The organism is Vibrio kyushuensis, from assembly GCF_050337325.1.
Lineage (GTDB): Bacteria > Pseudomonadota > Gammaproteobacteria > Enterobacterales > Vibrionaceae > Vibrio > Vibrio kyushuensis.
The window spans coordinates 173,015-230,685 of the sequence record NZ_JAKJSV010000006.1 but is presented as its reverse complement, the minus strand read 5'-3'; the positions used below and the strand labels follow the sequence as shown (position 1 = coordinate 230,685).

Below are 57,671 nucleotides of genomic sequence, written 5' to 3'. Positions count from 1 at the left end.
TGCCACTTCTTGATGGTGTGTTTCTAGTTTCAGCTTAAAGTCATCAAGATCCGCTTCATTCCATTCATCCCAGAATCCAACTTGCGGTGAGTTGGCGAAGATATGCTCAGGAAGAAAACCTTTATATAAGCTATGCATTGAATTATTAGGATCGGTTACTGACATGGCGGCAAACGTATCGCCATGATATCCGTCTCTTAACGTTAAGAACTTAGGTCGCCGCTCACCTTTTGCATGCCAATATTGAAGTGCCATTTTTAAACTCACTTCGACAGCAACCGAACCTGAGTCGGCCAAGAAGACTTTGTCTAGGTTACTTGGTGTTAATTCAACTAACTTCTGGCACAGTTCAATGGCAGGGTTGTGTGTAATTCCGCCAAACATGACGTGAGACATTTTATCGATTTGATCATGCGCAGCTTGGTTCAAATGAGGATGATTATAGCCGTGAATGGTTGACCACCAAGAAGACATACCATCGATAAGCTTTGTGCCATTCTCTAGTTCCAAATGTACACCTTGAGCGCCAACTACGGGGTAACAGGTTAGTGGTTTAATCGTTGAGGTATAAGGGTGCCAAATATGATTTTTGTCGAAGTCTAAATCCATTTTCAAGCTCATAGAGTTAATTGTGCGTTTTTTAATCAACTGTAAACTAGTTGATTTATCTATTGTTGACAGTTTATCGCTTATCCGTACACTAGCCAAGTATCCATAACAATAATGATGAATTACTTAATAAGGAAAGCTCTGTGCAATTACGTCACAATTGGACTCATGCAGAAGTTCAGGAATTAATGCAAAAGCCATTCATGGATCTATTGTTTGAAGCGCAATTGGTCCATAGAGAGTTTCAACAGCATAACCATGTTCAAGTTAGTACCTTACTTTCTATTAAGACAGGCGCTTGCCCTGAAGACTGTAAGTACTGCCCACAGAGTGCTCGTTATACAACGGATATCGAAAAAGAAAGATTAATGGAAGTGGATCGCGTTCTTGATGCGGCTCAAAAAGCAAAAACTGCAGGTTCGACTCGCTTTTGCATGGGCGCGGCTTGGAAGAATCCGAAAGAGCGTGACATGCCACATCTAACTGACATGATTAAAGGTGTGAAGGATCTTGGTCTAGAGACGTGTATGACACTTGGCATGCTAGAGCCAGAACAAGCGAAGAAATTGGCTGATGCCGGTTTGGATTATTACAACCACAACCTTGATACCTCGCCAGAGTTTTACGGCAATATTATTACTACCCGTACTTATCAAGATCGCTTGGATACGCTCTCTCATGTACGTGACGCAGGAATGAAGATTTGTTCAGGTGGCATTATCGGCCTTGGCGAGAGCGCGAATGATCGCGCCGGACTATTTGTGGAACTTGCAAACCTACCTGTTCAACCTGAAAGTGTTCCAATAAATATGTTAGTGAAAGTGAAAGGGACACCTCTTGAAAAGGTAGATGACGTCGACCCATTTGACTTCATTCGCTTAATTGCCGTTGCTCGAATTATGATGCCGAAATCGGCAGTTCGATTATCTGCTGGTCGCGAAGGAATGAATGAACAAATGCAGGCGCTCTGCTTCATGGCCGGCGCAAACTCGATCTTCTATGGGTGTAAGCTATTAACGACGCCAAACCCAGGTGAAGATAAAGATATGCAGCTGTTTGCTAAGTTGGGTATCAATAGTCAGCAAGTGGTACAAAAACCTGATGAGATACAGGAAAATGATCTATTGGAACAAGTCACTGAACGAGTAGCAGCACGCCCGACAAAAGATGACTTGTTCTATGAAGCTTCAATTTAAGTAAGTGTAGGCTTTTGAAGAATAGACTTATGAATGATGGTTTTAAAAATCGTATTGAACAAGCTCTGGGTGAACGACGCTCAAAAGGGCTTACTCGTTCATTAGTGACAAGCCGTAACGGCAATACAACGGAACTAATACGAAATAACCAGCGATTGGTTAACTTCTCAAGTAATGATTATTTGGGATTAGCTAATGATCAAGAGCTGGTTCAAGCGTGGCAAAAAGGGTTGGATCTCTATGGCTGTGGTAGTGGCGCATCGCCTTTAGTTACTGGGTTTAGTCCTGCCCATAAAAATCTAGAGAGTTCGCTGTGTGAATGGCTGGGCTTTGAACGTGCGGTGCTATTCTCTTCAGGGTTTAGTGCCAATCAGGCATTATTGTTCTCTCTGCTCGAGAAGGGCGACGAACTCTATCAAGACAAACTGAATCACGCTTCGCTTATGGAGGCAGGTATTTTGTCTCCTGCCACTATGCGCCGCTTTAAACATAATGATACTGAACATCTAACGAGCCTTCTATCAGCGTGTGAAAATATCACCTCACACCGCTTAGTCGTGACGGAAGGGGTATTTAGTATGGACGGTGATGTTTCTCCACTGAGCTCTATTGCTGAAGCCACGAAGAACCGAGCTTGGTTAGCGGTGGATGATGCTCATGGTATTGGTGTTCTTGGTGATGAAGGGCAGGGGAGTTGCTACGCAAAGGGTGTTAAACCCAATATTTTGGTGGTGACCTTTGGCAAAGCGTTCGGCTTATCTGGCGCAGCGATTTTGTGCGACAGTGATACCGGCGATTATCTCACTCAATTTGCTCGTCATCATGTTTATTCTACCGCTATTCCTCCATCTCAGGCGTATGCACTGTCTCATGCCATCACCATGATCCAGACGCAGAATTGGCGACGAGAAAAGTTGACAGAGTTAAAGTCTGTTTTTAATTCAAGACTGCACAGCTTTGAACAAGTGATTGAAACAGAAACACCGATTAATCCTATTATTGTCGGCAGTACCGAGAACGCGGTTACAGCGGCGAATCAACTCAACCAATCTGGCTTTGGTGTTACCGCTATTCGTACCCCTACTGTCCCAGTCAATATGGCTCGCTTGCGCGTCACGTTAACGGCTGCTCATTCGGTTAATCAGGTCAAACAATTGTCGACTTGCCTTCAAGAAGTATTGGGAGAACTAAATTGATGATGAATATTACCAATGTAGAGTGTCATGTACTCCCATTGAGTGAGCATATTGAAGATAAAAGTGACATTGCCGCTGCGTTTAGTAAGGCGGCATCAAGCTATGATAAACACGCAGCATTTCAGCGCGATGTAGGTCATCAATTATTAGAGCGCATGCCGTTAGACTTAAGTGGTAGTGTCGTTGTCGATCTTGGCTGCGGAACTGGATATTTTTCAAAAATACTTTTGGATCGTGGTGCGTCAGTAATCTGTGTAGATTTGTCTTCATCAATGTTGCAACAAGCGAAATACCGTTGTGGTGAAGATAATATAAAATATTACGTGGCAGATGCCGAAAGCCTTCCATTGTGCGCAGAGAGTGTCGACTATGTATTTTCAAGTTTGGCTCTTCAATGGTGCCAAGATTTATCCGTTCCAATGAAAGAGATTCATCGAATACTAACTGGAAAGGGTGTGGCATATTTTTCAACTTTGTTAGACGGTTCGTTACACGAGTTAAAACATTCGTGGAAAAAGGTTGATAAATATCAACATATCAACACGTTTATTTCATCTAATCAGGTAAAAATTGCGTTAGCGCAATCTCATTTTAACAACGTTCAACTAGACTTTGACAAAATTACCGTTTGGTACGACTCTGCGTTTTCAGTGATGCGTGATCTTAAAGGCATTGGTGCCAATCACGTAAGCGGGCGCTCACAAGGTCTCACAAGTCGTAAGGCTTTGATTCAAGTTGAACAAGAGTACCAAGTCTTTAAAAACCATCAAAATCAACTGCCTGTCACTTATCAGGTATGTTTAGGGGCGATTCATCGATGATTGATGCAATTTTTATCGCTGGTACGGATACCGACGTAGGCAAGACCGTAGCATCTAAAGCTGTTTTACACGCTTTGGCTACCAAAGGATTAAACACTATCGGCTACAAACCAGTTGCAGCGGGTAGTGACAAAACAGATGAAGGCATGCGTAATTCTGATGCTCTTCATCTACAAAAAGCAGCAACGCTTGAAGCAAGCTATGATGACGTGAATCCATACGCATTGGAGCTAGCATCGTCTCCGCACATTGCTGCAAGACGTGAGAATATCGAAATTGACTATGCCGTGTTAAGTGACAAGCTAGCGCAGCATAAGAAAAACGCAGATGTTGTTTTGGTTGAAGGTGCTGGTGGCTGGCGAGTACCTGTTTCAGATACTGACTATCTCTCTACATGGGTTAAACAGGAACAGCTTCCAGTGGTTCTTGTTGTTGGTATCAAACTTGGTTGTTTAAGTCATGCGGTATTAACTGCAGAAACGATCAGAGCGGATGGGCTTAACCTTGTTGGTTGGATAGCAAATCGCATAAACCCGGGTACTGAGTATTACCCTGAGTTGATTGAAACACTGGAGAATCAGTTAGGCGCGCCTAAGCTTGGTGAAATACCATACATCCCTGCTGCGAAACGTACTGATTTAGGTAAATTTATTGATTTAGATTTACTGTCTGAATAAACAACGATTCTGTACAGAAATTTAGATAGCAAAAGGGCTGCATTGAGCAGCCCTTTTTAATATTTAATGAATTTACTTCTCTTGAACCAAACCCATTAATGCTTGCTGAGTATCAATTACCTTTTTGCAGACTTCCTGTTCAGAATTGATACCAAGTTGTTGTTTTGCTTCATCTTCAGAGATGCCTAGATGACAGCAAAGTAAATCAATAGCCATTTGATAGTTGTTAGCTTCCACCATAATTTATCCTTATCTTTCGTGGGCGCACTTTGTTCTATACGAAATCTAATATTTTTACCACTTAAGTACAATAAGACCAAAGTCTAATCTAGTTGTAACTCTCTGCTTGATGATAGAAAACAAATGTTTCAATTTAACGCTGAACCTTGTTTTATTTACGTTTAAACTATATGTATAAAATGTGATGGATAAAATTTATTATCATCATATTAAATAGCTTCCCATCGGAGAAAAGTAATGAAGCGTATAATGTTGTTCTTAGCCACTAACTTAGCTGTGGTTCTTGTATTAAGTGTTGTACTTAATATCGTTTATGCCGTTACGGGAATGCAGCCGGGTAGCTTATCTGGTCTATTGGTGATGGCCGCAGTATTCGGTTTTGGTGGTTCTTTCATCTCGCTTCTAATGTCTAAGAAAATCGCTCTTAAGTCAGTTGGTGGTGTTGTAATCGAAAGTCCACGAAATGAAACTGAACACTGGTTGCTTGAAACGGTTGGTCGTCAAGCTCAACAAATGGGTATTGGTATGCCGACGGTTGCGATTTACGATGCGCCAGATATCAATGCATTTGCTACGGGTGCGAAAAAAGATGACTCTCTAGTGGCTGTTTCTTCTGGGTTGCTTCACAGCATGACTCGAGATGAAGCTGAAGCGGTACTTGCACATGAAGTTAGCCATATTGCTAATGGTGACATGGTAACGATGACACTAATGCAAGGTGTGGTGAATACTTTTGTTATCTTCTTATCTCGCTTTATTGCAAACATTGTTGCGTCTAATAACAGTGACGAAGAAGGCCAGGGTAGTAATATGATGGTTTACTTTGGTGTTTCTATGGCGCTGGAACTTGTGTTTGGCTTCCTAGCAAGCTTCATTACCATGTGGTACAGCCGTCACCGTGAGTACCATGCAGATTATGGTGCTGCAAAGCTGGTCGGTAGCCACAAAATGATCGCTGCTTTAGAGCGCTTAAAAGTGAGCCATGAGCCACAGTTAGAGGGTTCAATGATGGCGTTTGGTATTAACGGTAAACGTTCAATGACTGAACTTCTAATGAGCCACCCGCCGTTAGATAAGCGTATTGACGCGCTACGTAGCTACGACTACAGCTAGGTTTTCTATTACCAATATCTGGATATTAAAAAAGGGCTCTTAATGAGCCCTTTTTCGTATCAGCGGTTTGCTATTTACAGCTTATCAGTAAGCTCGATAGCTTGACCGATGTAGTTAGCTGGTGTCATCTCTTTAAGACGTACTTTTTCAGCTTCAGGAAGCTCAAGGCCGTCAATAAAGTTACGCATAGCTTCACCATCAATACGCTTACCACGAGTTAGCTCTTTTAGCTTTTCGTATGGCTTCTCGATGCCGTAACGACGCATTACAGTTTGTACTGGTTCAGCAAGAACTTCCCAGTTCTTATCAAGATCAGCAAGTAGTGCTTCGCGGTTTACTTCAAGCTTGCTAATACCTTTAAGTGTTGAAGTGTATGCAATGATTGCATAACCAACACCAACACCTAAGTTACGTAGAACAGTCGAATCTGTTAGATCACGTTGCCAGCGAGAGATAGGTAGTTTTTGTGAAAGGTGATTGAACATAGCGTTTGCAAGACCAAGGTTACCTTCCGAGTTTTCAAAATCGATTGGGTTTACTTTATGTGGCATGGTTGAAGAACCAATTTCACCAGCAATCGTCTTCTGCTTGAAGTGTCCAAGTGCGATGTAGCCCCACACGTCACGATCAAAATCGATAAGAATGGTATTAAAGCGAGCAACTGCGTCAAATAGCTCAGCGATGTAATCGTGAGGTTCAATTTGAGTCGTGTAAGGGTTCCAAGTTACGCCAAGAGATTCTGTGATGAATTCTTCGCTAAACTGGTGCCAATCAAGATCAGGGTAAGCAGAAAGGTGAGCGTTGTAGTTACCAACAGCACCGTTTACTTTACCTAGAATTTCAACTTCAGCGATCTGCTTGTATTGACGTTCCATACGGTAAGCAACGTTTGCCATCTCTTTACCCATTGTGCTTGGAGATGCAGGTTGACCGTGTGTGCGAGAAAGCAATGGGATATCACGATATTCAACAGCAAGTGCTTTAATTGCATCAATGATATTTTTGATTTCAGGAAGAATAACAGTCTCACGAGCTTCTTTAAGCATTAAAGCATGTGAAGTGTTGTTGATATCTTCTGAAGTACATGCAAAGTGGATGAACTCGTTTACTGCGTGAAGCTCAGCGTTTACCGCTACTTTCTCTTTTAAGAAATACTCTACCGCTTTAACATCGTGGTTAGTCGTACGCTCGATCTCTTTGATGCGCGCTGCGTCTTCTTCGCTGAAGTTCGCTGCAATGCCATCTAGAACTTGGTTCGCTTCTGCACTAAATGCTGGTACTTCAGCAATACCTGCTGTTGCTGCAAGTTTTTGTAACCAACGAACTTCAACGATCGTACGGTACTTTAGTAGGCCAAATTCACTAAAAATGCTGCGTAGTGCAATCGTCTTACTTCCGTAACGGCCATCTACTGGTGAAACAGCTGTCAACGCTGACAAATCCATGGTGTTCTCCTGAATTGGGTTTTCAAATTTAGGTTTTAAAATATGGTGAGCTTTATACCAATAACAATCACAATTGTCACGAACATTGCGCAAACGTTTGCGCGAAACTTACGTGTACCTAAATGAAAGTTACTTCTCTATAAAATAAATAGCTATAAAGAACGAACTCGCGACTAGGCGCGAGTTCGTGATTATTTTCAAGCGACTACAATCTCGCCAATAAAATTTCAGCTTGTTCGATCATTTTCTTACGACCAAAAATCAAGTGGCGACGCTTACCACCTACTTGACGCCAAAGCACGGCGCTACGTATGCCTGATAGAAGCAGTGCGCGAACTTTATGCTGATTAGTCGTGTGCTGTAATACCGCTGGCGTACCTGAAACTTGAATGCGTGGTCCTATTGGGCTCACTACGTCAAGGTAAACGCTCGCGAGGTTGCTTAGCATTTGTTCATCGAGTAGTTCAAAGTGGTCAAGCTGGCGTTCCAGCATTTGAACACGATCGCCGAGTTGTGACATTGCATCATTGCGAGCACTGAGTTTTTTCTCTAATGCCATCAAGCTTATGATGTAACGAGTCACTTCACTACCCGCTGGTGTGCTGTCAATACCTTTAACTAAACACTCTAGGCCAAGTTTCAGATCTCGTTCTTGGCCAAAGACGTCTAAGGTACTATTTGGGCTTGTATTTAAGACTGCATGTAGTGATGTTTTAAATGCGTCATGGTCACATTCACCATCTTTTGCTACTTGTTGAACTAACGCCACTGCTTGGCAGATACCGGCAAAAGCGATCGTACGGTCATAAAGGGGATTCGCCACGTAGTAGTACTCCTAAATACGGGTTAGTTAAATACGTTGCTCGATGATGCCGCCGCCTAGGCAAACATTATCAAGATAAAATACGGCGGATTGACCCGGTGTTACTGCCACTTGAGGTTGGTCAAAAATCACCTTAATGTTTTCATCATCAATAGGGATGATGGTGCACGGAATATCAGTTTGGCGATAACGTGTTTTAACGGTACAGCTCAGTGGTTCAGTAATTGGTGTTCTATCAACCCAGTGTAATTGAGACGCCATCAAACCTTGTGATTTGAGAAGCGGATGATCACCACCTTGTACTGCAATCAGTACATTACGTTTTAGATCTTTCTCTGCCACGTACCATGGTTCTTCATTACCACCGCCACCTTTTTGGCCACCAATGTGCAAGCCTTTACGTTGACCTAAGGTGTGATACATCAAACCTTGGTGTTCGCCGATGACAACGCCTTCAGGTGTTTCAATTTTACCCGGTTGAGCGGGCAGGTAACGCGATAAGAAATCAGTAAATTTGCGTTCACCGATAAAGCAAATACCAGTTGAATCTTTCTTCTTCGCAGTAATAAGACCTTGCTCTTCTGCAATTCTTCTTACTTCAGGTTTTTCCAGGTTACCCACTGGGAATAAGCTACGCGCGACCTGTTCATGACTTAGTGTATATAAGAAGTAGCTTTGATCTTTATTGCTATCAAGCCCACGAAGCATTTTCGGTTTAGCGTCACCATCTGGGAAGGTGCGGTCAACGTAGTGGCCCATTGCAATAAAATCAGCATCAAGAACATCATCAGCAAAGTCTAAGAATGCTTTAAATTTAATCTCTTTATTACATAGAATATCTGGGTTTGGGGTTCTTCCAGCTTTATATTCAGCAAGAAAATATTCAAATACGTTATCCCAGTATTCTGCTGCGAAATTAATGGTGTGAAGGTGGATACCTAATTTGTCACAAACGGCTTGAGCATCGGCGAGATCTTCTGCCGCTGTACAATACTCTTCATTGTCGTCTTCTTCCCAGTTCTTCATGAACAAGCCTTCAACTTGGTAGCCTTGCTGCTGAAGAAGATACGCTGAAACAGATGAATCTACACCACCAGACATACCGACAATTACTTTCTTTTCGCTGTTGTTTGACATTACTTAATACCACTCACTATAACTGGTCGAGGATTCTATCAGAAACATGCTGATGGATACAGATCCGAGACAGAAATCACATATCGATATTTAGAAAAAACATGCTTTATTATGGAAGTTATTTGGTTACCTGTGGCATAGTGCAGCCAAAGTGAATATAGGAAACAAATGATGTCTGAAAAAAATGAATTTATGCAAGAACAAGAGTTGATTGAAGTTATTGAAAATCAGCTTGAAGATGGGAACCCAATCAAAGTGAAAGAAACTTTGATGCGCTTAATGATGATGGGAACGTCAAGAGAAGACGGTGTTGCCATGATGGCGTGCTGTATGTCGATTGAGATCTTCGATGTGATGAAAAATGACGGTGAATTTAACTTAAAGCGTTATTCTGACAACCTTGAGAGACTTCCTGACCTCAGTTTTATGGAAGGTGAATAATTTATACCAAGTGCAAACGTTTGCTATAGTTTGGTAGATTGCCGCGCGTTATTGAGCGCGGTAGAATCCTTTTTTTACTCCTAATATCGAACTAACGCTTATGAAATTTCCTGGCCAACGCAAGTCGAAGCATTACTTTCCTGTTCATGCTCGTGATCCTTTAGTGAGCCAAGCTCAAGAAAGCAAAACAATGTCACGTACGCATATTATCGGCATTGACCAAACGCTTGTGGATATTGAAGCGAAAGTGACTTCAGAGCTCATCGAAAAATATAACCTAAGTAAAGGTCACTCGTTGGTTATTGATGATCAAACAGCGGAAGCGTTATATAAGCAGCTCAAAGATGATCAGTTGATTACCAATGAACACGCAGGCGGAACAATTGGCAATACGTTGCACAATTACTCAGTATTAGCAGATGATCGATCTACGTTATTAGGTGTAATGAGCCAAGATATTAAAATCGGCAGCTATGGTTATCAATATCTTTGTAATACGTCTAGCCGTATGGACCTTAATAATTTACAGGGTGTCGATGGCGCAATTGGTCGTTGTTTTGCTTTGATTACTGAAGATGGGGAGCGCACCTTTGCTATAAGTGAAGGTCAAATGAATCAACTTAATCCTGAAAGTATCCCCGAGTCGATATTTGAAAATGCATCTGCATTAGTATTAACCGCTTATTTAGTACGTTGTAAAGAGGGCGATCCTATGCCGCTTGCAACAATGAAAGCCATCGAATATGCGAAAAAGTACAATGTCCCTGTGGTATTAACCTTAGGTACTAAATTTGTTATTCAAGATGATGCTAAATTCTGGCAAGAGTTTATTAATGACCATGTTTCGGTTGTTGCAATGAATGAAGAAGAAGCAGAAGCGTTAACTGGTGAGCATGATCCTTTAGTTGCATCAGATATAGCATTAGATTGGGTTGATTTAGTACTGTGTACTGCAGGGCCTGTTGGTCTATTTATGGCAGGTTATACAGAAGACGCTGCTAAAAGAGAAACTTCTTTGCCTTTATTACCGGGTTCTATTGCTGAATTCAATCGTTATGAGTTTAGTCGACCTGCGGCAAAAGCAATGTGTGATAAGCCAGTTAAAGTGTATTCTCATATTGCACCTTATATGGGTGGCCCAGAGAAAATTAAAAATACAAATGGGGCAGGTGACGCCGCTCTATCGGCACTATTGCATGATATGGCTGCGAATAAGTACCATCGTGAAAACATACCGAATTCAAGTAAGCACGCACACGCTTACTTAACTTATTCATCTTTTTCACAAGTCTGTAAGTATTCAAACCGCGCAAGCTATGAAGTATTAGCTCAACATTCGCCAAGGTTGTCTAAAGGGTTACCTGAGCGTGAAGATAGCTTAGAAGAATCGTACTGGGAAAGATAATAATAGAAAAGGCTCCGAAAGGAGCCTTTTTTCGTTAGTTAGTAACTAAAAAGAGTTAGTCATTAAAAGGTTTAGTAATAAACTTGCTAATTAATAAACTAACTAACGATAAATACTTAGAGTGGTTAATACTTAAAGAGCAAACTCTTCTAAAGATTTACCAGCATCTAGCTGTGTTTGGATAGCTGAAGGTGTACGACCTTGGCCTGTCCATGTTTTTTCTTCGCCGTTAGTATCTACATATTTATATTTAGCTGGGCGAGGTGCGCGTTTAGTTTTCACTTTGCCAGTTTTAGTTTTAGTCTCACCTGATAATGCTGAGATAAGAGCTTCAACATCAATACCGTCTTTTGAAATCTGGTCTGCAATTGCAGCAAGCTTAGCTTCTTGTTCCGCTTTTGCTGCACGATCTTCAGCTTCAGCTTCAGTGCGTTCTTGTACAACAATAGTTAATTTATCTAATGCTTCTTCAAGTTGCTCAAGAGTTAATTCGCGAGCAAAGGCACGAAGGCTACGAATATTTAATAGTGTTTTAGATAGATCCGACATGTCTATTCCTATGAAAGTAAAATTGATTGGATAATATTAAGCTGCAATTAGATTGAATACAATATTTCAACACGAAAATATTAGCATACAAATTGAATATATATAGTTAGTTTAATGCAAATAGACGTAATTAATTTTTATTTGTATAGAATTAAAGAGTGACTTAACAAAATCAATCAACTTTACACTACTTTACTTGTTGCATACATTGTCGTTATTGGTTCTATTAATGTTACCGCTATTCATCGATAGGTGTGCCGAATTTCGAGTTATATATTGCAATGAGGGTGCTAATGAGTACAATGGCGGCCACTTTTAGCGTAAGTGCAGTTAAAATGTTGTTAATATGACGTAACAATAGTTTTTCATGTCTTATGCGGTAGAGGCGCGAAACATAAGAGTAGCTGTTATTGGGGTGATACCAATGAATAACGGTAAAAGGGTGTTTCGCCGAAGTGAAAGTGTGTTATCAGCACCTTTCGCTGGGGTTGTACTCAATAGGTACGACACTGCCATAGTCTATAATTTTTTAAACTATGGAGCGCTACTGTAGAGTTAGGTTACGCGTTTGCGAGCCTTTCACTTCGAATATCAAAATCTCGATGAAATGACTTCACGTGATTTTTCTGCAGTAGATCTCTTGCCATTTTTACTAACTGGTTTTTGAAGATCATGAATTTAATCGATTTTGCATCATCCCCTTTGTCACTTTTGCCTCCAATTGTGGCACTAAGCTTAGCTATTATTACGCGTCGCGTATTGGTTTCTCTCGGTGTTGGTATCGTACTGGGTGCGTTACTACTTACTGACTACTCTATTGGTAACCTAGTTGGTTACGTTGGTACTACAGTATCAAGCGTCTTTATTGAAGACGGCGGTATTAACACGTGGAATATGAGTATTGTCGGCTTTTTGCTATTGCTTGGCATGATGACCGCACTTTTAACCATGTCTGGTGGCACACGTGCGTTTGCTGAGTGGGCTCAAACTCGCGTTAAAAGTAAACGTGGTTCAAAGCTACTTGCAGCTTGCCTTGGCGTATTTATCTTCATTGATGATTACTTCAATAGTTTGGCGGTAGGTGCAATCTCTCGCCCGGTTACTGACCGTTATTACGTTTCTCGCGCAAAGCTTTCTTATATTCTTGATTCTACAGCCGCGCCAATGTGTGTATTGATGCCAGCTTCAAGCTGGGGTGCGTACATTATGACTATCGTTGGTGGCATCTTAATATCTCACGGTGTGACTGAGTACACTGCGATTGGCGCGTATGTGCGTATGATCCCAATGAACTTCTACGCAGTCTTTGCTCTGTTGATGGTATTCGCTGTAGTTTGGTTCCAGCTTGATGTTGGCCAAATGCGTAAACATGAAATTCGCGCCTCTCAAGGCCGTGGATTCGATAAAGATAAAGAAGCGGATCTTCCACAAGCGCATGAGCTTAATGAAGAGTTGGATATTGAAGAGAGTGAACACGGTAAAGTGTCAGATCTAGTGCTCCCAATTGTTGCACTGATTGCTTCAATGGTTGTCGCGATGCTTTACACCGGTGGTCAAGCTTTAAAAGCGGACGGTGAAGCGTTCTCACTACTTGGCGCTTTTGAAAATACCGATGTTGGTATGTCTCTTATTTACGGTGGCCTTACTGGTTTTGCTGTTGCATTGATTACCGTGCTTAAGCAAAAAATGTCTCCAAGCGATATTGGTGTAACGCTTTGGATCGGTGCTAAGTCTATGTTTGGTGCAATTTTAATTCTAATTTTTGCATGGACGATTGGTACTGTAATTGGTGACATGAAAACGGGTACTTATTTGTCGTCGCAAATTGAAGGCACAATTAGTTCGACTTGGTTACCAGTCATTCTGTTCTTACTTGCTGGTCTAATGGCATTCTCAACAGGTACTTCTTGGGGTACGTTCGGTATCATGTTACCAATTGCTGGTGATATGGCCGCGGCAACTGATATCGCACTAATGCTTCCAATGCTAAGCGCGGTGTTAGCGGGTTCTGTATTTGGTGATCACTGTTCTCCAATTTCAGATACAACGATTCTGTCTTCTACTGGTGCGCGTTGTAATCATATTGACCACGTTGCAACTCAGTTACCTTACGCACTGTCAGTGGCGTTTGTATCATGTGTTGGCTTTATTGTTCTAGGGCTGACGTCGTCAGTATTGTTCTCATTCCTAGCATCGTCAGTAACGTTTATTCTGGTATGTTTTGCAATGTCTATGATTGCAAAATCTCAACTAGAGAACTGCCAAAGCGTTTAATTCTGCTGGTTTATTGATAGATAAAAAGGAGGCTTCGGCCTCCTTTTTTAATGCGTGTAAATCGTTTTAATATTGTTTGTAAATAAAAGAAGAAAACTGTCAATTAGTGGTTGCAAATAATACTTAGCTTAGTTACTGTGGATATCAACGAAGCAACATTAGTAGAGCCAATAAGTATGCGTTATTTAAATATTAATATTCATCACCACCATCACCCAATTTAGTCTTTCGGGAGATATACGCATACCCGGGAGGCACAGGCTCCCGGAGGTGAAATCTGCAAAACAAGATTCTAACCCTCGGGAGACCAAAAATCTCCCGAGGGTTTTTTAGTTTTTAGCTTACATAAAATTTAATAAATTCAACAATTTGTACAGGGAAGAAGCAATGCAATCACAACGTCTAAGAATCGCTATCCAAAAGAAAGGCCGCCTAAGTAAAGAGTGTCAGGAGTTACTTAAGAAGTGTGGTGTTAAATTTATCGTAATGGGTGAGCGCCTTGTCGTTCACTCACTAAATATGCCAATTGATTTGTTACTTGTACGTGATGACGATATCCCTGGTTTAATTATGGATGGTGTCGTTGATCTAGGCTTCATTGGTGAGAACGAACTAGAAGAAGTACGTTTGGATAGAAAAGCACTCGGTAAGCCTAACGAGTATGTTGCTTTACGTCGCCTAGACTTCGGTGGTTGCCGCTTATCTATCGCGATTAACAAAGATGAAGAATATAACGGTCCACAAGACCTTGCAGGTAAGCGTATTGCCACTACTTACCCTCAACTATTAAAAGCATTTATGGATGAGCAGGGCGTTGATTACAGCGCATGTATGTTAACAGGCTCTGTCGAAGTTGCTCCTCGTGCTGGCCTTTCTGACGCAATTGCCGATTTGGTATCAACAGGTGCAACACTTGAAGCGAACGGATTGAAAGAAGCGGAAGTTATTTTTAAATCGAAAGCGACACTGATCCAACGCAATGGTGAGTTCGATGCCGATAAGCAAGCTCTTATCGAAAAGCTTCTTACTCGTATGCAAGGTGTTCAACAAGCGAAAGAATCAAAATACATCATGTTGCACGCTCCAGTTGCCAAGTTAGAGCAAGTGAAAGCGTTGCTTCCGGGCGCTGAAGATCCAACCGTGTTACCACTATCATCAGATACCGAAAAAGTTGCCGTTCATCTAGTCAGTACAGAGAACCTGTTCTGGGAAACAATGGAACAACTTAAAGAGCTTGGTGCAAGTTCGATTCTTGTTCTTCCAATTGAAAAAATGATGGGGTAACGCCATGAGAACCGTTGTTTGGCAATCATTGAGTGAATCACAACAAGACTCTGTTTTAGAGCGCCCAGCAATTACGGAAGGCGCGAACATTACAGCTGCTGTATCAGATGTGATCACAAATGTACGTAATCAAGGCGATGAAGCACTTATTTCGCTAACTAAAAAGTTCGATGGCGTGTCACTCGATTCAATTCAAGTATCAGAAAGTGAAATTGAGTCTGCATCAGCAAGACTTAGTGAAGAAATGAAGACGGCACTAAAGCAAGCGTATAGCAATATTGCAAAGTTCCACGAGGCTCAAAAGCCGCAACCGCTTAAAGTAGAAACTCAACCTGGTGTAGTGTGTGAGCAACTGACTCGCCCAATTAATACGGTTGGGCTCTATATCCCTGGTGGAAGTGCTCCGTTGCCATCAACAGTTTTGATGCTGGGCGTGCCATCTCAAATTGCGGGTTGTCGTAAAGTCGTATTGTGTTCTCCACCGCCTATCGCGGATGAAATCTTATACGTAGCAAAGCTGTGTAATATTGATGAAGTGTACAATGTGGGAGGCGGTCAAGCTATTGCAGCTATGGCTTATGGTACAGAAACAGTGACTAAGGTTGATAAGATATTTGGCCCTGGTAATGCCTATGTAACTGAAGCGAAAAGACAAGTGAGTAACGATTTCCGCGGCGCAGCAATTGATATGCCAGCAGGGCCTTCGGAAGTATTAGTGTTAGCCGATGAGACGGCAGATGCAGATTTCATCGCGGCTGATCTACTGAGTCAAGCGGAGCACGGTCCAGATTCACAAGTTGTGCTAGTGACGCCGTCATTGGTAATCGCTGATCAAGTAACCGATGCCGTTCAGCGTCAGCTAAAACAGCTTTCCCGTGCAGACATAGCCCAGAAGGCATTAGCTTCAAGCTTAGTGATTATTGCTGAATCAATAGAGCAAGCAATCTCAATTTCTAACTACTACGGGCCTGAGCACTTAATCGTTCAGACTGAAAATCCACGCGAATTATTGCCTGAACTAGATAATGCTGGGTCGATTTTCTTAGGTGATTGGTCACCAGAATCAGCAGGTGATTACGCATCTGGTACCAACCACGTATTGCCAACTTATGGTTATACCAAAACCTACTCTAGTCTTGGTTTAGCCGATTTCTCGAAACGCATGACCGTTCAAGAGTTAACGGCGGACGGTTTGAAAATCTTGGCGCCAACCGTTGTGACTATGGCTGACGCGGAAGGGTTAGATGCGCACAAACGCGCGGTTACGATTCGCATCGAAAAACTGGCTGCAGGAGAAAGCTAATGGAAAAGCTCGCTCGTAAACAAGTTCAAGAATTAACGCCTTATTTGTCAGCAAGACGTATTGGCGGAACAGGGGATGTTTGGCTTAATGCCAATGAGTCCCCCTTCGATAATGAATATAAAACAGATTTTTCACGTTTAAATCGTTATAGCGAATGTCAGCCCAAAGCGCTTATTGAGGCCTATGCTGCTTACGCAGGTGTCAGTGTAGAACAAACTCTAACTACACGTGGTGCAGATGAAGGTATTGAGCTATTAATCCGTGCTTTTTGTGAACCTAATGAAGATGCGATTTTATATTGTCCGCCGACATACGGGATGTATTCGATCAGCGCTGAAACGATTGGTGTTGAAAGAAAAGTTGTCCCATTAACAGATGATTGGCAGCTCGATTTAAACAGTATTGAGCAGAATCTAGACAATGTGAAACTGGTCTTTGTCTGTAGCCCAAATAACCCAACGGGCAATTTGGTAAAGCGTGAAGACATTATATCGCTTCTGGAAATGACCCAAGATCGTGCGATTGTTGTGATGGATGAAGCGTACATCGATTTTTGTCCAGAAGCTTCGACGGTCGACCTGCTTAAGCAATATCCGAACCTTGCGATACTGCGAACCTTATCTAAAGCTTTTGCATTGGCTGGGCTACGTTGTGGTTTTACTTTGGCGAATAAATCTATTATTGATGTTCTGTTGAAGGTTATTGCACCTTATCCGGTGCCCGTTCCAGTCGCTGAAATTGCACAGCAAGCTTTATCTGAAGCAGGGCTTGCAAGAGCAAGATATCAAGTATTGGATCTGAGTGCGAACCGAGCCTATTTACAGGCGGGGCTATCCATTATTCCTCAATTAACCATTTTTGAAGGGTGGGGTAACTACCTATTGGTTAAATTTGAAGACGGCGAGGCTTTGTTCAAGGCAGCGTGGAATAACGGGATTATTTTGCGTAATTCGCCGATTGAAAATTGCGTACGAATTAGTATCGGAAATCGAGAAGAGTGTGAGAAAACGCTCGCGTTTATTCGAAACTATTACGCCTAATTTCATATTACTGCGCTACGGCGTATTTATTTAAGGCAACACATTTGCCTTGTAAAAAATTTAAAAGGAAGTTCGTGTGAGTAAGCAACAGAAAATACTATTTATCGACCGTGATGGAACCTTAATTGTAGAGCCTCCTGTCGATTTCCAAGTTGACCGATTAGATAAATTAAAACTAGAGCCTTTTGTAATCCCAAGCCTTTTGTCTCTACAAGATGCGGGTTACCGTCTTGTTATGGTGACAAACCAAGATGGTTTAGGTACCGATAGTTATCCTCAAGACGAGTTTGATGCACCGCATAATATGATGATGGAGATTTTTGAATCTCAAGGCGTTATCTTCGATGATGTGCTTATTTGTCCTCACTTTGAAGAAGACAACTGCTCTTGCCGCAAACCAAAACTTGGCATGGTGAAAGAGTATCTACAGGGCGGCAAGGTCGATTTTTCACAATCAGTGGTTATCGGTGATCGCGAAACTGATCTTCAGCTTGCTGAGAACATGGCGATTCGTGCCATTCAATACAATCCACAAACAATGGATTGGAAACAGATCCTCAAAGATTTAACCATCAAAGCACGTACTGCCCAAGTCGTTCGTACAACCAAAGAAACGGATATTAATGTTTTTGTTAACCTTGATGAAACGGGTGGCAATAAGATTGATACCGGTATGGGCTTTTTTGACCATATGCTTGACCAAATCGCGACGCATGGTGGCTTCCAGTTAAAGCTTAACGTGAAAGGCGATTTGCACATTGATGATCACCACACCATTGAAGACACAGCGTTAGCGTTAGGTGAAGCGTTGAAAGAAGCGTTAGGTGACAAGCGTGGTATTGGCCGCTTTGGATTCAGTCTTCCGATGGATGAATGTTTAGCTCAATGCGCACTTGACCTATCAGGACGCCCACACCTTAAGTTTGATGCCAAGTTCTCGAGAGAACAGGTGGGAGACTTATCGACGGAAATGGTTGTGCACTTCTTCCGTTCGTTAACCGATACACTCGCTTGTACCTTGCATCTTTCTTCTTTTGGCGACAATGATCACCACATAATTGAGAGCTTGTTTAAGGCGTTTGGTCGCACTGTTCGTCAGGCGATTAAAGTAGAAGGCACGGAACTGCCAAGCAGTAAAGGCGTACTTTAGAAAGGAAGCATCATGACAGATCAAAAAGTAGTCATTATCGATACTGGCTGTGCCAACGTTTCTTCAGTGAAATTTGCCATTGAACGTCTTGGTTATACCGTCACAATTTCAAAGCAGCCTGATGTTGTTTTAGGCGCTGATAAGCTTTTCCTTCCTGGGGTTGGAACAGCGAGTGAAGCGATGAAAAACTTGCGTGAACGTGAACTTATTGACCTTGTTAAGCAAGTAGATAAGCCGTTGCTGGGTATTTGCTTAGGTATGCAGTTGCTAGGTAAAGCATCGCAAGAGAAAGGCCAAAAAGCCGATGAGATTGTTGAATGTCTAGGGCTTTGTGATGGCGATGTAAAACGCATGCAAACAGGCGATCTGCCATTGCCTCACATGGGTTGGAATACAGTAGAAGCCGCGTCAGGTCATCCACTGTTTAAAGATATAGAAATGAACGAATACTTCTACTTTGTTCATAGCTTTGCTATGCCTGTTGGTGATTACACGATAGGGCAATGCGATTATGGCCAGCCTTTTACGGCTGCGCTTCAAAGTGATAACTACTATGGCGTTCAATTCCACCCAGAACGTTCTAGTAAAGCAGGCTCAAAACTCATTCAAAACTTCTTAGAGCTGTAGCAATAGAACTCTGAGAAAAGGGAAAAGGAATTTATCGTGATTATTCCAGCATTAGACTTAATTGAAGGCCAAGTTGTTCGCCTATTCCAAGGTGACTACGGTCAAGTAACAGAATACAAAGTGGATCCAGCTGAGCAGTTTAACCTTTACCACCAAGCAGGTGCGAACTGGCTACACTTAGTGGATTTAACAGGCGCTAAAGATACAACAGCGCGTCAGCTCAATTTAATTGCCAAGCTTTTAGACAGCACACCAGCGAACATACAAATCGGCGGTGGCGTTCGTACTGAGCAAGACGTGGTCGATTTACTGGAAGCGGGTGCTCAGCGTGTTGTTGTCGGTTCTACTGCAGTGAAACAGCCAGAGCTAGTGAAAGGTTGGATGGAAAAATACGGCGCTGAAAAAATCGTATTAGCCTTGGATATTAATATTGATGATAAAGGCGTTCGACGTGTCGCTATCTCTGGATGGCAAGAAGATTCAGGCGTTACTATCGAAGCTTTAGTTGATGACTATCTAACTGTGGGTTTAAAGCATGTTTTATGCACTGATATTTCGCGTGACGGCACGTTAGAAGGTTCAAACGTTGAGCTCTATATCGATCTTTGTAAGCAGTACCCACAAGTTCAGTTTCAATCTTCAGGTGGTATTGGCAGCTTAGCTGATATAGAGGCATTGAAAGGCAGTGGTGTCGCCGGTGTTATTGTAGGCCGTGCTTTACTTGATGGTAAGTTCACAGCAGAGGAGGCGTTCGCATGTTGGCAAAGCGAATAATCCCGTGTCTAGATGTTCGTGATGGGCAGGTTGTGAAAGGCGTACAGTTTCGAAACCATGAGATCATTGGTGATATCGTTCCATTGGCACAGCGCTATGCGGAAGAAGGTGCGGATGAGTTGGTTTTTTATGACATCACAGCATCCAGTGATGGCCGCGTAGTAGATAAAAGCTGGGTCGCGCGAGTTGCTGAAGTGATTGATATTCCATTCTGTGTTGCTGGTGGTATCAAATCGGCTGAAGACGCGGCTCGTATTTTGGAGTTTGGCGCTGACAAGGTATCGATCAATTCACCGGCATTGGCAAATCCTGAACTGATTACTCAGCTAGCAGATAAATTTGGTGTGCAGTGTATTGTTGTTGGTATCGATTCGTACTATGACAAAGAGACGGGTAAATACCAAGTTTACCAGTTCACGGGCGATGAAGAACGCACCAAAGCAACCAATTGGGAAACCAAAGACTGGGTTCAAGAAGTACAGAAACGTGGTGCAGGTGAAATCGTATTGAATATGATGAACCAAGACGGTGTACGTAACGGCTATGATATTGACCAACTTAATATGGTCAGAGAAGTGTGTCACGTCCCGCTAATCGCATCAGGTGGAGCGGGAGCGATGGAACATTTTGTTGAAGCGTACCAAAAGACAAACGTTGATGGCGCGTTAGCCGCATCAGTATTCCACAAACAAGTTATCAATATAGGTGACTTGAAGCAGTATCTGAAATCAGAAGGTGTTGAGGTAAGATTATGAGTTTTAATGTATCAGAAATAACCGAGTTTTCTGAGGTAAGTAAGTTATCTGAACGCATCAACTGGGAAAAAGTCGATGGCCTAGTGCCAGCTGTCGTGCAAGACTTTCAATCGAGCCAAGTCTTGATGATGGGTTACATGAATCAAGCTGCGTTGCAAAAAACAGCAGAAACACAGCAAGTCACCTTTTACTCGCGTACAAAAGAGCGTTTATGGACTAAAGGGGAAACATCAGGCAACGTGCTTCAGCTTGTTAATGCATCGCTAGATTGCGATAACGACACATTGCTGATCAAGGTTAACCCTATCGGTCCTACTTGTCATACTGGCACAACAACGTGTTGGGATGCGGACAAACAAGAAGAGTCACAGATGGTGTGGCTTCATCAACTTGAGCAGCTATTGGCTGCCCGCAAGGACGCCGATCCTGAGTCCTCTTACACCGCCAGTCTGTACGCTCGTGGTACAAAGCGTATTTCGCAGAAAGTCGGCGAAGAGGGCGTTGAAGTCGCGCTTGCGGCAACGTCGGGCGACAAGGCGGAACTAGTTTGTGAGTCCGCCGATCTTATTTACCACTTGATGGTGCTTCTGCAAGATCAAGGTTTATCGATGAATGATGTAGTCAATAAGCTAAAAGAGCGTCATAAATAGATTCAGATAGCCGTTACTAGTGAAACATGAGTTCGTTAGAAACATAAAAGGTCAGTGCATTAATGCACTGACCTTTTTATTTGTCTTAGGCTTCAAAGAGGGCTACAAAGTGATTTCTCGCCATTGTCCTGGCTGAAGATCGCCAAGCTGCGTATCCCCCATCGAATAACGAATAAGGCGAAGAGTAGGAAAGCCAATATGAGCTGTCATGCGCCTTACCTGTCTATTTCGCCCTTCAATAATGGTGATGGATAACCAAGTAGTTGGAATCTTTGCTCGCACTCGTACGGGTGGGATTCGATCCCATACTGTAGGAGCTTCCATGACCTCGACTTTAGCTGCAAGGGTAGGGCCATCTTTCAGCTCAACGCCATCTCTTAACTTTTGTAGACTCTCTTCATCAGGCGCACCATCGACTTGCACCCAATAAGTTTTAGGTGCTTTGGAGCTAGGTTGAGTTAAGCGTGCTTGCAAAATACCATCGTTGGTTAAAATCATTAACCCTTCACTGTCACGATCGAGTCTTCCTGCGGCATACACTTCTTTTACGGGAATGTAATCTGCTAACGTTTTTCTACCTTCACCATCGGTAAATTGACTCAACGTATCGTAAGGTTTGTTGAAGATAATAACTTTACGATCTTCTGGCTTAATTCGTTTCGTTTTAGCGGTGTCATTTTTGCGGTTTGCGCGTCGAGTTTGATTCCCTTTTGAGGCCTCTCGTTGTTTAAAATGAGGGCTAGACTTATTGGACGAACGCTGACTTTGCTTATCACGAGAACGGGGTTGCATGTTAACTACCTTGCAAAAATGTAAAGAAAGAGTGTTAAAAAGTTTTGTCGAATCTGTAAATAAGCTATTATTTGCGCGCCCAAAAACAGAATAACGCACAAGATAATAGACTATTCTCGCGGTTTTGTTTAATTATAAGTATCAGCACTCAAGGACTTAGGACGTTACTACTCAACGTATAATCCTAAGAAGTTTAAAAGAGTGATAAAATCGCATCAATTTAAGGTGCGGACATTCACATAGCACTATTGAAATAATAGAAGCTGTTTAGAGCAATAGGGAAATTTCATGCCTACAGAAAAACCGACGATTATTTATACCATTACTGATGAAGCGCCAGCGCTAGCAACATATTCGTTATTACCAATAATTCAATCTTTTACTGCTTCTTCTGGCATCAATGTAGACACTCGTGATATCTCATTAGCTGGGCGTATTATCGCCAACTTTCCTGAGCATTTAAAAGAAGATCAACGAATTGAAGATGCACTTGCTGAATTAGGTCAACTGGCGAAAACGCCGGAAGCAAACATCATCAAATTACCTAACGTTTCAGCTTCAGTACCGCAATTGAAAGCCGCTGTTGAAGAGCTACAAGCTAAAGGCTACGCTCTACCAAATTATCCAGAAGAGCCAAGTACGTACGAGCAAGAAGCGATTAAAGCAACGTACGACAAGATTAAAGGCAGTGCAGTAAACCCTGTATTGCGTGAAGGTAACTCAGACAGACGTGCGCCACTTTCTGTTAAGAACTACGCGAAGAAGAACCCGCATTCAATGGGTGCTTGGTCATCAGAATCTCAATCTCACGTTGCAAGCATGTCTGAAAAAGATTTCTTCGGTAGCGAAAAATCTGTCACGATCAACGGTGATACAGATGTGAAAATTGAATTTGTTGGCGCTGACGGTTCAGTGAAAGTACTTAAAAAAGCATTCCCACTGCTTGATAAAGAAATCATTGATTGCTCAGTACTAAATAAAACGGCTCTAGTGGCATTCTTTGAAAAAGAGATTGCAGAAGCTAAGAAGCAAGGTGTTTTACTGTCATTGCACTTGAAAGCGACAATGATGAAAGTATCTGACCCAATTATTTTTGGTCATGCAGTTAAAGTTTACTACAAAGACGTTTTTGCAAAATACGGTGATGTTTTTGAACAGCTAGGCGTTGACGTAAATAACGGCCTTGGTGATGTATACGCTAAGATTACGTCTCTACCTCAAGCTCAAAAAGAAGAGATCGAAGCAGCAATTCTTGCGGTTTACGAAACTCAGCCTGCTTTAGCGATGGTGGATTCTGATCGTGGTATTACTAACCTTCACGTTCCAAGTGACGTTATTGTTGATGCATCTATGCCAGCAATGCTACGTTCTTCTGGTCAAATGTGGGGCCCTGATGGACAGCTTCAAGATACTAAAGCACTGATCCCAGATCGTAGCTACGCAAGTATTTATCAGGCAGTTATCGATTTCTGTAAGAAGAATGGCGCATTTGATCCAACGACAATGGGTAGCGTTCCAAACGTTGGCCTAATGGCTCAAAAAGCAGAAGAGTATGGCTCTCACGATAAGACATTTACTCTAGATGCGTCAGGTACGGTACGTGTTGTTGATGCATCAGGTACGACGGTACTTGAGCAAACTGTTGAAGCTGGCGATATCTACCGTATGTGTCAGGTTAAAGACGCGCCAATTCAAGATTGGGTTAAGCTTGCGGTTACTCGTGCTCGTGCAACAGGTGTTCCAGCGGTATTTTGGTTAGATAAGAACCGTGCACACGATGCTCAACTTATTGAAAAAGTGAACGCTTATTTGCCGACTCACGATGTTCAGGGTCTAGATATTAAGATTCTTGCGCCACTTGACGCGTGTCAGTTCTCTCTAGACCGCATCAAAGATGGCTTAGACACAATCTCAGTAACGGGTAACGTTCTTCGAGATTACCTAACGGATCTATTCCCAATTTTGGAATTAGGAACATCTGCGAAAATGCTTTCAGTAGTGCCACTTATGAACGGTGGTGGTCTATTTGAAACAGGAGCGGGTGGTTCAGCGCCTAAGCATGTACAACAGGTTGAAAAAGAGAATCACCTACGTTGGGATTCTCTAGGCGAGTTCTTGGCTCTAGCGGCTTCTTTAGAGCACCTAAGCACTGTTACTGGTAATGCTAAGGCTCAAGTGTTAGCGGATGCTCTTGATAAAGCGACCGGTGAGTTCCTAGACGAGAATAAATCACCATCACGTAAAGTGAATGAACTTGATAACCGTGGCAGCCACTATTACTTAGCGGCTTACTGGGCGAAGGCTCTAGCAGAGCAGACTGGTGATGCTGATTTATCTGCAGAATTTGCACCTATTGCAAAAGCATTAGCAGACAATGAAGCGAAAATTGTTGCTGAGCTGAACGATGCACAAGGTGTGAAGGGTGATTTGGGTGGCTATTACGCGCTTAATGACGACAAGGTATCTGCATTGATGAGACCTAGTCAGACACTAAATGGTGTGATTAACGGTTAATCTACCTGAGCACTAAGCATTTAGAACTAAGCCTTGAACGTTGAGGCTTAGTGTATAAAGAATAAAAAATAACCCCGCCTAATTAGCGGGGTTATTTTTTATTCTTCGAGTTTTCTATTTTTGAAACTCTTATTACTTTGAAACCCTGTAATGACCTATTTTGCCATTTGAGCTTCAATGGGGACGACGGAGCTAGCATGAGAGCCTTTTGGCCCTTGCTCTATTTCGTAAGCAACTTGTTGCCCGGCTTTGAGCGTGCGATAGCCGTCCATTTGAATTGTTGAGTAGTGAGCGAAGATATCTCCCTCTTCACCTTCCGGACAGATAAAACCAAATCCCTTGGCGTTGTTAAACCATTTTACTGTACCTGTAGCCATGCTATACATCCCTCATGCATTTAATACTGATGTTGTGTTTAGAAGATTACGTCTTAATCGTGACGTGAATCTGTTAGTGACTTTTAATTCATACGCTTATAAATCTTTACTCACTAATTGACCAATGTAGTCAATGATTCGCGACAGTCAATAGGCAAAAGGTCTAATTTGCTACATATTTGCAAACAAATCACTTTTGAGATTTACATTTTTGCAACTTGACAATTTTCAGTTTAACTAATTTTATCTAGCACTTATGTGAAACTGTTTGCTTTTTAATCAATTAGATAATTCATTCGCTTTGAGGTGCATGTTTTATTTGCAGCGATCGAAATGCTGACTTAGTCTCTAAGTATAGAGATGTATTTCTGGTCACAATTTTTCTTATCACCATAAGAGATAAATCTAAAACTTTACTTTTACAAAGTGGTAAAATCGAGTTTAGAAAATCTTGAAATATTGAATTGACCATGGGCCGAAATTTTGAATGGGTTACTCCAGACTCAGATTTATTGGAGAAAGAAAGAACAGAGATTAAACCACCAGCGATGTATAACGTTTTGTTAAATAACGATGATTACACGCCGATGGACTTTGTTATTGAGATCCTTGAACGTTTCTTTTCTATGGATATAGAGAAAGCAACGCAAGTGATGCTTCAGGTGCATTACGAAGGAAAGGCAATTTGTGGAACGTTTACCGCTGAAGTAGCTGAAACAAAGGTGGCGCAAGTCACTATGTATTCCAAGGAAAGTGAGCATCCATTGCTTTGCACATTAGAGCAAGCGTAGCGCTTGCACGAACAACCCAGTTGTTCTTTTAGGAGGTACTTATGCTTAATAAAGAATTAGAGACGAGTCTAAACGGCGCATTTGCTCGTGCCAGAGACAAACGACATGAGTTTATGACTGTCGAGCACCTCCTTCTTGCATTATTGGAAAATGATGCAGCCAAAGAGGCGTTATCTGCTTGTCAGGCTGACCTTGACGCGTTAAGGCAAGAACTCGATATTTTCATTGACCAAACAACTCCTCTCATTCCTGAAAATGATGAAACTCGGGAAACTCAACCAACACTAAGCTTTCAACGAGTTCTTCAACGCGCTGTTTTTCATGTTCAGTCTTCTGGGCGCAGTGAAGTAACAGGAGCAAATGTACTTGTTGCAATATTTAGCGAACAAGAATCTCACGCCGCTTATCTTCTGAAAAAGAACGATATCAGCCGTCTAGATATCGTTAACTTTATCTCTCATGGTATTACTAAGTCCTCAAGCTCAAATGATGATTCTTCTTCAGAATCATTTGGCTCTGAAAATGTAGAGGAAACCAATTCAGAAGAGCGCTTGGAAAGCTTTGCAACTAATTTGAATCAGGTTGCTAAACAGGGCCATATTGATCCGTTAATCGGTCGTGATAAAGAGTTAGAGCGTACAATTCAAGTTCTGTGTCGTCGTAGAAAAAATAACCCATTACTCGTTGGTGAAGCAGGTGTTGGTAAAACTGCGATTGCTGAAGGCCTTGCGTGGAGAATTGTCGAAGGGCTAGTACCAGAGGTTATTCAAGACAGCGTTATCTATTCATTAGATATTGGTTCACTGCTTGCTGGTACAAAATATCGCGGTGACTTTGAGAAACGTTTTAAAGGCATTTTAAAACAGCTAGAAAAAGAAGATGATGCGATTCTATTTATCGATGAAGTACACACTATCATCGGTGCTGGCGCAGCGTCGGGTGGGCAGGTTGATGCAGCCAACCTCATTAAGCCGTTACTAAGCAGCGGTAAGCTTCGCTGTATTGGCTCAACGACTTACCAAGAGTACAGCAACATCTTTGAAAAAGAGCGTGCTCTATCGCGTCGATTCCAAAAAATCGATGTTGTTGAACCATCATTAGACGATACCACTAAGATTCTTATTGGTTTGAAGCCTAAGTACGAAGCTCACCATGAAGTGCGCTATACCAATAAGGCGCTACGTGCAGCGGTTGAATTATCGGCTAAGTACATTAATGAACGTCACCTACCAGACAAAGCGATTGATGTTATTGACGAAGCTGGCGCGCGTAGTCGTTTAGCTCCTGCGAGCCGTCGTAAGAAAACTGTTGGCGTTGCAGATATCGAGTCAATGGTTGCAAGAATGGCTCGAATCCCTGAGAAATCTGTTTCTTCGTCGGATAAAGACATTCTACAAAAGCTAGATGATAAAATGAAGATGTTGGTATTTGGACAAGATCCAGCTATCGATGTTCTTAGCGAGGCTATCAAGTTAACTCGTGCTGGTCTGGGTGCTGATAATAAACCGGTTGGTTCATTCTTGTTTGCAGGCCCAACAGGGGTAGGTAAAACGGAAGTAACGCTTCAGCTTGCTAAGCTAATGGGTATAGAGCTGCTTCGATTTGATATGTCAGAATATGGCGAGCGCCATTCGGTGAGCCGCTTAATCGGCGCTCCTCCTGGTTATGTTGGTTATGACCAAGGTGGTCTACTAACTGATGCTGTACTGAAACATCCACATGCGGTTGTTTTACTCGACGAGATTGAGAAAGCTCACCCTGATATCTTTAATTTGCTATTGCAGGTCATGGATAACGGTACGTTGACTGACAATAACGGTCGTAAAGCTGACTTTAGAAACGTTATTTTGGTGATGACAACTAATGCTGGTGTTCAGGAAACTGAACGTAAGTCTATTGGCCTGATTCAACAAGACAATGCACCTGATGCGATGGCTGTTATTAAGAAAGTATTTACGCCAGAGTTTAGAAACCGTCTCGATAATATCATTTGGTTTAATAGTCTTGATGAGACAGTGATCCACCAAGTAGTTGATAAATTCGTGGTTGAACTTCAAGCGCAGTTAGACGCTCGCGGTGTTTCTCTAGAAGTGTCTGAAGATGCAAGGCATTGGCTAGCAGCTAAAGGCTATGACAAGTCGATGGGAGCACGTCCTATGGGCCGTGTCATTCAAGAGCAATTGAAGAAACCGTTAGCGAATGAGCTCTTGTTTGGTTCATTGGTCGATGGTGGTACTGTTAAAGTTGATTTGAAAAAAGACAAAATTGTTTTTCAATATCTAGGTACTAAAGAAGAAGCGCTTCATTAATTAACGGCTTACTAATAAACGAGTAGTGAATTAATGAAAAACAAAACCAGAGCATTTAGCTCTGGTTTTTTATTTTGGAACTCAAAGTCACGGGCCCTAGTCTGTAGTAAAGCTGCTTTACGATGTCGCTTAACGCATCGACATGTAATGCTGAATCAGGTACTGATAGGAGGCTTCAACTTCATTAGGAATTGGCTGTTCGATTTGAAAGCCTAAGGCGGGATATGTTTTGATTCTCTCATAATCTTCGAGTAACGCAGTTAAGGTCTTATCAAGCGTCATATTCTCATCAATATAATCAAAGAACTTCTCGCCTGAAGATGTAACGAGCAATTGTTCGCAGGTTACTGGCCACTGCTTCATGAACGTAGCGTAGCTTCGTCTCTCCATAAAAGGCTTCTGAACAAGCAGAATTTTTTTATGTTCAAGGTCGTGTTGGCAAATCAAATCATAACTGAACGTTACATTCTCTCCAGTGTTTGAGGCCTTAGTTTCCATACAGATAGCTTCTGAAGGAACACCACAGTCTCTTGCAATTGCTGCAAAGGTCTCCGCCTCAGTTTTATCAAATATGCCCTCAGTGAAGCGCCCAGCGCCGCCTGAAAACAATAAATGAGGTGCCAAGCCTTGGTGATATAACTTCGCCGCATGAGATGCAACACGTAGGTCATTACTGCATAAAACAAAAATAATATCGGACTTGGCAACAGTATCGCCCATTTGCATGTAATCCCATACTGTCTCAATGTGCTGATATAAGCGTTTATGTTGTGACTGCTGTGTATGTGACGGGTCGGATACTGCTGCCTCTGATTCCGAGAAAGCACTCGCAGGGATATTAGTCATGAATAGATTCCAAAGCCTGAGATAAAGTTGGGTGCTTGTATTGATAGCCTAGAGAAAGGAGTTTACTGGTGTCTATTTTCTTATCAGGGCTATCTATAACCTGTGGAAGTTGAGATGACGGTAAGTTAGCTGTGTAAAGTGCCTGTCGGTAAAACTCATCTTTAGTCATCGTGTCAGGAGTAGTGACGTTGATGACCTGATTTTTTATACCCTGAATAGCAAAAACAATACTTCCAACTGCGTCATCTAAGTGAAGCATATTGGCGGGTGCAGTGTTGCTTACTTGTTTGAGCTTGCTGACAAAGCGGGCAGGGTGCCGATTAGGGCCGATTAACCCACTAAGACGAAGGATGGCAAACTCAGTACCCGAATCGATAACATGTTGCTCTGCGTTTAACATCACCTTTGCATCCTCACTAAAGCGAATGTTGCTGTGGTTCGTATCCTGTTGCTTTGCCTTTGTCCAACTCGCTTTACTCTCATCCATTATTAGATTAGTGACCTCAGAGCCCGAGTTTTCTTGTTGTAGAGAGATGGCAGGGTAAACCGCGCTAGAGCTGATCATGATGATTTTCTTTACCTTGGCGCGAGTCGCGGCTTCGGTAATTTGTTTCCACATAAGTTGGTATTCTTGCGTTAGCCCACGGCGGAAACCCGGCGGAAAACAACCAATAACAATGTCTGTTTTTTGTGTAATAAGAATGTTGGCAAGATCATGTGGCTTGCTTAGATCGCAACAAAAGCCATCAACACCTAATTGCTGAAGTTCTTGAGCTTTCTCTTGGGAAGTTTTACTGGCAAAAACGTGGTACTGCTTCGAAAGGAGCGCAGTGGCGAGTGGAGTACCGAGCCAACCCGCCCCAATTATAGTGATTGTTGTCATCAGTTAATCTGTTAAGAGTTACTCAATGCTAGGCATTAAGTATACGAAGAATTTTGTCTACTTTTTCTGCTGTTTCGATACCTTCATCAGTAAGGTAACCGCCATCCGGTAATGTGCACAAACCTTTTTTAAATAAGCGATTAACAGCGTCTTGTACATCATTAGAGGCATCTTGACGAACTTTGATACCAGTTGATGCGCTGCCAATGTCAAATTGAAGTAACAGATTTAGTTCAGCGAGATTTTCTTGAGAGTATTTCATGATGTTATCCTTTTTATGCTCTTTCATACACATTAAGCAAGCATCGATAGCACTGCAAACAGCGATGATGAGAAGTGTTAAATAGAACCGAAATGGCGTACTTTTGTTCGATGTTCTGGTTACTATTTGTCTAACCAATGATTTGTTAAATAGTTCATTAGTGATCGAGTGTGGATTTTCAACAAATTTCGTTACCATGAAGTTATCCCTTGAAAGGTCATGGAAATAGGAGGAATATCCCCCACACACTCAATTTGTATCAAAACATTACAGCCATGAACATAAATCAATTTGATTCCTTATTACCCCCCCAAATGGCAGAACGCGCAGCTGAGATCGGTGTAGGAAAAGCCACCAAAGATCCAGTGAAATCGTTTCTATTAGCAATCTCTGCGGGTATTCACATCGGTATCGCCTTTGTTTTCTATACTACGGTTACCACTGGCACAGAAGACATGGCGTGGGGCATAGTAAGGTTGATCGGTGGGCTAGTGTTTAGCTTAGGTTTGATACTCGTTATCATTACCGGTGGCGAGTTATTTACTAGTTCGGTACTAACGTTAGTCGCGAAAGCCAGTGGAAAGATTTCATGGGTGATGCTGATTAAACACTGGAGTGTTGTTTACCTAGGTAATTTAGTCGGGGCGTTGATGTTGGTCGTCTGTATGTTGGTGACGAAGCAGTATATGTTTGATGGCGGCCAAGTTGGACTAAATGCCATGGCGATATCGCAGCATAAAATGCACCATGGATTTTTCCAGGCTGTTGCGCTAGGCATAATGTGTAATGTACTGGTTTGTATTGCTGTTTGGATGACGTTTAGTGGAAGAACGCTAACCGATAAGATTGTAGTGATGATCTTGCCTGTGGCGATGTTTGTTTCGGCAGGTTTTGAACACTGCATTGCTAACATGTTTCAAGTTCCACTCGCTATTGGTATTAAGATTTTTGCTCCTGCCGAATTTTGGCAGTTAACAGGTGCTAATATTGCCGATTACGCTGATCTCAACCTGTTGCATTTCATTACTAATAACTTAATCCCTGTGACCATCGGCAATATCATTGGTGGCGGTGTATTTGTTGGAATGTGGTACTGGCTGATCTATTTAAGAGACTAGTCACTCACTGGTTCATTTCAGTTTATATCCAAAAACCTTAGTATAGTTTTTACTATTCCTTGAGTTTCATATTCAGACTTGGGTTATCCACATTTTCTGTGGATAAAGTGTTTTTAAAGTGCGTAGTTGGATGAATTGTAATCGTTTGTCTCTTTTCTAATTTAGGAAAGAGACTCATATTCATCTCAACTTTTGGGCGATGAGAAGGCTATTTCATTGTATTTACTAATATTCGCCCTTGTGGATTAATTACACTATTTAAGCTTAATCGGAGTGACAGTGTTACAGAAATACTCATCATGACGAATATCGCTATCATTATTAGAAGTTGATATTTAATAGCGGTCATCGGTGCAATACCACCTAGTATCTGCCCCGTCATCATCCCTGGGAGTGTGACAAGCCCTGTTGTTACCATTGAGGCTAAAATCGGCGCAAAAGACTTTTGAATGGCATTTCTTAAAAATGGCATGGAAGCGTAAACGGGAGAAGCACCTAATGAAATCGCTCCTTCATACTCTTCTTTTCTATCTTCGTAAGCAGAAAATAGATTCTGCAAAGCAACAATATTACCGCTCAAACTATTGCCAAGAAGCATGCCAGCCAAAGGGATTAAATATTGAGCGTTATATATGGGTGTTGGCTGAATGAAGACAATACAGATCAGAGCCAATAAAGGGGATAGACCGAAAAGTAAGCCTGTTGTAACAGGGAGAAATAAATAACGATAGGGCAGCTTTGCTTTGTTGATTATCGATAGGGAACCGATGAGAATCATCAAACCTATCCATACTAAATTTACCAGTAAGCTATTGATATTAAACAGATACTCGAGATAAGCACCGATCGCAATGAGTTGTAAAGTCATGCGCCCAACGCCGATAGCCATATCCCTTGCAAGCTCAAGTTGATAGTAATGATTGATGGCAAAAGGGATAACTAACGTTAAGCTAAACAACGAAAGTTGCCAAAGAGAAAGATCAACAATTGAGTCCATGTATGCTCCTAATAATCGACACGGTATTGTACCCTAAATAGGTAACTTCATATCTGTTCGACTTCTCTTTCAACCCCAACTTCATCTCACTACTTGTTTGTTCTCGAAGAAAAACCCCTCCCAGATAGTTTCTCACAATAGCGAATGTTATTCGTTGGTTGCAAATTAACTGCCTAGTAACATGTACAAACTGTCATATTTGTTCATAATTTTACACATGGAATGTTAATCAAACACATCTCTGGATGACCTCAAAAAAGTATTGATTAATAAGCTTTAGAAGCGAGTTCTCGTTGAATGTCGTGTTCGGAGTGGACTAAAATTTGTCCTAACAAAAGCTAAAAATAAGCAGCTCAATAAATTGAGCCTTTAGAGATAACCAAATTAAACGCAGGTAAATGTATGAGTGATGTTAATAATACAGGTGGCGTAGAAAAGCGCACGTTGGAATGGAAATCATTCCTTTTTATTACTGTAATCCTCTTCCCAATCTTAAGTGTCGCCTTTGTTGGCGGGTATGGATTTATCGTCTGGATGCTTCAAGTTTTCTTCCTCGGTCCTCCTGGTATGCACGGTTAATTTCGTCACAACCAACTTTTTGATTAGAATTTTTAAGAGAGCGAAACATGAAATCAACGATTGTAAGACTGTGGCGTACCATGACACGTCCAGCAGTACATATCAGCTTAGGCGTCCTAACTATGGGTGGCTTTATCGCTGGTGTTATTTTCTGGGGTGGTTTTAACACCGCATTAGAAGCAACTAATACCGAAGAGTTTTGTATTGGTTGTCATACCATGAGTGAAAATGTGTATGTTGAATTGCAAGAAACAGCACACTGGAAAAATAGCTCAGGCGTTAGAGCGACTTGTCCAGATTGTCACGTACCACATGAATGGACGGCTAAAATTGCCCGTAAGATGCAGGCTTCTAAAGAAGTATTTGCACAAATCTTTGGCGATTTAGGCACACCAGAAAAATTCGAAGCTCGTCGTTTAGAGCTTGCCCGTCACGAATGGGATAGGTTCTCAGCAAATGGATCTTTGGAGTGTAAAAATTGTCACGCTTACGAGTCGATGGATTTCGAACAGATGTCTCCAACTGCACGTATCCAAATGAAGCAAGCAGCAGACCGCGATCAAAGTTGTGTAGATTGTCATAAAGGCATTGCTCACCATCTTCCGCAAGATATGGCGGCGGCGAGTGGCATTGTTGGTGATTTAGAACAAATTGCGAGCAGCACACGTTATTCGAATGGCAACGACGTTGTTTCAATTCGTCACTTACCGTTGTACACGGACCAAACAGCAGCCACTGAAGCCGGTTTGTTAAGTCCAGCAAGTGAAGTTTCAATTATCGGTGAACGTGGCGACATGATTGAAGTTCAAATCGACGGCTGGCGCAAAGCAAAAGGCTTTGGTCGTGTTATTCAAGAAGATTTTGGTATGAATATCTCTACTGCGATTCTTACACGTGAAGTTTCTCAAAGTGATGTCATTACAGTTGGTGAGAAAAAAGAAGATGAGTTAACTGGTCTGCCTTGGGAAGAAGTGAGCCTATCACTTTGGATGAAGAAAGAGTCAATGCTGTCAGATTACACACCTATCTGGAATGCTGCAGAAGCGGCTTACACAAGCAACTGTTCAACTTGTCACTCTCAACCCGAAGAAGCGCACTTTAGTGCTAACGGATGGGTAGGCATGCTTGATGGAATGATAGCGTTTGTAAACTTTGATACAGATACAGAAGCACTCGTGCTTAAGTACCTACAGAAGCATTCATCAGATTTCGCTGAAGGCGAGCATTAATCGACGTCAATTGGAGTAATAAAATGGCAATTTCAAGAAGAAGTTTTCTAAAAGGCGTCGCAACAACGAGTGCTGCATCAGTTATCGGTCCTAGTTTGTTGGCATCGACCTCTGCAATGGCCGCTGATACAGAAGGAACTTGGAGAGTATCTGGTTCTCACTGGGGCGCATTTAGAGCCCGTGTCTATGCAGGTAAAGTACAAGAGATAAAACCATTAGAGTTAGATAAGCACCCAACAGACATGCTTAACGGCATTAAGGGCATCATCTATAGCCCTTCACGTGTTCGTTACCCTATGGTTCGCCTTGATTGGCTTAAGAAGCATAAATACAGTGCCGATACCCGTGGTAATAACCGTTTCGTACGTGTTACGTGGGATGAAGCTTTAGATCTTGTTTATCGTGAACTTGAGCGAGTACAAAAGGATTACGGTCCTTGGGCACTTCACACCGGTCAAACGGGTTGGCGTCAAACGGGTCAGTTCCATAGCTGTACTAACCATATGATGCGAGCAATGGGTCTTCATGGTAACTCAGTGAAGAAAATTGGCGACTACTCAACGGGTGCTGGTCAAACAATTCTTCCTTACGTATTGGGTTCAACTGAAGTTTATGCTCAAGGCACGTCTTGGGAGCTGATTTTAGAGAACAGTGACAACATCATCATGTGGGGTAACGATCCCGTTAAAAACCTTCAGGTTGGCTGGAACTGTGAAACGCATGAGTCATTTGAATATCTAGAGCAGTTAAAAGAAAAAGTCGCGAAAAACGAGATTAACGTTATTTCTGTCGACCCTGTAACAAATAAAACAGGTCGCTTCCTTGAAAGCGATCAGATGTACATTAACCCACAAACAGACGTTCCTTTCATGCTGGGCGTTGCTCATGTCCTTTATAACGAAGGCTTACATGATCAAAAGTTCATTGATACGTACTGCTTAGGTTTTGACGACTTCATTCAGTATGTACAAGGCGAAACGAAAGACAAAGTTGAAAAAACACCGGAGTGGGCGGCGAAGATTTGTGGTGCTAGCCCTGAGAAAATCCGCGAATTCGCACACATGCTTGTTAATGGCCGCACTCAAATCATGGTTGGTTGGAGTATTCAGCGTCAAGAGCACGGTGAGCAGCCGTACTGGATGTGTGCAGTACTCGCGGCAATGGTAGGTCAGATTGGCTTACCGGGCGGTGGTATCTCTTATGGTCACCATTATTCTGGTATCGGTGTTTCTTCAACTGGCTTTGGTGCTCCGGGTTCATTCCCGCTGAACATCGACCAAGGTCAGGAGCCTAAGTATACTAACAATGACTTTAATGGTTATAGCCGAGTGATCCCTGTTGCTCGTTGGGTTGATAGTTTACTTGAACCGGGTAAAAAGATTAAAGCCAATGGCTCAACGGTTACGCTTCCTGATATCAAAATGATGGTATTTAGTGGTAACAACCCATGGCATCACCATCAAGATCGCAACAAGATGCGTCAAGCATTTAAGAGCTTACAAACTGTTGTAGCGGTTGACTTTGCTTGGACAGCAACGTGTCGTCATTCAGATATTGTTCTGCCTGCGTGTACGCAATGGGAGCGTAATGACATCGATGGTTATGGTTCATATTCAGGTCGTGGCTTAATCGCGATGCAGAAGTTGGTGGACCCACTGTTCCAGTCAAAATCTGACTTTGACATTATGAGAAACCTAACTCGCCGTTGGGGACGTCATGATGACTACACACGCGGTATGGATGAAATGCAATGGGTACGCTCTTTGTATAATGATTGCCGCAAAGCAAATGAAGGCGCGTTTGAAATGCCTGAGTTTGAAGAATTCTGGGAGAAAGGCTTCCTTGATTTCGGTAAAGGTAAACCATGGACACGTCATGCTGCATTCCGTGAGGATCCTGAAATCAATGCTCTGGGTACACCATCTGGGTTTATAGAGATCTCTAGCCGCACCATCGGCAATATGGGGTATGACAAGTGTCAGAATCACCCTATGTGGTTTGAAAAATCAGAACGTTCACACGGTGGTCCGGGTTCAGATAAACACCCATACTGGTTGCAATCATGCCACCCAGATAAGCGTTTGCACTCGCAGATGTGTGAATCGGAAGAGTTCCGTGCAACTTACGCCGTGAAAGGTCGTGAGCCAATCTATATCAACCCGACTGATGCGAAGAAAAAAGGCATTAAAGATGGCGATATAGTTAGAGTGTTCAATGACCGTGGCCAGCTGTTAGCGGGCGCTGTATTGATGGATAGCTACGCACCTGGTGTTGTTCGTATCGAAGAAGGCGCTTGGTATGGCCCGATTAATGAAAAAGTCGGTGCATTGGATACCTATGGCGATCCAAATACGCTAACTCAGGATATTCCAACATCAGAGCTTGCACAGGCAACGTCAGCGAACACTTGCCAAGTCGATTTTGAGAAGTTCACAGGGAAAGTACCGCCGGTAACATCGTTCGGTGGGCCGATAGAAGTAAGCTAATAACTTACTGCTTCCAGCAAAAAACTAATGCCAATCCGACAGGGTTGGCATTTTTGTATTAAAATCCAAATAGATAGTAAATTCGATAAGATATTTTGAACTGTGGTGAGAGTATTTATCACTAGAACTGAGAGCTACCACTGTCACTGAGAGGTTAAGTTACCGTATGGCGCAGATTATTACATTGGCTTGCCAACGAGAAGTCTCCGTTTTAAATAACGACTTATCGGTATCATTGGCTAATCAAGAGCTTACATTTCGTTTTATTGGTATTCATAATAACGAGATATCAAGTGAGTACCGTCTTTTTACTATGCCATTTGAATTTGAGTTATCAGCGACCTTATTGGGCGATGGTTTCCAAATGTTAGCCCAAACGTCAGGAACGAGTGAGAATCCAATAGACGTTGGACGATGTCCTGATAATAACTCAAGTTACCGAATCTATTCTAAAACTGACCCTAAACGTTATTACAACTACATGGTGATTGAAGAATCAACAGGCTATACCTTGCTTGGTTTTACGAGTTGCCACCGTTTCGCAGGTTTTTTCCAAATAGTAGAAAATGAAGATCAGCGTCTCATTGTGGCCAACATAGATGGAGAGCAAAGTTATCCGCTTGATTGGGATAGTCAGCGACTTGAATCTGTCGCTGTGTTGAGTGGCCCGTCGTTAGCATTGCTATTTGAGGAGTTTACCCAATTAATCAGCAATCACCATCCAGTAAAAAGCACGTTACTGCAAAAGTCTCCCATTGGATGGTGTTCTTGGTATGCCTACTATGCGGCAGTAACTGAAGATAATATCAAACGCAACTTGCTCTCAATGCAAGATGATTTGGAGTATCTCGAATGGGTACTACTTGATGATGGCTATCAGGCTTTTATGGGCGATTGGCTCACTCCGTCCAAAAAATTCTCAAACGGTATTAAGCCGTTGATCCAAGATATTATCAAGAAAGGTAAGAAGCCAGCTATCTGGTTAGCTCCTTTTATCGCTCAACCGGAATCCCAGATATTTAAGCAGCACCCTGATTGGTTTGTGCAGAATGAATCTGGTGAACACCTCAAAGCTGAAGATGTTACTTATGGCGGTTGGCGCTGTACACCGTGGTATATCCTGGATACGTCACATCCCGAAGTACAAGAACACTTAACCTATGTCGTTCGAACTATGCGTGAAGAATGGGGAGTTGAGCTGTTTAAGCTTGATGCGAACTACTGGGGTACATTAAAAGGTAAGCGCTATCAATCGGGTGTGACCGGTGTTCAAGCGTATCGAATGGGTATGGAAGCAATCGAAAAAGGGGCGGGCGAAGCCTGGTTATTAGGGTGTAATGCGCCAATGTGGCCATCACTTGGTTTGGTTGATGCGATGAGAGTGTCGGATGACGTTGAGCGTTCAGCGGATCGCTTTAATCAGATTGCAAAAGAAACCTTCTTCCGCAGTTGGCAGCATCGAAAATTGTGGCATATCGATCCAGACTGCGCGACATTTGTGTCGTTAGCTAATCAATCAACAGAGCGACAGAGTTATGAATTTCATCGTACAGCGTTACTTGCGAGTGGTGGTTTGTTACTTTCCGGTGACCCGCTTCCAGAGCTAACTCCTTTTGCTAAATCAAGCCTAACAAAGCTCGTACTCAGACAGAAACATAATCAAAATGCGGCAAAGTTTACTTCTTTGTCGTTAACCCATGCATTTTTACCTATCACAGAGAGAAATGATCTTCACTGCTTATTCAATTACCAGTCGGAGCAAAAAGAGATCACCTTGACCTCAAATCGACCTGTTTATTGGTATGACTACTGGAGTGGAAAGAAACTCACTTCTGAACCCTTGCAGATTCTTGAAGTCAATTTAGAAAAAGGGCTTAGTAGTCGTGCCATTATCACTGCGAGTTAATGAGCGTTTCTAAAAATTCCATTTTATTCAAATAGAAAGTAGTACCCATAGCCGACAAAGAAAGCAGGTATAACAGAATAGAGTGTTGCAACCAGTGCTGCTTTGGGTGCTAATGCTATTGCTGGAAATAACGCATCGCCATCGTTTGATATTGAATTTGCTAGCTGTGTTGATAAAGGTACGGCACCAGAGATATACAAGCTAGTGATGAGTATTTGAGGACCACACCCGGGGAGAATCCCAACGGCCAGTCCTACAAGTGGCATCCATACACCCCAACCCGATACCATTTGAGAAATATCGATTTGGGCGAAAAAGGTCGTCAGTTCGAATAGTAGAAATGCAACGATTACCCACGCGGTGACAAAGTTAGTATCTTGCGCCGCTTTTTGAATTGGATGAGACCCTGAAAACTTCTGATCCTCAGATACCGTCGACTGGTAGTCTTTTAATTCTTTGGTTAAAGACCATAAAAACATGCTGAGAATGACGAATCCGGTTCCTAACCACTCGATTGTGGCTTCGGGTAGTGTAAATAGTTGGTTTATATCGACTTGAAATGAGCCAAGCGCTGCGATAATCGTTGCCGGAACCAGTAAGACTTTCCAAAAGATGCCTTGTAGATTGATCGCTTTCTTTTCAAATGAATTGTCTGTTGAGGCTTCTTGAGTCGCTTTACGAGCGCACTCACTGTCGATTTTTTTAGGAGAGGTCTTAGGTCTTAAGAAGTCATCGGCATGGAATTGATTAACGACCCAACCTGAAATGCAGCCTACAGCAATGCCAAGAACGACAACGCTTAATCCAACGTCTGGTTTGCTTGCTAGCAAAAGAAACGCAGCGTCGCCCATTGTTGATGTTAAAACGGCGACAATGGCACCAAACCCAACTCGTCCACTAATGAACTGCGTTGTGACTACGATTGCTCCGCCGCAACCCGGTAATGCGCCTAGAAGTGATGCAAAGAAAACTTGATGTGTTCTAGAGCGCGTGTAGAGTTTTACGAGCGCACTGTTTTTACCCATGTAACTTGATAAGTAATGATAAATTGCGAGAGTAAATGCAACGTAACAGGACACTGCCCAGAAAGCATCGGATAGTGTTGAAACGGTAATTTCACGTGTTGTTTCTGATGCTAATAGAGCAAGTAACGCAATGGGCAGAATTAAGCGTTTATATGTAAGACGAAACTGGGTAAAAGAGAGCCAGGACGGAAAGTTGCTCGTAAGATTGAATGTATTCATGACTAAGATCCGCAATTGATAATGATTCTTATTATATGCAAATGAGAATCATTATCAATAGTGGTGCATCTGTTTTTTAGTTCGTTACCAGAAAAGTGCTTGGTTAATGCTAACGATACTTTTCTAATAAGCGGTCATACATGCCATTTTCTTTAATAGTGTGTAACCCAATCATAAACTGAACCAACAATTTGTCTTTATTCGGGTGGTTTTCACTGATCGCTAAGTGAATAGGTTTGATCATCAAGCTACGATGTACGAAATGAAAGTCGTTGTTTTTTAAACCTAGCTTTCGAATTGTATAATTAAATGCTCTTTCATCAGCCAAAATAGCGTCGATACGTTTTGCTTTAAGTTTACGAATGTTGGTTTCTAAATCAGGCTCGACGAGCCTATCAAAATAGGTGGATTGATTGAATTTACTACCATAACCATGGTCTTCAATAACGCCTATTTTCATACCAGTGAGTGAAGAAAAGTCGCTGTAATTAAAAGCATTTTCTTTAAGAACAATAAACTTTAAGTGAACCATGAGGTAAGGGACGCTATATGCAAGTAACCCTGTGCGAGAGTCTGACCACCAGAGGGCAATTAGCACATCTTTTTGCTTCTTATTCACCTCTTTTAGCGCTCGAAGCCAAGGCTTCACTTCCAATTCAACATGGTAATTTTGTGCTGAGTACGCAGCTTGGACGATATCTACTGCCAATCCTGAATTACGATTATCAAATACATAAGGTGGCCAAGTGGCTTGGGTCGCATGAATGACTCGAACGGTAGCTAAGGCGGGCGGTGATAGGGATAAGATGAAGAATGTAAAAGATAACAGACAATTGCGCATGAAATTCCCTCTATTCTTTGTCAAAGTTTAGACGAAAAATCTCGTGATGGGGATGAAATGTACAGAAAAGTAGATCGAGTTACAAAGATAGAATCGCTCGGGGAATGAAGCGTTAAGGAATGACAAATTTTTTAAATCAGGTAAAGTAACGCCTTTGTGAGCAATCTCGCCCCATTGAAGGGTGAATAAACTAAATGTACAGGAAGAAAGATGATTCTAGTTGTCGGTCATAAGAACCCAGATAGTGATAGTATTTGTAGTGCACTAGTAGCAACAGAGCTACTAAAGTCTCGTGGTCTTGAAGCTATGCCAATTCGCCAAGGCGAAATCAACCGCGAAACTCAGCACATTCTAAATGTTGCTGATGCAGTATCTCCGGAACTACGTACTTCTGTAGCGGGCGAAAAAATCTGGCTAGTAGACTACTCTGATCTTGCACAGGCACCTGACGATGTTGCAGACGCTGAGATTTTAGGTATTGTCGATCACCACCGTCTAGGTGACGTGATGACCGTTAACCCAATGGAAGCTTGGATCTGGCCTGTAGGTTGTACAAACACAGTTCTATTCAACATGTTTAAGATTGAAGGCCATTCAATCTCTCAACAGATTGCTAAATTAATGATGTCGGCAATTCTTTCTGACACTGTTGGTTTTGCTTCTCCAACATGCACTCAAAAAGATAGAGATGCAGTTGCCGAGCTTGCTGAAATTGCAGACGTACAAGATGTTGATTCATTCATCAAAGACCTTCTAATCGCAAAAACAAACATCGAAGGTTTGTCTGCTGCTGAACTAGTAGAAAAAGACCTGAAAGGCTACCCATTTAACGGTCGTGACGTTGTTGTTGGTCAAGTTGAACTAGCAACTCTAGATCAAGTTGATGGCATGATTGAAGCGCTAGAAGCCGATCTTGAAGCGCGTTGTCAGAACGATGGGCTAGCATTTGCTGCGGTAATGCTGACTGACATCACAACGGCTCAAACTCGTCTTCTTTACAAAGGTGAGTGGGCTGAAAAATTAGTGAAGCATGAGAAAGAAGGCTTACTAATGATGGAAAATACTCTTAGCCGTAAGAAACAAGGCTGGCCTTGGCTACAAGCTGAATTAGTATAATTCAAAACGAATTTTTCAAGCGCCCGCAGACATTGTCTGTGGGCGTTTTTATTACTTCGGTGTAAAAACCTAGAACAAATAGCGTAGAAAAAGCTGAGGAATAAAATATGACAACAACAGCTCTAAGTGCAGATCAAATCTCGACGATCAACAGCTATAACGATGAGAAACGTTTTAACTATTGCATCAAAGAGATCGTCTCTAATCGACAAGTATGGATCCTAACTGACGAACATGGCTGTGTGATGCTTAACACGGAAGAAGACGACTGCGTACCAGTTTGGCCGAATGAAGAGTTCGCTACAGCTTGGGCTACAGACGATTGGAAAGAGTGTAAAGCGGAAGCTATTTCAATTAATAAATGGCATAGCCGTTGGACCCAAGGACTGGAAGATGATGAGCTTTCGATCGTTGTTTTCCCAAATGAAAAAGAAGAGGGCGTAATCGTCTTCCCTGATGAATTTGATTTTGAGCTAAAGAAACAAGCAGCGAAGCGATAGTTATTAAAAGCTCGTCGAGTCCAAGTGAATAATATTGCCACTCTTCGGGCTGTTAGTATTAAGTGGTAGGGAATCACTCCTACCGCTTTTAGTCCTTATCTCCGTCCTTTTTTACCTTCTGCTCATCATCTGTTTTTCTTACATTAATTAAATTTAGAAATTTTCCCCACCAGTAGCGTCCCGTAGCTAAACCGGCAACGACTGTCGCAATAATTATTTGCAGGATCATACTTCCGGTCCCAGGGTCGATGTACGCGTGCGATGGCACTGCCACACTAAAAATAAAAGTGGCCAGAATTGTAGCGCGATAGACGTGCGAGGCTGATAAGGACATATTGGCTGCCAAACAGTTAATGTTAATTTAACTGTAGTTCCACTTTAATCATTCATCAATTTTATTATCAACTATAGTGAAGTAACAGTTAGGGATATAACTAATGGAATTATATGGATATTATCGAAGCGCATGAGGCCTCATTTCGTGATAAGAGTGGTTTTATATTCCGCTATGACAGTGACATTTATAGGCAAGTCAGTGAAGAATTTCGACGGGAATTTGATGATTATATCGCAAGTGGTTTACATCAAAAGTTAGTCGATAAAGGCTATATTGTTGATCATCAAGATCTAATGCTTGAGGGTGAAGATCTATCCTTCAAATTGCCCAAGGGAACCTATAAAGTATTAAAACCCGAGCAAATCCCATATATTAGTTATCCATATGAGTGGAGTTTTTCTCAATTGAAAGATGCTGCACTTTTAACACTCGAAATTCAAAAACTGGCGTTAGAATATGGTTTTACATTGAAAGATGCCACTGCCTTTAATGTTCAGTTTTATAAAGGTCGCCCTGTCTTTATCGATACCCTATCTTTTAAAAAATATAACAATGGCCCCTGGGGGGCTTATCTGCAATTTTGTAAGCATTTTCTTGCCCCGTTGACTTTAAAGTGTTGGAGTGACCATCGACTAGGGAGGCTTAGTGAACTCTTTATTGACGGTATCTCACTAGACTTAGCAAGTCAGCTATTACCAAAAAGGACGTGGTTCAATTTTAATATACTGTCACACATACATTTACATGCGAGGTTTCAAGGACATTATGCGCTAAAGCCTCGTTCTAAAGTCGCTTCAAATGCAAAAAGTAATAGCAAAATAACCAAGCGAAAGCTTAGCGCATTAATTGACAGTTTAATCAAATTTATTAATGACATTAAGTGTGTCAATACTCCTTCGGAGTGGAGTCACTATTACGACAATAACAACTATGAAAGACTTGCTATGGAGGCGAAAGAGAGCATGTTAGATACGGCCTTATCGTCGTTATCTATGCCTATTGGTTCGATTGCGGATGTTGGTGCAAACTCTGGAAATTTTAGTAAAATTGCAGCGAAGTACAGTAAGGTGGTGTTGGCATTTGATATGGATGAAAACGCTGTGGAGCAACACTATGCTTGCTTGAAGAAGGAAAGCTCAGTTGGTATTTATCCGTTAGTCTTAGACTTATTTAATCCTTCACCTGCTATTGGTTGGCATAATAAAGAGCGAGCTTCCTTTGTGCAGAGAGGTCAGTTTAATGTCGTTATAGCGCTTGCTTTGATCCACCATCTAGCCATAACTAATAATGTACCTTTAAATAGAATTATTGAGCTATTCCATAACTTGGCTCTTGATTATCTTATACTTGAATTTGTACCTAAAAATGACTCGCAAGTACAGCACCTACTCGCAACAAGAGAAGATATCTTTCCTAATTACAATGAGCCAGCTTTTGAAGAAGCGTTACTAGGTAAATTTGAAGTTGTGTCTAAGGGTGCTATTCCGCACTCAGAACGTGTGTTGTACTGTTTACGTCGATTATAAAGTCTGAATTTAAAGGTAATAGGGATGTGTCGTATCCCATGTTGTTAAGGTGATCCCGAAGTAAATTATAGGCTAACTCTTGGTTAATTCCCCCTGTAGGGCATGCATTAGTTTTAGCATGTATTGTTTGGTTCTTCATTGAAATGCTCTCGATGTTATTGACGTCTAGAGAATATAACTCTCCACAATAAGCGACTGAGATTGTACCCAAGGAGTAGAATGGAGGTTCAATGTTGGCAGCGACAACCCAATTACCCGAACTGAATTGTTGCTGCTCCAATGAACGAACGATGAATATCGGATAAGATTCGTTATCGCGACTTAATAAGCTACTACCATCCATCCAATCAGGGGAAGGTACGCCTAAGTAGGATAGCAAAGTTGGCGCAATATCAAGTCTTTGAGAGGGTTGGGAAACATAACCAGTATGCTTTTGGTTTGGAAATCGAATCACCAACGGTAAGGTTTTATTGATCGTACGGTCTAATCCATGATCACTATTGAAAACTAAAATAGTATTTTCAAGTTCACCACGTTTTTTAAGCAATAAATATACTTCTTTTACGTACTGATCCCATTGATAAATCGCATTATCATAATGGTCATTCATCCAAGGTTCTGGTTGATGCTTGGTTTTAGTAAAAATGGGTTTCTCATAATCAAAACGCTCTCCATGAGTTCCTAATAGATGAACATGGGCAAAAAATGGGCGCGGCGAGGAGTTAATTATTCCAACAAGCTGATTCATTCTTTCTCTATCTAAAGTGACGCTCTGGCCCTCTACCTTCTGAGTCACTAAACGATGAGGGTTCGTGAAGTTATTTAGACCTGTAAGATGAAATACACGTTGGTAAAAACGTTGCGATGTTTCTTCAATAAATAGATACGTATTGGGCCAATATTCCAATAATAAAATATTGAACCAGTGAGGGGAGCTATCGATTTTACGACTGTTCGCGTAATCAAATCCATTTCTGAGCTTTAGGTCTTGTGGGTCAACATAGTGCCTAAGGCTAATATCACTATTATAATAACCCATAGACTTTAAAATCGCGGGGAAATGTTGAAACATATGTTGACCTGAGAACGTGTCTGGCCGGAATAACACACGTGTGCGTGTTGGGTGTTTCCCACTGAGTAAGGCCCCAACAGAACCAGTTGTTTTGGATGAATTGGTTAGGTGGTTTAAATAGATAGTTGTTTCACTTGCGATACTTGCCATGAAAGGCGTTGTATCCCGTTCACTCCCATATATTGTCATATGTTCTGAATTTACACCGTCGGAGCTGAAGATGAGTATATTAGGGCGGTTTTTTTGACTACTAATTGTATTTGTCTTGTCAGATTTGATATCAACAGAAATAGGCGTGTTTTTTTCGAAAATGATTGCAGTAACTGTAATGGCTAACAGTAGTGCAGAGAGTTGCGATAGCATCTTTCGATGTCGCCGAATAGGTCCATTTCGTGAGGATAACCCTTGCGTGAGCCGCCAAATAAAATAGCAGAACATCAAGAAATAAACAGATAGATAAAGCATCTTAGACAGCAATGTATCAAAAGTTGATAAGGAAAAATGTAGTACGTTATATGTGAAATTCTCTATTAGTAATAAACACATGCTTGTAAGAATAAGTGCTGGAGCTGTGTTTAATAGAGCTGTTATGAAATTGGTACGTCGATATAAAGCAGTTCGGCTGATCGCGAGGATACCTAACGTTAGGAGTGCATAGTAAGGCAGCAGCAACAATAGCAATAGTATAGGCGAGCAAAACAAAACGATAACCGAGTCAATAGTTGGCAAATAGTTGAACATCGATGGTCGTGAAACGAAAAACAGCCACTCAGAAAAATAATAAAGATAGCTACATAGAAAGGCGACTATAAATGATGAATAGATAGTTCTATTCATCATGTAGGTTAAATGCATAGTTTTGAATTACCTCAATCAGTCTATGATTAATATTTAGACGTAATTAAGGTATATGTAAATATGGGGTGTTGGTAATTTGTCGGCGTTGGCTTATTTAAAACACGGCGCCTTATTAAAGTGACTCTCGATCATGCGCTGAGTAATCTGGTGTTGTGGATTACAAAGTACTTTCTGTGTGTCTCCTGATTCAACCACATTTCCCTCATGCATCACCATCACTTTATCGGTAATGTGTTTCACAATGCCAATATGCTGCGATACATAAACAAACGATACGCCCATCTCCTCTTGCAGCTCCAAGAACAGATTAATTATCTGCGATCTCATTGCCATATCTAGGCCGTTAAGGGCTTCGTCAGCAACGATTATTGATGGTTGAAGGATTAGGGCCCTTGCCAAGCACACACGTTGTTTTTGGCCCGTAGCAAGCATTTGAGGGTAGAAATAGGCGTGCTCAGGAAGCAGTCCAACACGTCTTAATGTTTCTTTTACTCTTTTCATCCGCGCATCTGGCGGCATGCTCGTATTACGCTTTAATGGCCCTTCTAAGATATGGCCAATTTGAATTCTCGGATTTAGAGAGGTGTTCGGATCTTGGAAGATCATCCGTATAAGCTTACAGCGCGTCGAGTAATCTTTGTGTTCTAACAGTTCTCCATTGACCCGGATATCGCCCGAAGTAGGTTCGACCATACCCGAGAGCATGCGAGCGAGCGTAGACTTTCCGGAGCCATTTTGGCCAATAAATCCAATGGTTTGCCCTGCGTCTAACGAGAAGCTAACCGGTTTTACTGCTTGTTGAACCTTTCTTCTAAATAGACCTGAACGGGTGACAAAGTCCTTTTTTAGCCCGTTAACTTCTAATAAGGCACTCATGACTTTTTCTCCATGTTCAGAGGGAAGTGGCAAGCAAATTTGTGGTGCTTAATTCTACGTGTCTGCGGTATTTTTACACATTGCTTTTGCGCGTAAGGGCATCGTGGGCCAAGTCGACAACCAATTGGAAGGTGTTGTAATGGAGGAATAGATCCCGGTAATGATTGAAGCTTCTGCTTATGAGGGATCCAGTCACTAAAATCGGGGACCGCTTTAAGTAAAGCGGACGTATAAGGGTGTTTTGGCGCTGAGAGTATTTTCTTAGTATCGGCAGACTCTACAGATTGACCACAATACATAACAGTAATACGTGTTGCCCATTGAGTGATGGTCGTTAAGTCATGGCCTACAAGCATAATGGTCGTGTTATTGACCTGATTCATTCGACTAAGCAAACGTAATATTTGTGATTGAGTAATGGGGTCGAGATCATTTGTTGGTTCATCGGCGATCAAGATTTTGGGCTTAGTCGCTATCGCCATTGCGATCATCACTTTTTGACATTCACCATCGGTAAGCTCGTACGGGTAGCTGTCCATTAAGCTTTTATGATCTTTGATACCGACTTTATGTAGCAGGGCTGCCGCTTGTTTTTTACGCCACTTTAAGCGCTCCCACCACCGTCCTGAAAATGAATCGGATGGGATGGATTCAGTCAATTGGTTGCCCACTTTTTCAGAAGGGTCAAGACAGGTAGAGGGTTCTTGAAAAATCATCGCGATATCGCGAGCAATTACCTTTCGCCTTTCTTTTGGTGTTAATTGAAGAAGGTCAATATTACCAAAGCGCATTCGATCCGCTGTAACGTTCCAGTTATCCTTACACACGCCAACAATCGCTTTTGCTACAAGACTTTTCCCAGAACCTGATTCACCCACCAAGCCTCGTATTTCACCTTCGTTCAAGGTAAGGCTCATGCGATCAACGGCTTTAACTAAACCTTGTGGGGTATTAATCTCAATGGTTAGATGTCGAATATCTAATAATGGCATTATTCAGTCCCCGCATTGAGAGCTTGGCGGACGCCATCACCGACTAGGTTAACAATGATAACCGTCACCATGATTGCAAGGCCGGGTAGGGTAACAGTCCATGGTGCGAGATAAATGAGTTCTACTGAATCACCCAGTATTGCTCCCCACTCTGAACTAGGAGCTTGCGCGCCAAGGCCTAAGAAACCTAGGGCAGTAATATCGAGAATCGCTATTGATAATGCATAGGTCACTTCAGTGGCAATGATGACGAGAATGTTTGGCAATATTGAATTCCATAGTAGATAAAAGTCGTTAGCACCATCAAGACGAGCAGCCATGATGTAATCTTTTTCAATCTCATTGTGTACTGCGATGTAAACGGAACGAATAAACCGGGGAATTAGAGCAAGACAAATAGCCAGAAGAATATTAAATTCGCCGAAACCAAGAAACGCGACGAAGATGATAGCTAGCAGTAGCGAAGGAATGGACATGATCGTATCAAGCAAATGATTAAGAGTGCTTGATAGCAGCCCTCTCGTCATTCCGGCCAATATACCAATCACACAACCAATACTGGCGGCGATAGCGGTTATAATGATTGCAGCACCGAACGTCAGTTGTGAACCTTTAATCAGGCGTGAAAGAATATCTCGGCCTAGATCATCTGTCCCCAAAAAATACTCGACAGTGCCTGCTGGGTTCCATGATGGCGGAATCAGAAGGTGCCCGGATTGTGCTTGCGGATCATGTGGTGTGATCAGCGGAGCCAAGAGGGTAATCAAAATAATAAGAACCAAACACCATAGGCCAAACATCGCTAGGCTATTAGAGCGAAAGCTGTGCCAGAATCGCTCAAACTGTGTTGGGATATGCTCTTCTTGATAAATGTTATTTGTTAGCATACCAGTCCTTTCTCACTAATGGGTTAACCATAGCTCCAATCAAGTCGGATACAATATTTGCAGTTAAAACCAGTGTAGCTACGACAATCACCCCGGCTTGAATTGAGGCGTAATCTTGATTGGCCAATGCATCGAGCAGCCAACGGCCGATACCGGGCCAGTTAAAGATTGATTCAGTAATGATGGCTAAGGTAAGCATACTTGAAAGCTGAACTCCAATTTTAGGTACGATTGGAGGGATAGCATTTCTTAACACATGTTTAGTAATAATTTCCCAGTTCGCAAGCCCTCGTATTCGAGCTGCACGGATATAGTTTTCACCCATTACTTCTGCAACCGACGTCCTCATTAAGCTGACAACTTGTGTTGTCGGTGCAAGAGCTAACACTAAGCAGGGAAGGATCATGTGCTCTAATACACTTTGAACGGTGTGGGCGCGGTATTTCCCCTCAGTAAGAAACGCATCAATCAGTGCAAAGCCGGTGACATGGTTTACTTGATAAAGTAGATCGTAACGACCTGAGATTGGCAGAACTTGATAGTGCAGTGAGAAAACCATAATGAGCAATAAGGCGACCCAAAATAGTGGTGCTGAATAGCCTGTCATTGAAGTAAACGAGATGACGGTATCAACCCACTTACCTTGCCTCATTCCGGCAATAGTACCTAAAGGTATACCAATGAACATAGAGATGATAAAAGCAACAAAACACAGTTCTAATGTCGCAGGGAAGACGATAATGAGTTCGTCAATGATTGCGATACCATTTCGATTATGACCGAAGTTGAGTTGAATTAACTCACCAAGGTAACTCAACCAACCACTCCAAAAATCGAGATGTGCCCAAGGAGACATTGAATCTAGGCGTACTATGCTAAAACCGATGATGGTTAACAACATCAATGTAATGAAAAACAGATTAAGGCGTCGCAGTGTATATAAAAACATTAACGTAACCTCTCAACGTCATTGAAGGGAGGAACATTAAACGGGCTAAATTTTAAACCGGATAATGAATTATGGTGAACTTGGAATTGCATACCGTGAGCCAGAGGTATCACTGGGAACTCTTCATTCAAAATATTTTGTGCTTGTTTGTATAAATTAGTGCGATAACGCGGTTTATCAACCTCAAGTGCTAGGTCAAGCAGGAAGTCGAAATCGGCATTACACCACATAGAAATATTTAACCCTGCGCGCTCAGAGTCACATGAAAGCAGTGGTCTTAGGAAGTTATCTGGATCGCCAGTTACACCAAACCAGCCCGTGAGGAAAAGGTCAATGCTACTTCTTCCAGAGGCATCATTACGATTAAAACGGTCTTCAGTGACAAGGCGAAGGGTGATGCCAACATCAGCAAGGTTTGCTTGAATAAGCTCAGCCGTTTTTCTTGGGCTAGGGTTGTACGCCTTACTTTCAAGAGGCACTGACATAGTAAGCTCAAGACCCGATTCATAGCCTGCGTCACGCAACAGTGCAATGGCATAGTTACGGTCGTAACGCACTTGAATACTGTCTTTTTGGTAAGCCCACGATGTTGGTGGAAGTAGCGTGTAGGCCAGACTTCCTGTTCCATAATAAACAGAGTCCAGAATGTTTTTTCGGTTGATCGCAAAGTTGAGCGCTTTACGCACTCGGGTATCATTTAAAGCAGGGTGGAGAGTGTTTACTGCAATATAGGCGACGTTCATTGCTGGCTTTGCGGTTAAGACAAGCTCCTCTTGTTGCTCAATCACTGGGATTTGGCTTGAAAGCGGTGAGCTAAGTACATCACATTCATTACGAAGAAGCTTGGCAAACGTACCTGTACCCCTATGAGATATATCAAATACAACCTGTTCAAGCTTTGCGGGACCATTCCAATAATTATCGTGCCTACGTAGGCGCACTAGATCATTTACTTGGTATTCATCTAAGAAGAATGGACCAGAGCCAATAGGTAGACTATCAAGCTGCCGTTTATTATCGCTATGCTCGAGCTGTGTAGCGTACTCAAGCGAGTGAATCACAGCATGACTTGTTGCTATGTTAGATAGAAAAGTGTTGTCAGGTCGACTTAAAGTGAATTTTACTTTATGAGATGACAATGCTTGAACATCAATCAATAAATTTTGAAAATCGATACCAGTAAACCAAGGGTATTGGCCATTGCCAACATAGTGATACGGATGAGTCGAATCGATTATTCGTCGGAAACTGAATACGACATCGTGAGCATTTAAAGGACGCGTCGGAGTAAACCAACTTGTGCTCTGAAATTGCACGTTTGTTTGGAGATCAAACGTATACTCAGTTCGTGATTTATTGACTGACCATTTAGATGCGAGGCTTGAAATAGGCTGATGAGTATCAGGATCGAGAACGACGAGTGTATCGAATATCTGAGGGCTTAAAGCCTCTGATGTAATTCCACTATCAACTAATTGGGGGTTAAACGTTTGTAAGCTGCCTTGCCCACAAAAGATGAAACCACTTTGTCTGATTTTGTTGTGATCGAGCTCATCGCCACAGCCTATCAATAGGCTTAGGCTAAAGAATCCAAATGTAAGTCGTAAGAAAGCTTTCATAGAAAGAACTTTATTGAGGTAATAGGCAACATCAAGCCTGATATTTTGCCGTAAGATCTCAACAATTTACCATTTTTTGTTCATTCAAACCAACTGAAAACAGTTGAATGCCCGAGGTTATTGTTCGTTTTGTCCAATTAGGTCATATTTTCTGACCATGCCTCTTAATTGATGATAGCTCAAGCCTAATAGCTCAGCGGCTTTACGCTGATTAAATTGTGCTTCATTTAATGCAAGGGTTAACAATTCGATATCCTGTGTCTCTTGCCATTTTTTATAATCAACCGGAAAATCGATTCTGCGTTGCAAGCGGAGGTTATGATTATCATCGTTTGAAGTCTTATCGTCAGAGCCATTATTAGCATCTATTATAGCGCCATCAATAGTGGGCTCATTAAAAGTGTCAATATTGCTCCACGCATTTTCAAAAGGATTAAATACAAGAGTGTTTATAGGCTCATCGACAGCGCTATGCTGATAAATAGCACGCTCAATGACATTTTTAAGCTCTCGTATATTCCCTGGCCAAGCGTAGTTAAGTAGCTCATTCATAGCGTTAGGTGAGAAGCCTGCAAAATATTCTAATTCTAACTCTTGGCACATTTTAATTGCGTAATGTTCCGCAAGCAGTGGGATGTCTTCTTGGCGTTGTCTTAGTGGCGGTATGTGAATCACATCAAAGGCGAGCCTATCAAGCAGATCTGCACGAAACAAATTTTGTTCGGCCAGTTTAGGAAGATTAGCATTGGTCGCGCAAACCAATCGAACATTAGCATTGAGAGACTTTTGGCCACCCACACGTTCATATTGTCCGTATTCAATAACTCGTAGTAGTTTTTCTTGAACGGATAGGGGAGCGGTCGCCAATTCATCTAAGAACAGAGTTCCCCCTTCTGCTCGCTCGAATCGGCCATGATGACGACCTTTTGCACCAGTAAATGAGCCAGACTCATGACCAAATAACTCAGAATCAATCAGACCCTCGCTAAGCGTTGCGCAGTTTAGTGAGACTAAACTTTGCTCCCAACGGCGCGACAAATAGTGTAATCGCTGAGCAATCAGTTCTTTGCCTGTTCCCCGTTCACCAATGATCAGTACGGGTCTATCTATTGGGGCTAGTCGAGACACTTTATCGAGTACAGACAGAAATGCCGGTGATTCACCAATCAAATTTTGACGCATAACGAGATCCATGTTGATACACAGGGGTTGGTTAAAAATACCAACTATAGGTTAATTTCATCATAGCATAGATGGTTATGATAGTGAGCGTTTTCTAAGTGATTGAATATTAACGATCTAAACTTGGCACATTACTTGATTGTATATTTACATACTCACAGAGCCTTTGTGCTGAAATACACTCTACATAAAATGCAGCGCAACATATTATTTTAATAGGAGATCTATCATGGGCGTTTTTTCTCGTTTTGCTGATATTGTAAATTCAAACATTAGTTCACTACTCGATAAGGCTGAAGATCCTGAAAAAATGATTCGCCTCATAATCCAAGAGATGGAAGATACTTTGGTTGAGGTGAGAACCAATTCAGCGAAAGCATTAGCCGATAAGAAAGATTTGGTCCGTAAAATCGAAGCAATGGAAGATCAAATTACAGATTGGCAGCAAAAAGCGACACTGGCTATAACTAAGCAGCGCGAAGATCTTGCAAGAGCGGCACTGATTGAAAAACAGAAGTTGCAAGATATGATGAAGGGGCTACAAACTGAGCGTGTCCTTGTTGAAGACACCATTGAAAAATTGGGTGGAGAAGTAAGCAAGCTAGAAAGTAAAATTCTAGAAACTCGTGCGAAGCAGCAGACGTTAGCTATTCGTAATCAAACAGCGACAAGTCGACGTGATGTGCAAAAACATCTTCATACCAGTCGCACACATGAAGCGATGGCGAAATTTGAACAATACTCACGTAAAGTGGATGAGTTAGAAGCTGAAGCGGATGTGTATGCAAAAAGCGGTAACGCTAAGTCATTAGATCAAGAGTTTGCTGAACTTCAAGCACAAGATGAAATTGAAAATGAGTTAGCCAAGCTTAAGCAGCAGATTAAAGACAAAGAATAGGAGAAATACATGTCGTCATTTTTAATTGCAGGGCCGTTGATGGTCTTCTTAGTCTTTGTCGCTCCTCTGTGGCTAGTTTTGCATTACAGAGGCAAACGAAACTCGGGCACTGGGCTTTCAGGTGAAGATAATCAACGTATTCAGAAACTGTCAGAGCAAGCGGATAAATTGCAATCTCGCGTTGTAACTTTAGAGCGAATTTTAGATGCGGAATCACCCAATTGGAGATCATCTTATGACTAAGAAGGAGCTGTATAGGGACACTCAAAACAGTAAATTAACGGGTGTCTGTGCAGGACTTGCTAACTACTTTGCAGTCGAAGTGTGGCTAATTCGTATCTTAGTCATTTCAGCGGCTCTTTTAGGCGGCAGTTTTTTGGTGATTCTTGCCTATGTTGCAATGACATTGATGCTAGAGAAACAACCAGATAACTACAGTGAAAATATTAAGACTCAACAAGAGCACAAGTTGAAAAGTAAGCCTTGGCAGCAAGGGAAGTCTGCAAGTGAATTATTAAAGACTTTAGAAGCTGACTTCGATGGTATGGCGACTAAGCTTGGGAAAATGGAAGCACATGTAACGTCTGAGGCTTTCAAGGTTAACCGTGAGTTTAAAAATCTTTGAATCACCAAAGCAGTTGAATCAATAATGAGAGCAACATCAAATGCTGCTCTCTATTCATTTAATTTCAATGAATTAACATAACATTAACTGGCATGCAGCTTGGCATTAATCTATCATTTGTAACTAAATGATACCAATGGATAGAGAGCATGCGAAAATTAGCGCACCTTGTTGTCTTTAGCGCAATTTTAAGTGGTTGTGGTAAAGATCTTCCCCCCGTTCCTGAGCCGGAATCTCGGCCTGCAAAACTGTTTACTGTATCAGTCGGTAATAGCCATTTTGAGCGCCACTTCCCTGCGACGACAGAAGCTGGCGATAAAGCTGTTCTCACGTTCAGAGTACCAGGCCAACTACAAAGTATTGATGTGACTGCCGGTCAAATGGTGACAAAAGGCGAGCAGTTAGCAACATTAAATCCAGATGAGTACTCACTGTTAGCTAAGCAAGCTAAGGCTCAGTTTTTGTTGGCAGATGTTCAATACGAACGCTATAAAAAGCTTCACAAAGATAAAGTCGTCTCTGAGCAAGATTTTGATCAAGCCAAAGCTAATCACAATTCCGCCACTGCTGTGATGTCTCAAGCCAATGCAAACCTTCGTTACACCAAGCTTATCGCACCTTACGAGGGCACGATTTCATTAGTGCCTGCGCAAAATTTTGAGTTTGTAAGCGATAAAGTTGGCATTATGAATATTCAGACTAATCAATTGCTTAAGGTTGTTTTTCAGCTTCCTGACCATTTGTTAAATCGTTTTGCTCAAAACTTAAACCCTACAGTGACAATGACATTTGATGCCTTCCCTGGTGCCGCTTACCCATTGTTATTTCAGGAAATAGATACTGAAGCTGACCATAAAACTGGCTCATATAAAGTCACAATGGTGATGGAGCGACCAGAAGATGTTGGCATTCTTCCTGGTATGGCTGGAAGTGTGCGTGCGATTGTTGATGCAGGGAGTGCGACGAGAATTCCTTCTTCTGCCCTGTTCGAAGCGAATGGTAATACCAACGTTTGGCGAGTCAATTCTGATGGAATTACAGAAAAAGCGAGGGTAAAGCTTAACGATAAGAGAGAAGTTCTATCTGGTTTAAACGATGGCGATCAGATTGTGATATCCGGTGTCAGCGGTATCGAAGCGGGCATAAAAGTTCGCGAATGGGTGAAGGAGAGAGGGCTTTAATATGAAACAATCATTACGTTATTGTCTCTTAGCGCTAACAACGATATTGACCGCATGTGGGCAAGCGCCCATTGAAAAAGTGAGTCAGCTTGCAAGAGTGAAAGTTGCAGACCTGTCAGTTAGCCAAGTTCGTGACAGTCTATATTTTCCGGCGGTAGCCAATGCAGCGGAGCGTTCTCATTTAAGCTTTCGCGTCGCGGGCGAAGTCAGTCACCTTCATGTACGAGAAGGCGACAAGGTGACTAAAGGTCAGCTTATCGCACAAATTGATCCAACGGACTATCAATTAGACGTTGATAACGCTTCAGCCCGTTTCTCTGTGGTTGATAGTCAGCATAGACGTTCTAAGCCGCTTGTTAAAAAAGGGCTTTTGGCGAAATCTCAGTTTGATGAAATAGCCGCACAGCGTTGGATAGCGTTAGCGGAACTTGAACTGGCGAAGTTACGTTTATCATTTACAAAGCTACGCGCACCCGTCGATGGCATTATCTCTAGAGTCAGTATTGATCAATTTGAGAACATCCAAGTAGGGCAACAGATCGTTAATATACACAGCGTAGAAAGTGTTGAAATACTGATTCAACTGCCTGACCGCTTGTACGTTAATCAGCCTACAAGAGACATTATTGATGCTATTCAAACGATTGTTCGTGTTCCAAGTGGTAATGAATACCCTGCAACGGTTAAAGAGTTTACGACAGAGCCCGATCCATCAACCGGAACATTCACCGTTACGCTTTCACTGCCTATGCCTGAAACCGAGTACATTTTAGATGGTATGGCGGTTGAAGTAACCGCGAGTGGGTCAACCATTGGACGAGGGATGTCCGTAGGAGCAACCGTCCCAATTGAAGCGGTGTTTAATGGTGAGGGCGACGGCCTAGACCGCACGAATAAGTATGTTTGGATACTTAATCAAGACAGCACCGTATCAAAACAAAAAGTTGTTTTGGGCAAGGCAACGTCGGACTCATTTAAAGTGATCGATGGAATTGATAGCAGTAACAAAGTGGTTATTGCTGGACTTTCAAGGTTAAGAGAAGGAATGAAAGTGGAAGTGATTTCAGAGGTAGCCATTCATGAATGATTCTAATAAGGCTCTGCCACAAGAAAGTGATGAAGAGAAAGGCATCGCTGTCTATTTTATAAAGAACCGCGTGATCAGTTGGATGATCGCTTTGATATTTCTGATTGGTGGCGTATCAGCATTTTTTAATCTAGGCCGGCTAGAAGACCCTGCATTTACAATTAAAGATGCCATGGTCGTGACTCAATACCCTGGAGCGACACCGCAGCAAGTGGAAGAAGAAGTTACTTATCCCCTTGAAAAAGCGATTCAGCAGCTTACCTATGTTGATGAGGTTAACTCCATATCCAGTCGAGGGTTGTCTCAAATCTCGGTCACCATGAAGAACAACTATGGTCCTGATGATCTACCTCAAATATGGGATGAATTGCGCCGTAAAGTGAATGATACCAAAGGCTCTCTTTCCCCCGGGGTAAGCTCTCCTCAGGTCATTGATGACTTTGGTGATGTTTACGGAATCCTGCTTGCAGTTACAGGCGAAGGATATGGCTACAAAGAGTTACTGGATTACGTTGATTACTTAAGGCGAGAGCTTGAGCTTATTGACGGTGTCAGCAAAATATCGGTATCGGGCCAGCAGCAAGAGCAGGTGTTTATTGAGATCTCAATGAAGCGATTGAGTAGTCTTGGATTAGCGCCAACCACAGTCTTTAATTTACTCTCTACTCAAAACCTTGTGTCCGATGCAGGTGCAGTCCGAATTGGCGATGAATACATTCGCATCCACCCTACAGGCGAGTTCAAAAATGTAGACCAGTTGGGTGATTTAATCATCAATGAAAGTGGCGCTTCTGGCCTGATCTATTTACGTGATGTAGCGGAAATCAGTCGTGGCTATCAAGAAGTACCAAGCAACATCATCAACTTCAATGGTGAGGTGGCGTTGAATGTCGGGGTTTCGTTTGCAAGCGGCGTCAATGTCGTTGAAGTTGGAAAACGGTTTGATAGACGCTTAGCTGAATTGAAGTTTCAACAACCGGTTGGCATTGATATCTCGGAAATTTATAGTCAACCCAAAGAGGTCGATAAGTCGGTTAGTGGCTTTGTTGTAAGCTTAGGACAAGCTGTGGCGATCGTTATCATCGTCCTTCTTTTCTTTATGGGCTTACGTTCTGGTCTCCTCATCGGCCTTATACTGTTGCTGACAGTATTTGGTACTTTCATCTTCATGCAGTATTTCAAAATTGATTTACAGCGTATATCACTTGGTGCACTCGTTATAGCCCTAGGGATGTTGGTGGATAATGCCATTGTCGTTGTAGAGGGAATATTGATAGGGACCC

The 57,671-nt window shown here is 42.1% G+C and carries 55 protein-coding genes, 1 riboswitch and 1 other annotated feature (2 of these 57 running past the window's edge); of the genes, 33 read left to right on the top strand and 22 right to left on the bottom strand.

Annotation, left to right across the window (positions count from 1 at the left end):
• Positions 1-609, bottom strand: partial view of an adenosylmethionine--8-amino-7-oxononanoate transaminase gene (bioA, locus tag L4D20_RS14650; protein ID WP_428802346.1) — the beginning only. It extends 672 nt beyond the left edge of the window; only the first 609 of its 1,281 coding nucleotides appear in the window; the start codon lies at positions 607-609; the stop codon falls past the left edge of the window.
• A 143-nt stretch (positions 610-752) separates the two neighbouring features.
• Between bioA and bioB the strand changes: the two genes are divergently transcribed.
• The 4 genes from bioB to bioD are packed head-to-tail and all read left to right on the top strand — an operon-like array spanning position 753 to position 4,499.
• Positions 753-1,805 carry a biotin synthase BioB gene (bioB, locus tag L4D20_RS14645; RefSeq protein ID WP_428802345.1) on the top strand — a complete coding sequence of 351 codons (1,053 nt, stop codon included), beginning with the start codon at positions 753-755 and terminating at the stop codon, positions 1,803-1,805.
• 29 nt (positions 1,806-1,834) lie between these two features.
• Positions 1,835-3,001, top strand: a complete 1,167-nt coding sequence (gene bioF, locus L4D20_RS14640) for an 8-amino-7-oxononanoate synthase (RefSeq protein WP_428802344.1) — start codon at positions 1,835-1,837, stop codon at positions 2,999-3,001.
• The gene (bioC, locus tag L4D20_RS14635) at positions 3,001-3,822 is read left to right on the top strand and encodes a malonyl-ACP O-methyltransferase BioC (protein ID WP_428802343.1); all 822 of its coding nucleotides are present in this window, start codon (positions 3,001-3,003) and stop codon (positions 3,820-3,822) included. Before bioF ends, bioC begins: the two co-directional genes overlap by 1 nt.
• A complete protein-coding gene (gene bioD, locus L4D20_RS14630) occupies positions 3,819-4,499 on the top strand; it encodes a dethiobiotin synthase (protein WP_428802342.1) in 681 nt (226 codons plus the stop codon). Before bioC ends, bioD begins: the two co-directional genes overlap by 4 nt.
• Before the next feature lie 72 nt (positions 4,500-4,571).
• On the opposite strand, the gene L4D20_RS14625 is transcribed toward bioD, so the two are convergent.
• Entirely contained in the window at positions 4,572-4,739 is a 168-nt protein-coding gene (locus L4D20_RS14625; protein WP_428802341.1) for a hypothetical protein, read from the bottom strand.
• Between the two features lie 237 nt (positions 4,740-4,976).
• On the opposite strand from L4D20_RS14625, the gene htpX reads away from it, so the two are divergent.
• Entirely contained in the window at positions 4,977-5,852 is an 876-nt protein-coding gene (gene htpX / locus L4D20_RS14620) for a protease HtpX (RefSeq protein WP_428802340.1), read from the top strand.
• A gap of 74 nt (positions 5,853-5,926) precedes the next feature.
• Here htpX and purB read toward each other — a convergent pair whose 3' ends face one another.
• From purB to mnmA, 3 genes are all read right to left on the bottom strand, one after another.
• Positions 5,927-7,297: an adenylosuccinate lyase gene (gene purB / locus L4D20_RS14615; RefSeq protein WP_428802339.1), complete on the bottom strand. Its 1,371-nt coding sequence runs from the start codon at positions 7,295-7,297 to the stop codon at positions 5,927-5,929.
• A 205-nt stretch (positions 7,298-7,502) separates the two neighbouring features.
• Entirely contained in the window at positions 7,503-8,120 is a 618-nt protein-coding gene (gene hflD / locus L4D20_RS14610; RefSeq protein ID WP_428802338.1) for a high frequency lysogenization protein HflD, read from the bottom strand.
• 27 nt (positions 8,121-8,147) lie between these two features.
• The gene (gene mnmA / locus L4D20_RS14605; protein WP_428802337.1) at positions 8,148-9,257 is read right to left on the bottom strand and encodes a tRNA 2-thiouridine(34) synthase MnmA; all 1,110 of its coding nucleotides are present in this window, start codon (positions 9,255-9,257) and stop codon (positions 8,148-8,150) included.
• A 171-nt stretch (positions 9,258-9,428) separates the two neighbouring features.
• Here mnmA and L4D20_RS14600 point away from each other — a divergent pair, with 171 nt between their 5' ends.
• Positions 9,429-9,698, top strand: coding sequence for a hypothetical protein (locus L4D20_RS14600; protein ID WP_428802535.1), 270 nt, complete (start codon positions 9,429-9,431; stop codon positions 9,696-9,698).
• Positions 9,699-9,798: 100 nt separating this feature from the next.
• Positions 9,799-11,103: an inosine/guanosine kinase gene (locus L4D20_RS14595; protein ID WP_428802336.1), complete on the top strand. Its 1,305-nt coding sequence runs from the start codon at positions 9,799-9,801 to the stop codon at positions 11,101-11,103.
• A 132-nt stretch (positions 11,104-11,235) separates the two neighbouring features.
• On the opposite strand, the gene L4D20_RS14590 is transcribed toward L4D20_RS14595, so the two are convergent.
• A complete protein-coding gene (locus tag L4D20_RS14590) occupies positions 11,236-11,652 on the bottom strand; it encodes an H-NS family histone-like protein (protein ID WP_428802335.1) in 417 nt (138 codons plus the stop codon).
• 372 nt (positions 11,653-12,024) lie between these two features.
• A riboswitch (Lysine riboswitch) is annotated at positions 12,025-12,207 on the top strand.
• 117 nt (positions 12,208-12,324) lie between these two features.
• On the opposite strand from L4D20_RS14590, the gene L4D20_RS14585 reads away from it, so the two are divergent.
• The 9 genes from L4D20_RS14585 to hisIE all read left to right on the top strand — a co-directional run bounded on the left by L4D20_RS14585 (position 12,325) and on the right by hisIE (position 21,509).
• Positions 12,325-13,926 carry a Na+/H+ antiporter NhaC family protein gene (locus tag L4D20_RS14585; protein ID WP_428802334.1) on the top strand — a complete coding sequence of 534 codons (1,602 nt, stop codon included), beginning with the start codon at positions 12,325-12,327 and terminating at the stop codon, positions 13,924-13,926.
• A 199-nt stretch (positions 13,927-14,125) separates the two neighbouring features.
• Positions 14,126-14,260 (top strand) — a sequence feature (His leader region).
• Between the two features lie 53 nt (positions 14,261-14,313).
• Positions 14,314-15,210: an ATP phosphoribosyltransferase gene (hisG, locus tag L4D20_RS14580; RefSeq protein WP_428802333.1), complete on the top strand. Its 897-nt coding sequence runs from the start codon at positions 14,314-14,316 to the stop codon at positions 15,208-15,210.
• 4 nt (positions 15,211-15,214) lie between these two features.
• The gene (gene hisD / locus L4D20_RS14575; RefSeq protein ID WP_428802332.1) at positions 15,215-16,513 is read left to right on the top strand and encodes a histidinol dehydrogenase; all 1,299 of its coding nucleotides are present in this window, start codon (positions 15,215-15,217) and stop codon (positions 16,511-16,513) included.
• Positions 16,513-17,553 (top strand): histidinol-phosphate transaminase, encoded by a 1,041-nt coding sequence (hisC, locus tag L4D20_RS14570; RefSeq protein WP_428802331.1) that lies wholly within the window; start codon positions 16,513-16,515, stop codon positions 17,551-17,553. The genes hisD and hisC overlap by 1 nt, the downstream gene beginning before the upstream one ends.
• Positions 17,554-17,629: 76 nt before the next feature.
• Positions 17,630-18,703, top strand: a complete 1,074-nt coding sequence (gene hisB, locus L4D20_RS14565) for a bifunctional histidinol-phosphatase/imidazoleglycerol-phosphate dehydratase HisB (protein ID WP_428802330.1) — start codon at positions 17,630-17,632, stop codon at positions 18,701-18,703.
• Between the two features lie 12 nt (positions 18,704-18,715).
• The gene (gene hisH / locus L4D20_RS14560; RefSeq protein ID WP_428802329.1) at positions 18,716-19,330 is read left to right on the top strand and encodes an imidazole glycerol phosphate synthase subunit HisH; all 615 of its coding nucleotides are present in this window, start codon (positions 18,716-18,718) and stop codon (positions 19,328-19,330) included.
• A 36-nt stretch (positions 19,331-19,366) separates the two neighbouring features.
• Entirely contained in the window at positions 19,367-20,104 is a 738-nt protein-coding gene (gene hisA, locus L4D20_RS14555; protein WP_428802328.1) for a 1-(5-phosphoribosyl)-5-[(5-phosphoribosylamino)methylideneamino]imidazole-4-carboxamide isomerase, read from the top strand.
• Complete coding sequence (gene hisF, locus L4D20_RS14550; protein ID WP_428802327.1) at positions 20,086-20,859, top strand: imidazole glycerol phosphate synthase subunit HisF; 774 nt, start codon at positions 20,086-20,088, stop codon at positions 20,857-20,859. Before hisA ends, hisF begins: the two co-directional genes overlap by 19 nt.
• Positions 20,856-21,509 (top strand): bifunctional phosphoribosyl-AMP cyclohydrolase/phosphoribosyl-ATP diphosphatase HisIE, encoded by a 654-nt coding sequence (gene hisIE, locus L4D20_RS14545; RefSeq protein ID WP_428802326.1) that lies wholly within the window; start codon positions 20,856-20,858, stop codon positions 21,507-21,509. The genes hisF and hisIE overlap by 4 nt, the downstream gene beginning before the upstream one ends.
• A 102-nt stretch (positions 21,510-21,611) precedes the next feature.
• Here hisIE and L4D20_RS14540 read toward each other — a convergent pair whose 3' ends face one another.
• The gene (locus L4D20_RS14540) at positions 21,612-22,301 is read right to left on the bottom strand and encodes a pseudouridine synthase (RefSeq protein WP_428802325.1); all 690 of its coding nucleotides are present in this window, start codon (positions 22,299-22,301) and stop codon (positions 21,612-21,614) included.
• 288 nt (positions 22,302-22,589) lie between these two features.
• On the opposite strand from L4D20_RS14540, the gene L4D20_RS14535 reads away from it, so the two are divergent.
• Complete coding sequence (locus L4D20_RS14535) at positions 22,590-24,815, top strand: NADP-dependent isocitrate dehydrogenase (protein WP_428802324.1); 2,226 nt, start codon at positions 22,590-22,592, stop codon at positions 24,813-24,815.
• 155 nt (positions 24,816-24,970) lie between these two features.
• Here L4D20_RS14535 and cspD read toward each other — a convergent pair whose 3' ends face one another.
• Positions 24,971-25,192, bottom strand: coding sequence for a cold shock domain-containing protein CspD (gene cspD, locus L4D20_RS14530; protein ID WP_428802323.1), 222 nt, complete (start codon positions 25,190-25,192; stop codon positions 24,971-24,973).
• Positions 25,193-25,662: 470 nt separating this feature from the next.
• Here cspD and clpS point away from each other — a divergent pair, with 470 nt between their 5' ends.
• A complete protein-coding gene (gene clpS / locus L4D20_RS14525; RefSeq protein WP_428802322.1) occupies positions 25,663-25,983 on the top strand; it encodes an ATP-dependent Clp protease adapter ClpS in 321 nt (106 codons plus the stop codon).
• Positions 25,984-26,024: 41 nt separating this feature from the next.
• Complete coding sequence (clpA, locus tag L4D20_RS14520) at positions 26,025-28,292, top strand: ATP-dependent Clp protease ATP-binding subunit ClpA (RefSeq protein ID WP_428802321.1); 2,268 nt, start codon at positions 26,025-26,027, stop codon at positions 28,290-28,292.
• Positions 28,293-28,421: 129 nt separating this feature from the next.
• Here clpA and L4D20_RS14515 read toward each other — a convergent pair whose 3' ends face one another.
• The 3 genes from L4D20_RS14515 to L4D20_RS14505 form a co-directional block, all read right to left on the bottom strand.
• Positions 28,422-29,018: a YdcF family protein gene (locus L4D20_RS14515; protein WP_428802534.1), complete on the bottom strand. Its 597-nt coding sequence runs from the start codon at positions 29,016-29,018 to the stop codon at positions 28,422-28,424.
• Positions 29,019-29,130: 112 nt separating this feature from the next.
• Positions 29,131-30,021 (bottom strand): NAD(P)H-binding protein, encoded by an 891-nt coding sequence (locus tag L4D20_RS14510; RefSeq protein ID WP_428802320.1) that lies wholly within the window; start codon positions 30,019-30,021, stop codon positions 29,131-29,133.
• Between the two features lie 28 nt (positions 30,022-30,049).
• Positions 30,050-30,283 (bottom strand): TIGR02647 family protein, encoded by a 234-nt coding sequence (locus L4D20_RS14505; RefSeq protein ID WP_428802533.1) that lies wholly within the window; start codon positions 30,281-30,283, stop codon positions 30,050-30,052.
• Between the two features lie 275 nt (positions 30,284-30,558).
• On the opposite strand from L4D20_RS14505, the gene focA reads away from it, so the two are divergent.
• On the top strand, positions 30,559-31,401 hold the full coding sequence (gene focA, locus L4D20_RS14500; RefSeq protein WP_428802319.1) for a formate transporter FocA: 843 nt from the start codon (positions 30,559-30,561) through the stop codon (positions 31,399-31,401).
• Positions 31,402-31,609: 208 nt separating this feature from the next.
• Here the strand turns inward: focA and L4D20_RS14495 are convergent, their stop codons facing one another.
• Positions 31,610-32,398 carry an ABC transporter permease gene (locus L4D20_RS14495; RefSeq protein ID WP_428802318.1) on the bottom strand — a complete coding sequence of 263 codons (789 nt, stop codon included), beginning with the start codon at positions 32,396-32,398 and terminating at the stop codon, positions 31,610-31,612.
• A gap of 402 nt (positions 32,399-32,800) precedes the next feature.
• Here L4D20_RS14495 and torE point away from each other — a divergent pair, with 402 nt between their 5' ends.
• The 4 genes from torE to L4D20_RS14475 all read left to right on the top strand — a co-directional run bounded on the left by torE (position 32,801) and on the right by L4D20_RS14475 (position 38,598).
• Positions 32,801-32,977, top strand: coding sequence for a trimethylamine N-oxide reductase system protein TorE (gene torE, locus L4D20_RS14490; protein WP_428802317.1), 177 nt, complete (start codon positions 32,801-32,803; stop codon positions 32,975-32,977).
• A 47-nt stretch (positions 32,978-33,024) separates the two neighbouring features.
• Positions 33,025-34,206, top strand: coding sequence for a pentaheme c-type cytochrome TorC (gene torC, locus L4D20_RS14485; protein WP_428802316.1), 1,182 nt, complete (start codon positions 33,025-33,027; stop codon positions 34,204-34,206).
• 23 nt (positions 34,207-34,229) lie between these two features.
• On the top strand, positions 34,230-36,692 hold the full coding sequence (torA, locus tag L4D20_RS14480) for a trimethylamine-N-oxide reductase TorA (RefSeq protein WP_428802315.1): 2,463 nt from the start codon (positions 34,230-34,232) through the stop codon (positions 36,690-36,692).
• A 166-nt stretch (positions 36,693-36,858) separates the two neighbouring features.
• Positions 36,859-38,598 (top strand): glycoside hydrolase family 36 protein, encoded by a 1,740-nt coding sequence (locus tag L4D20_RS14475; RefSeq protein WP_428802314.1) that lies wholly within the window; start codon positions 36,859-36,861, stop codon positions 38,596-38,598.
• A 23-nt stretch (positions 38,599-38,621) separates the two neighbouring features.
• Here L4D20_RS14475 and L4D20_RS14470 read toward each other — a convergent pair whose 3' ends face one another.
• Both L4D20_RS14470 and L4D20_RS14465 read right to left on the bottom strand, forming a co-directional pair.
• The gene (locus L4D20_RS14470) at positions 38,622-39,842 is read right to left on the bottom strand and encodes a putative manganese transporter (RefSeq protein WP_428802313.1); all 1,221 of its coding nucleotides are present in this window, start codon (positions 39,840-39,842) and stop codon (positions 38,622-38,624) included.
• Positions 39,843-39,951: 109 nt separating this feature from the next.
• Positions 39,952-40,683 (bottom strand): transporter substrate-binding domain-containing protein, encoded by a 732-nt coding sequence (locus L4D20_RS14465; RefSeq protein WP_428802312.1) that lies wholly within the window; start codon positions 40,681-40,683, stop codon positions 39,952-39,954.
• A gap of 210 nt (positions 40,684-40,893) precedes the next feature.
• Here L4D20_RS14465 and L4D20_RS14460 point away from each other — a divergent pair, with 210 nt between their 5' ends.
• A complete protein-coding gene (locus L4D20_RS14460) occupies positions 40,894-41,799 on the top strand; it encodes a manganese-dependent inorganic pyrophosphatase (protein WP_428802311.1) in 906 nt (301 codons plus the stop codon).
• Between the two features lie 107 nt (positions 41,800-41,906).
• Positions 41,907-42,299: a DUF2750 domain-containing protein gene (locus L4D20_RS14455; RefSeq protein WP_428802310.1), complete on the top strand. Its 393-nt coding sequence runs from the start codon at positions 41,907-41,909 to the stop codon at positions 42,297-42,299.
• An 88-nt stretch (positions 42,300-42,387) separates the two neighbouring features.
• Here L4D20_RS14455 and L4D20_RS14450 read toward each other — a convergent pair whose 3' ends face one another.
• Positions 42,388-42,528, bottom strand: coding sequence for a hypothetical protein (locus L4D20_RS14450; protein WP_428802309.1), 141 nt, complete (start codon positions 42,526-42,528; stop codon positions 42,388-42,390).
• 218 nt (positions 42,529-42,746) lie between these two features.
• Here L4D20_RS14450 and L4D20_RS14445 point away from each other — a divergent pair, with 218 nt between their 5' ends.
• On the top strand, positions 42,747-44,162 hold the full coding sequence (locus tag L4D20_RS14445) for a class I SAM-dependent methyltransferase (protein ID WP_428802308.1): 1,416 nt from the start codon (positions 42,747-42,749) through the stop codon (positions 44,160-44,162).
• Here the strand turns inward: L4D20_RS14445 and L4D20_RS14440 are convergent.
• The 7 genes from L4D20_RS14440 to pspF form a co-directional block, all read right to left on the bottom strand.
• Positions 44,116-45,597: a sulfatase-like hydrolase/transferase gene (locus L4D20_RS14440; RefSeq protein ID WP_428802307.1), complete on the bottom strand. Its 1,482-nt coding sequence runs from the start codon at positions 45,595-45,597 to the stop codon at positions 44,116-44,118. The genes L4D20_RS14445 and L4D20_RS14440 overlap by 47 nt on opposite strands.
• Positions 45,598-46,182: 585 nt before the next feature.
• Positions 46,183-46,968: a peptide ABC transporter ATP-binding protein gene (locus L4D20_RS14435; protein ID WP_428802306.1), complete on the bottom strand. Its 786-nt coding sequence runs from the start codon at positions 46,966-46,968 to the stop codon at positions 46,183-46,185.
• Complete coding sequence (locus tag L4D20_RS14430; protein WP_428802305.1) at positions 46,965-47,960, bottom strand: peptide ABC transporter ATP-binding protein; 996 nt, start codon at positions 47,958-47,960, stop codon at positions 46,965-46,967. Before L4D20_RS14430 ends, L4D20_RS14435 begins: the two co-directional genes overlap by 4 nt.
• Positions 47,960-48,847 (bottom strand): putrescine export ABC transporter permease SapC, encoded by an 888-nt coding sequence (gene sapC, locus L4D20_RS14425; protein WP_428802304.1) that lies wholly within the window; start codon positions 48,845-48,847, stop codon positions 47,960-47,962. The genes L4D20_RS14430 and sapC overlap by 1 nt, the downstream gene beginning before the upstream one ends.
• A complete protein-coding gene (locus tag L4D20_RS14420) occupies positions 48,834-49,796 on the bottom strand; it encodes an ABC transporter permease (protein WP_428802303.1) in 963 nt (320 codons plus the stop codon). Before L4D20_RS14420 ends, sapC begins: the two co-directional genes overlap by 14 nt.
• A complete protein-coding gene (locus L4D20_RS14415) occupies positions 49,796-51,415 on the bottom strand; it encodes an ABC transporter substrate-binding protein (RefSeq protein ID WP_428802302.1) in 1,620 nt (539 codons plus the stop codon). The genes L4D20_RS14420 and L4D20_RS14415 overlap by 1 nt, the downstream gene beginning before the upstream one ends.
• Before the next feature lie 117 nt (positions 51,416-51,532).
• Positions 51,533-52,597, bottom strand: a complete 1,065-nt coding sequence (gene pspF / locus L4D20_RS14410) for a phage shock protein operon transcriptional activator (RefSeq protein ID WP_428802301.1) — start codon at positions 52,595-52,597, stop codon at positions 51,533-51,535.
• Positions 52,598-52,826: 229 nt separating this feature from the next.
• Between pspF and pspA the strand changes: the two genes are divergently transcribed.
• The 6 genes from pspA to L4D20_RS14380 form a co-directional block, all read left to right on the top strand.
• Positions 52,827-53,495 (top strand): phage shock protein PspA, encoded by a 669-nt coding sequence (gene pspA, locus L4D20_RS14405; protein WP_428802300.1) that lies wholly within the window; start codon positions 52,827-52,829, stop codon positions 53,493-53,495.
• 9 nt (positions 53,496-53,504) lie between these two features.
• Entirely contained in the window at positions 53,505-53,738 is a 234-nt protein-coding gene (gene pspB, locus L4D20_RS14400; protein ID WP_428802299.1) for an envelope stress response membrane protein PspB, read from the top strand.
• Positions 53,731-54,120, top strand: coding sequence for an envelope stress response membrane protein PspC (gene pspC / locus L4D20_RS14395; RefSeq protein WP_428802298.1), 390 nt, complete (start codon positions 53,731-53,733; stop codon positions 54,118-54,120). The genes pspB and pspC overlap by 8 nt, the downstream gene beginning before the upstream one ends.
• 149 nt (positions 54,121-54,269) lie before the next feature.
• A complete protein-coding gene (locus L4D20_RS14390) occupies positions 54,270-55,301 on the top strand; it encodes an efflux RND transporter periplasmic adaptor subunit (RefSeq protein WP_428802297.1) in 1,032 nt (343 codons plus the stop codon).
• A gap of 1 nt (position 55,302) precedes the next feature.
• A complete protein-coding gene (locus L4D20_RS14385; RefSeq protein WP_428802296.1) occupies positions 55,303-56,388 on the top strand; it encodes an efflux RND transporter periplasmic adaptor subunit in 1,086 nt (361 codons plus the stop codon).
• A protein-coding gene (locus L4D20_RS14380) for an efflux RND transporter permease subunit (RefSeq protein ID WP_428802295.1) crosses the window boundary here: on the top strand, positions 56,381-57,671 show its 5' end (the start). It continues 1,814 nt past the right edge of the window; 1,291 of the gene's 3,105 nt are visible here — the first part of the coding sequence; its start codon is at positions 56,381-56,383; its stop codon lies beyond the right edge, outside the window. Before L4D20_RS14385 ends, L4D20_RS14380 begins: the two co-directional genes overlap by 8 nt.

Excerpts from the sequence above, each read along its gene's own strand:
- pspC (WP_428802298.1), top strand. The coding sequence starts at position 53,731 with ATGACTAAGAAGGAGCTGTATAGGGACACTCAAAACAGTAAATTAACG.
- L4D20_RS14465 (WP_428802312.1), bottom strand. The coding sequence starts at position 40,683 with ATGCGCAATTGTCTGTTATCTTTTACATTCTTCATCTTATCCCTATCA.
- torC (WP_428802316.1), top strand. The coding sequence starts at position 33,025 with ATGAAATCAACGATTGTAAGACTGTGGCGTACCATGACACGTCCAGCA.
- L4D20_RS14385 (WP_428802296.1), top strand. The coding sequence starts at position 55,303 with ATGAAACAATCATTACGTTATTGTCTCTTAGCGCTAACAACGATATTG.
- clpS (WP_428802322.1), top strand. The coding sequence starts at position 25,663 with ATGGGCCGAAATTTTGAATGGGTTACTCCAGACTCAGATTTATTGGAG.
- pspF (WP_428802301.1), bottom strand. The coding sequence starts at position 52,597 with ATGCGTCAAAATTTGATTGGTGAATCACCGGCATTTCTGTCTGTACTC.
- L4D20_RS14475 (WP_428802314.1), top strand. The coding sequence starts at position 36,859 with ATGGCGCAGATTATTACATTGGCTTGCCAACGAGAAGTCTCCGTTTTA.
- L4D20_RS14595 (WP_428802336.1), top strand. The coding sequence starts at position 9,799 with ATGAAATTTCCTGGCCAACGCAAGTCGAAGCATTACTTTCCTGTTCAT.
- L4D20_RS14445 (WP_428802308.1), top strand. The coding sequence starts at position 42,747 with ATGGATATTATCGAAGCGCATGAGGCCTCATTTCGTGATAAGAGTGGT.
- htpX (WP_428802340.1), top strand. The coding sequence starts at position 4,977 with ATGAAGCGTATAATGTTGTTCTTAGCCACTAACTTAGCTGTGGTTCTT.
- L4D20_RS14450 (WP_428802309.1), bottom strand. The coding sequence starts at position 42,528 with ATGATCCTGCAAATAATTATTGCGACAGTCGTTGCCGGTTTAGCTACG.
- L4D20_RS14460 (WP_428802311.1), top strand. The coding sequence starts at position 40,894 with ATGATTCTAGTTGTCGGTCATAAGAACCCAGATAGTGATAGTATTTGT.
- L4D20_RS14390 (WP_428802297.1), top strand. The coding sequence starts at position 54,270 with ATGCGAAAATTAGCGCACCTTGTTGTCTTTAGCGCAATTTTAAGTGGT.
- hisD (WP_428802332.1), top strand. The coding sequence starts at position 15,215 with ATGAGAACCGTTGTTTGGCAATCATTGAGTGAATCACAACAAGACTCT.
- hisG (WP_428802333.1), top strand. The coding sequence starts at position 14,314 with ATGCAATCACAACGTCTAAGAATCGCTATCCAAAAGAAAGGCCGCCTA.
- bioD (WP_428802342.1), top strand. The coding sequence starts at position 3,819 with ATGATTGATGCAATTTTTATCGCTGGTACGGATACCGACGTAGGCAAG.
- L4D20_RS14540 (WP_428802325.1), bottom strand. The coding sequence starts at position 22,301 with ATGCAACCCCGTTCTCGTGATAAGCAAAGTCAGCGTTCGTCCAATAAG.
- torA (WP_428802315.1), top strand. The coding sequence starts at position 34,230 with ATGGCAATTTCAAGAAGAAGTTTTCTAAAAGGCGTCGCAACAACGAGT.
- L4D20_RS14515 (WP_428802534.1), bottom strand. The coding sequence starts at position 29,018 with ATGCAAATGGGCGATACTGTTGCCAAGTCCGATATTATTTTTGTTTTA.
- cspD (WP_428802323.1), bottom strand. The coding sequence starts at position 25,192 with ATGGCTACAGGTACAGTAAAATGGTTTAACAACGCCAAGGGATTTGGT.
- L4D20_RS14495 (WP_428802318.1), bottom strand. The coding sequence starts at position 32,398 with ATGGACTCAATTGTTGATCTTTCTCTTTGGCAACTTTCGTTGTTTAGC.
- purB (WP_428802339.1), bottom strand. The coding sequence starts at position 7,297 with ATGGATTTGTCAGCGTTGACAGCTGTTTCACCAGTAGATGGCCGTTAC.
- L4D20_RS14440 (WP_428802307.1), bottom strand. The coding sequence starts at position 45,597 with ATGCTATCGCAACTCTCTGCACTACTGTTAGCCATTACAGTTACTGCA.
- hisH (WP_428802329.1), top strand. The coding sequence starts at position 18,716 with ATGACAGATCAAAAAGTAGTCATTATCGATACTGGCTGTGCCAACGTT.
- L4D20_RS14600 (WP_428802535.1), top strand. The coding sequence starts at position 9,429 with ATGTCTGAAAAAAATGAATTTATGCAAGAACAAGAGTTGATTGAAGTT.
- L4D20_RS14505 (WP_428802533.1), bottom strand. The coding sequence starts at position 30,283 with ATGAAATACTCTCAAGAAAATCTCGCTGAACTAAATCTGTTACTTCAA.
- L4D20_RS14455 (WP_428802310.1), top strand. The coding sequence starts at position 41,907 with ATGACAACAACAGCTCTAAGTGCAGATCAAATCTCGACGATCAACAGC.
- hisF (WP_428802327.1), top strand. The coding sequence starts at position 20,086 with ATGTTGGCAAAGCGAATAATCCCGTGTCTAGATGTTCGTGATGGGCAG.
- L4D20_RS14510 (WP_428802320.1), bottom strand. The coding sequence starts at position 30,021 with ATGACAACAATCACTATAATTGGGGCGGGTTGGCTCGGTACTCCACTC.
- hisIE (WP_428802326.1), top strand. The coding sequence starts at position 20,856 with ATGAGTTTTAATGTATCAGAAATAACCGAGTTTTCTGAGGTAAGTAAG.
- L4D20_RS14415 (WP_428802302.1), bottom strand. The coding sequence starts at position 51,415 with ATGAAAGCTTTCTTACGACTTACATTTGGATTCTTTAGCCTAAGCCTA.
- focA (WP_428802319.1), top strand. The coding sequence starts at position 30,559 with ATGAACATAAATCAATTTGATTCCTTATTACCCCCCCAAATGGCAGAA.
- clpA (WP_428802321.1), top strand. The coding sequence starts at position 26,025 with ATGCTTAATAAAGAATTAGAGACGAGTCTAAACGGCGCATTTGCTCGT.
- L4D20_RS14585 (WP_428802334.1), top strand. The coding sequence starts at position 12,325 with ATGAATTTAATCGATTTTGCATCATCCCCTTTGTCACTTTTGCCTCCA.
- L4D20_RS14470 (WP_428802313.1), bottom strand. The coding sequence starts at position 39,842 with ATGAATACATTCAATCTTACGAGCAACTTTCCGTCCTGGCTCTCTTTT.
- mnmA (WP_428802337.1), bottom strand. The coding sequence starts at position 9,257 with ATGTCAAACAACAGCGAAAAGAAAGTAATTGTCGGTATGTCTGGTGGT.
- L4D20_RS14420 (WP_428802303.1), bottom strand. The coding sequence starts at position 49,796 with ATGTTTTTATATACACTGCGACGCCTTAATCTGTTTTTCATTACATTG.
- sapC (WP_428802304.1), bottom strand. The coding sequence starts at position 48,847 with ATGCTAACAAATAACATTTATCAAGAAGAGCATATCCCAACACAGTTT.
- bioC (WP_428802343.1), top strand. The coding sequence starts at position 3,001 with ATGATGAATATTACCAATGTAGAGTGTCATGTACTCCCATTGAGTGAG.
- L4D20_RS14590 (WP_428802335.1), bottom strand. The coding sequence starts at position 11,652 with ATGTCGGATCTATCTAAAACACTATTAAATATTCGTAGCCTTCGTGCC.
- L4D20_RS14535 (WP_428802324.1), top strand. The coding sequence starts at position 22,590 with ATGCCTACAGAAAAACCGACGATTATTTATACCATTACTGATGAAGCG.
- torE (WP_428802317.1), top strand. The coding sequence starts at position 32,801 with ATGAGTGATGTTAATAATACAGGTGGCGTAGAAAAGCGCACGTTGGAA.
- bioF (WP_428802344.1), top strand. The coding sequence starts at position 1,835 with ATGAATGATGGTTTTAAAAATCGTATTGAACAAGCTCTGGGTGAACGA.
- L4D20_RS14435 (WP_428802306.1), bottom strand. The coding sequence starts at position 46,968 with ATGAGTGCCTTATTAGAAGTTAACGGGCTAAAAAAGGACTTTGTCACC.
- pspB (WP_428802299.1), top strand. The coding sequence starts at position 53,505 with ATGTCGTCATTTTTAATTGCAGGGCCGTTGATGGTCTTCTTAGTCTTT.
- L4D20_RS14430 (WP_428802305.1), bottom strand. The coding sequence starts at position 47,960 with ATGCCATTATTAGATATTCGACATCTAACCATTGAGATTAATACCCCA.
- pspA (WP_428802300.1), top strand. The coding sequence starts at position 52,827 with ATGGGCGTTTTTTCTCGTTTTGCTGATATTGTAAATTCAAACATTAGT.
- hisC (WP_428802331.1), top strand. The coding sequence starts at position 16,513 with ATGGAAAAGCTCGCTCGTAAACAAGTTCAAGAATTAACGCCTTATTTG.
- L4D20_RS14625 (WP_428802341.1), bottom strand. The coding sequence starts at position 4,739 with ATGGTGGAAGCTAACAACTATCAAATGGCTATTGATTTACTTTGCTGT.